Annotated in this window: 40 protein-coding genes, 3 pseudogenes, 1 riboswitch and 2 other annotated features; of the genes and pseudogenes, 19 read left to right on the top strand and 24 right to left on the bottom strand. The window is 34.1% G+C overall.

Features of this window, described 5'->3' with window-relative positions; genetic code table 11:
* From LAV82_RS26060 to LAV82_RS26050, 3 genes are all read left to right on the top strand, one after another.
* The coding region (locus LAV82_RS26060; RefSeq protein ID WP_499717254.1) for a Ger(x)C family spore germination protein at nucleotides 1-1215 on the top strand (1215 nt) is incomplete at its 5' end.
* A 20-nt stretch (nucleotides 1216-1235) separates the two neighbouring features.
* Nucleotides 1236-2348, top strand: a complete 1113-nt coding sequence (locus LAV82_RS26055) for a GerAB/ArcD/ProY family transporter (protein ID WP_499717253.1) — start codon at nucleotides 1236-1238, stop codon at nucleotides 2346-2348.
* A gap of 202 nt (nucleotides 2349-2550) precedes the next feature.
* A complete protein-coding gene (locus LAV82_RS26050; protein WP_499717252.1) occupies nucleotides 2551-3651 on the top strand; it encodes a GerAB/ArcD/ProY family transporter in 1101 nt (366 codons plus the stop codon).
* Nucleotides 3652-4008: 357 nt separating this feature from the next.
* Here the strand turns inward: LAV82_RS26050 and csaA are convergent, their stop codons facing one another.
* Complete coding sequence (gene csaA, locus LAV82_RS26045) at nucleotides 4009-4338, bottom strand: chaperone CsaA (protein WP_211079166.1); 330 nt, start codon at nucleotides 4336-4338, stop codon at nucleotides 4009-4011.
* Between the two features lie 752 nt (nucleotides 4339-5090).
* Between csaA and LAV82_RS26040 the strand changes: the two genes are divergently transcribed.
* Nucleotides 5091-6209 carry a GerAB/ArcD/ProY family transporter gene (locus LAV82_RS26040; RefSeq protein WP_499717251.1) on the top strand — a complete coding sequence of 373 codons (1119 nt, stop codon included), beginning with the start codon at nucleotides 5091-5093 and terminating at the stop codon, nucleotides 6207-6209.
* A gap of 370 nt (nucleotides 6210-6579) precedes the next feature.
* Here the strand turns inward: LAV82_RS26040 and LAV82_RS26035 are convergent, their stop codons facing one another.
* Complete coding sequence (locus LAV82_RS26035; protein ID WP_499717250.1) at nucleotides 6580-7413, bottom strand: STAS domain-containing protein; 834 nt, start codon at nucleotides 7411-7413, stop codon at nucleotides 6580-6582.
* 412 nt (nucleotides 7414-7825) lie between these two features.
* Between LAV82_RS26035 and LAV82_RS26030 the strand changes: the two genes are divergently transcribed.
* Entirely contained in the window at nucleotides 7826-8332 is a 507-nt protein-coding gene (locus LAV82_RS26030) for a DinB family protein (protein ID WP_499717249.1), read from the top strand.
* A gap of 135 nt (nucleotides 8333-8467) precedes the next feature.
* On the opposite strand, the gene kimA is transcribed toward LAV82_RS26030, so the two are convergent.
* The gene (kimA, locus tag LAV82_RS26025) at nucleotides 8468-10297 is read right to left on the bottom strand and encodes a potassium transporter KimA (RefSeq protein WP_499717248.1); all 1830 of its coding nucleotides are present in this window, start codon (nucleotides 10295-10297) and stop codon (nucleotides 8468-8470) included.
* Between the two features lie 128 nt (nucleotides 10298-10425).
* A riboswitch (cyclic di-AMP (ydaO/yuaA leader) is annotated at nucleotides 10426-10570 on the bottom strand.
* Nucleotides 10571-11310: 740 nt separating this feature from the next.
* A complete protein-coding gene (locus LAV82_RS26020; RefSeq protein WP_499717247.1) occupies nucleotides 11311-12189 on the bottom strand; it encodes an Rpn family recombination-promoting nuclease/putative transposase in 879 nt (292 codons plus the stop codon).
* Between the two features lie 421 nt (nucleotides 12190-12610).
* Here LAV82_RS26020 and LAV82_RS26015 point away from each other — a divergent pair, with 421 nt between their 5' ends.
* Nucleotides 12611-13042, top strand: a complete 432-nt coding sequence (locus tag LAV82_RS26015) for a VOC family protein (RefSeq protein WP_029325153.1) — start codon at nucleotides 12611-12613, stop codon at nucleotides 13040-13042.
* 126 nt (nucleotides 13043-13168) lie between these two features.
* Here LAV82_RS26015 and LAV82_RS26010 read toward each other — a convergent pair whose 3' ends face one another.
* From LAV82_RS26010 to LAV82_RS25985, 6 genes are all read right to left on the bottom strand, one after another.
* Nucleotides 13169-13546: a hypothetical protein gene (locus LAV82_RS26010; protein ID WP_499717246.1), complete on the bottom strand. Its 378-nt coding sequence runs from the start codon at nucleotides 13544-13546 to the stop codon at nucleotides 13169-13171.
* Nucleotides 13547-13563: 17 nt separating this feature from the next.
* On the bottom strand, nucleotides 13564-14748 hold the full coding sequence (locus LAV82_RS26005; RefSeq protein ID WP_499717245.1) for an Alp7A family actin-like protein: 1185 nt from the start codon (nucleotides 14746-14748) through the stop codon (nucleotides 13564-13566).
* Nucleotides 14749-15348: 600 nt separating this feature from the next.
* Nucleotides 15349-16599 carry an MFS transporter gene (locus tag LAV82_RS26000; protein WP_499717244.1) on the bottom strand — a complete coding sequence of 417 codons (1251 nt, stop codon included), beginning with the start codon at nucleotides 16597-16599 and terminating at the stop codon, nucleotides 15349-15351.
* A gap of 470 nt (nucleotides 16600-17069) precedes the next feature.
* On the bottom strand, nucleotides 17070-17339 hold the full coding sequence (locus LAV82_RS25995) for a DUF1871 family protein (protein ID WP_098600840.1): 270 nt from the start codon (nucleotides 17337-17339) through the stop codon (nucleotides 17070-17072).
* 138 nt (nucleotides 17340-17477) lie between these two features.
* A complete protein-coding gene (gene sigH / locus LAV82_RS25990; RefSeq protein WP_499717243.1) occupies nucleotides 17478-18140 on the bottom strand; it encodes an RNA polymerase sporulation sigma factor SigH in 663 nt (220 codons plus the stop codon).
* Between the two features lie 157 nt (nucleotides 18141-18297).
* Complete coding sequence (locus LAV82_RS25985; RefSeq protein ID WP_282274379.1) at nucleotides 18298-18447, bottom strand: L,D-transpeptidase; 150 nt, start codon at nucleotides 18445-18447, stop codon at nucleotides 18298-18300.
* A gap of 1269 nt (nucleotides 18448-19716) precedes the next feature.
* On the opposite strand from LAV82_RS25985, the gene LAV82_RS25980 reads away from it, so the two are divergent.
* The 3 genes from LAV82_RS25980 (at nucleotide 19717) to LAV82_RS25970 (ending at nucleotide 23281) form a co-directional block, all read left to right on the top strand.
* Nucleotides 19717-19845 (top strand): hypothetical protein, encoded by a 129-nt coding sequence (locus tag LAV82_RS25980; protein WP_499717242.1) that lies wholly within the window; start codon nucleotides 19717-19719, stop codon nucleotides 19843-19845.
* Nucleotides 19846-20920: 1075 nt separating this feature from the next.
* Entirely contained in the window at nucleotides 20921-21496 is a 576-nt protein-coding gene (locus LAV82_RS25975) for a MerR family transcriptional regulator (RefSeq protein ID WP_029321043.1), read from the top strand.
* 483 nt (nucleotides 21497-21979) lie between these two features.
* Nucleotides 21980-23281: a replication protein gene (locus tag LAV82_RS25970; protein WP_499717241.1), complete on the top strand. Its 1302-nt coding sequence runs from the start codon at nucleotides 21980-21982 to the stop codon at nucleotides 23279-23281.
* A 66-nt stretch (nucleotides 23282-23347) separates the two neighbouring features.
* On the opposite strand, the pseudogene LAV82_RS25965 reads toward LAV82_RS25970, so the two are convergent.
* A pseudogene (locus tag LAV82_RS25965) lies at nucleotides 23348-23432 on the bottom strand.
* A gap of 173 nt (nucleotides 23433-23605) precedes the next feature.
* On the opposite strand from LAV82_RS25965, the gene LAV82_RS25960 reads away from it, so the two are divergent.
* From LAV82_RS25960 to LAV82_RS25950, 3 genes are all read left to right on the top strand, one after another.
* Nucleotides 23606-24394, top strand: coding sequence for a ParB N-terminal domain-containing protein (locus LAV82_RS25960; RefSeq protein ID WP_499717240.1), 789 nt, complete (start codon nucleotides 23606-23608; stop codon nucleotides 24392-24394).
* A gap of 940 nt (nucleotides 24395-25334) precedes the next feature.
* Nucleotides 25335-25559, top strand: coding sequence for a helix-turn-helix domain-containing protein (locus tag LAV82_RS25955; protein ID WP_394530893.1), 225 nt, complete (start codon nucleotides 25335-25337; stop codon nucleotides 25557-25559).
* 370 nt (nucleotides 25560-25929) lie between these two features.
* Nucleotides 25930-26295, top strand: coding sequence for a DUF3888 domain-containing protein (locus LAV82_RS25950; protein WP_499717239.1), 366 nt, complete (start codon nucleotides 25930-25932; stop codon nucleotides 26293-26295).
* Nucleotides 26296-26539: 244 nt separating this feature from the next.
* Here LAV82_RS25950 and LAV82_RS25945 read toward each other — a convergent pair whose 3' ends face one another.
* The 5 genes from LAV82_RS25945 to LAV82_RS25925 all read right to left on the bottom strand — a co-directional run bounded on the left by LAV82_RS25945 (nucleotide 26540) and on the right by LAV82_RS25925 (nucleotide 30638).
* Complete coding sequence (locus tag LAV82_RS25945) at nucleotides 26540-26968, bottom strand: hypothetical protein (RefSeq protein ID WP_499717238.1); 429 nt, start codon at nucleotides 26966-26968, stop codon at nucleotides 26540-26542.
* A 472-nt stretch (nucleotides 26969-27440) separates the two neighbouring features.
* Nucleotides 27441-28136, bottom strand: coding sequence for a hypothetical protein (locus LAV82_RS25940; protein ID WP_499717237.1), 696 nt, complete (start codon nucleotides 28134-28136; stop codon nucleotides 27441-27443).
* Nucleotides 28133-29266, bottom strand: a complete 1134-nt coding sequence (locus LAV82_RS25935; protein ID WP_499717236.1) for an FtsK/SpoIIIE domain-containing protein — start codon at nucleotides 29264-29266, stop codon at nucleotides 28133-28135. Before LAV82_RS25935 ends, LAV82_RS25940 begins: the two co-directional genes overlap by 4 nt.
* Nucleotides 29267-29278: 12 nt before the next feature.
* On the bottom strand, nucleotides 29279-29578 hold the full coding sequence (locus tag LAV82_RS25930) for a hypothetical protein (RefSeq protein WP_499717235.1): 300 nt from the start codon (nucleotides 29576-29578) through the stop codon (nucleotides 29279-29281).
* Between the two features lie 685 nt (nucleotides 29579-30263).
* Nucleotides 30264-30638 (bottom strand): YndA family protein, encoded by a 375-nt coding sequence (locus LAV82_RS25925; protein WP_162213481.1) that lies wholly within the window; start codon nucleotides 30636-30638, stop codon nucleotides 30264-30266.
* Between the two features lie 130 nt (nucleotides 30639-30768).
* Here LAV82_RS25925 and LAV82_RS25920 point away from each other — a divergent pair.
* Nucleotides 30769-30984, top strand: a pseudogene (locus LAV82_RS25920) (alcohol dehydrogenase); the annotation flags it as partial.
* A 202-nt stretch (nucleotides 30985-31186) separates the two neighbouring features.
* On the opposite strand, the gene LAV82_RS25915 reads toward LAV82_RS25920, so the two are convergent.
* The 4 genes and pseudogenes from LAV82_RS25915 to LAV82_RS25900 form a co-directional block, all read right to left on the bottom strand.
* Nucleotides 31187-31471, bottom strand: coding sequence for an SMI1/KNR4 family protein (locus tag LAV82_RS25915; protein ID WP_499717234.1), 285 nt, complete (start codon nucleotides 31469-31471; stop codon nucleotides 31187-31189).
* The gene (locus LAV82_RS25910) at nucleotides 31447-31623 is read right to left on the bottom strand and encodes a DUF8096 family protein (protein ID WP_499717233.1); all 177 of its coding nucleotides are present in this window, start codon (nucleotides 31621-31623) and stop codon (nucleotides 31447-31449) included. The genes LAV82_RS25915 and LAV82_RS25910 overlap by 25 nt, the downstream gene beginning before the upstream one ends.
* A 62-nt stretch (nucleotides 31624-31685) precedes the next feature.
* Nucleotides 31686-32021, bottom strand: coding sequence for a YolD-like family protein (locus LAV82_RS25905; protein ID WP_499717232.1), 336 nt, complete (start codon nucleotides 32019-32021; stop codon nucleotides 31686-31688).
* A 14-nt stretch (nucleotides 32022-32035) separates the two neighbouring features.
* Nucleotides 32036-33300 (bottom strand): annotated as a pseudogene (locus LAV82_RS25900) (Y-family DNA polymerase).
* Between the two features lie 320 nt (nucleotides 33301-33620).
* On the opposite strand from LAV82_RS25900, the gene LAV82_RS25895 reads away from it, so the two are divergent.
* From LAV82_RS25895 to LAV82_RS25885, 3 genes are all read left to right on the top strand, one after another.
* Nucleotides 33621-35234 carry an SIR2 family protein gene (locus tag LAV82_RS25895; protein WP_499717231.1) on the top strand — a complete coding sequence of 538 codons (1614 nt, stop codon included), beginning with the start codon at nucleotides 33621-33623 and terminating at the stop codon, nucleotides 35232-35234.
* 50 nt (nucleotides 35235-35284) lie between these two features.
* Nucleotides 35285-36052, top strand: a complete 768-nt coding sequence (locus LAV82_RS25890) for a hypothetical protein (protein ID WP_499717230.1) — start codon at nucleotides 35285-35287, stop codon at nucleotides 36050-36052.
* Nucleotides 36053-36590: 538 nt separating this feature from the next.
* Nucleotides 36591-38084 (top strand): hypothetical protein, encoded by a 1494-nt coding sequence (locus LAV82_RS25885; RefSeq protein WP_499717229.1) that lies wholly within the window; start codon nucleotides 36591-36593, stop codon nucleotides 38082-38084.
* A 574-nt stretch (nucleotides 38085-38658) separates the two neighbouring features.
* On the opposite strand, the gene thrS is transcribed toward LAV82_RS25885, so the two are convergent.
* Nucleotides 38659-40584, bottom strand: coding sequence for a threonine--tRNA ligase (gene thrS, locus LAV82_RS25880; protein WP_499717228.1), 1926 nt, complete (start codon nucleotides 40582-40584; stop codon nucleotides 38659-38661).
* Nucleotides 40585-40635: 51 nt separating this feature from the next.
* Nucleotides 40636-40864: a binding site (T-box leader), on the bottom strand.
* A 38-nt stretch (nucleotides 40865-40902) separates the two neighbouring features.
* Nucleotides 40903-41130, bottom strand: a binding site (T-box leader).
* Between the two features lie 374 nt (nucleotides 41131-41504).
* Nucleotides 41505-42176 carry a hypothetical protein gene (locus LAV82_RS25875; RefSeq protein WP_499717227.1) on the bottom strand — a complete coding sequence of 224 codons (672 nt, stop codon included), beginning with the start codon at nucleotides 42174-42176 and terminating at the stop codon, nucleotides 41505-41507.
* A gap of 199 nt (nucleotides 42177-42375) precedes the next feature.
* On the opposite strand from LAV82_RS25875, the gene LAV82_RS25870 reads away from it, so the two are divergent.
* Entirely contained in the window at nucleotides 42376-42633 is a 258-nt protein-coding gene (locus tag LAV82_RS25870; protein ID WP_499717226.1) for a hypothetical protein, read from the top strand.
* Nucleotides 42634-42911: 278 nt separating this feature from the next.
* On the opposite strand, the gene LAV82_RS25865 is transcribed toward LAV82_RS25870, so the two are convergent.
* Nucleotides 42912-44147 carry a Bcr/CflA family multidrug efflux MFS transporter gene (locus tag LAV82_RS25865; protein WP_274158009.1) on the bottom strand — a complete coding sequence of 412 codons (1236 nt, stop codon included), beginning with the start codon at nucleotides 44145-44147 and terminating at the stop codon, nucleotides 42912-42914.
* A 652-nt stretch (nucleotides 44148-44799) separates the two neighbouring features.
* Between LAV82_RS25865 and LAV82_RS25860 the strand changes: the two genes are divergently transcribed.
* On the top strand, nucleotides 44800-45345 hold the full coding sequence (locus LAV82_RS25860; protein WP_499717225.1) for an SMI1/KNR4 family protein: 546 nt from the start codon (nucleotides 44800-44802) through the stop codon (nucleotides 45343-45345).
* 71 nt (nucleotides 45346-45416) lie between these two features.
* Here LAV82_RS25860 and LAV82_RS25855 read toward each other — a convergent pair whose 3' ends face one another.
* Nucleotides 45417-45998, bottom strand: a complete 582-nt coding sequence (locus LAV82_RS25855) for an LOG family protein (protein WP_499717224.1) — start codon at nucleotides 45996-45998, stop codon at nucleotides 45417-45419.
* Nucleotides 45999-46100: 102 nt separating this feature from the next.
* Here LAV82_RS25855 and LAV82_RS25850 point away from each other — a divergent pair, with 102 nt between their 5' ends.
* Complete coding sequence (locus LAV82_RS25850; RefSeq protein ID WP_098526836.1) at nucleotides 46101-46418, top strand: MazG nucleotide pyrophosphohydrolase domain-containing protein; 318 nt, start codon at nucleotides 46101-46103, stop codon at nucleotides 46416-46418.
* The last annotated feature ends 369 nt before the right edge of the window (nucleotides 46419-46787 follow it).

Genomic DNA, 46787 nt, shown 5'->3' with positions numbered 1-46787 from the left:
GTTTTTCTTTTATTGATGATGACGATAACCATCTTGCTCACCAGTTGTTGGAGTAAAAAAGAGCTAACTGACCTTGCCATTGTATCAGCCGCAGGTATTGATAAAACGAAAGATGGGAGATATCATCTAACACTCCAGATTATTAATCCAGGGAATGTAGCCGGAGGATTACAAGGCGGAGGTGGTGGTTCTCAAAGCCCCCCTATTACCATTTATTCGGCTTCAGGTGACAATCTAGTTGAAGCAAGTAGACGGGCTTCGGGCAGAATTTCTCGACGATTATATTATGCGCATACAAACTTGGTCGTGGTGGGAGAGAAATTGGCCAAAGAAGAAGGAATTAATACATTAGTGGATGCGTTTGATCGAGATCCAGAATTTCGAAATACTTCCACCCTCGTGATTGCGCATCATTCGTCCGCAGCTGACCTTGTGAAAACATTAACACCAGTCGATAAGATCCCAGCGAATAAGGTACTAAAAACCTTAGAATTTACGGAAAGAAAATGGGGAGAGAATGTAAAAACCTCACTCCAAGAGGTGATGAGCAGCCTTGAATCTCCTGGAAAAGGAACTGTCGTATCAGGCTTTCGTCTAGTTGGGAATTACCAGCAAGCACAAAAGCTGGATAATCTTCAGGAAAGTGCACCCGAAGCAACGCTTCGTGCTTCCGGAATTGCCGTCTTAAAACAGGGAAAGCTAGTGGATTGGCTGTATGGAAAACCAGCAAGAGGAACGGTATGGATTCTCGATAAAATTCAAGGAACAGATATTAATATTGATTGGGCAGGAAAGAAAGAAGCTATTGCTTATCAAACTGTACGACAAAAAACAAGCGTATCTGCCCAAGTTAAGAATGGGAAACCTCATATTTCTGTTCATACACGTGTTGAAGGAGATATCAGTGAAATGGAGGTACCTGTTGATATCACTAATCCGAAGGTTATTACAAAAATCGAACAATCCGTAAGGAAAGAAATTAAAAAAGAGCTAAGGGTAGCTATTGAACGTGCACAAAAAAACAAAACGGATATTTTGGGATTTGGTGAAGTAGTTCATCGTACTAGGCCAAATCAATTTAAAAAATTAAAAACAGAATGGAATGATGTCTACTTTCCAAAGTTAGACGTAAATATCACAGTCGAAGCCTATGTGCGTCGAGCTGGCTTACGAAATAAATCGTTTCTTTCAGGGGTAAAAGAGAATCAAAAGTAAGGAAAAGGAGGTGCCAGTGAATGGAGAAAGCTAAAATTAGTGCTAGTCAGCTCTTTATTTTAATGGTCCTGTTTGAACTGGGGAGTGCTTTACTGGTACCACTTGCAATAGATGCAAAACAAGATGCGTGGCTTGCGATTCTGCTTGGAATGGTATTCAGTTTCGTTCTATTATTAGTCTATCATAGGCTTTATACCTATTATCCCGATCTTTTGCCTACAGAGTATCTGCAAAGGATTCTTGGGAAAGTACTTGGAACCATACTGGCTTTTGTTTACATTCTTTACTTTATGTATGACGCCTCAAGGGTTCTACGCGATTTTGGTGAGATGCTGTTAACCTTTGCCTATCCGGACACACCTTTATTCATCGCGAATGCATTATTAATGCTTGTCATTATTTATACCATTAGAAAAGGAATTGAGGTCATAGCTCGATCAGGAGAACTGCTTTTTATTTTTATGTATGTTCTTGCGGTTGCTGGCTTTATCTTAATTGTTTCTTCTGGTTTAATTCATTTTAAAAATTTACAACCTATATTGGAAGAGGGCTTATCCCCTGTTCTAAAAGTGGTATTTACTCAAACGTTGTATTTTCCATTTACAGAAGTCATTGTATTTACGATGATCTTACCCTATTTAGACAACCCCAAGAAAGCAAAGGTAACTATGTTATGCGCAACAGGATTAAGTGGAATCAATTTAATTATTACCATGCTTATTAATGTCTGTGTACTCGGGGTTGATTTAACTGCGCGTTCCCAATACCCACTTCTTAGTACAATTGAGAGCATCCAAGTAGCTAATTTTTTAGAACGGCTTGATGTATTTTTTATGCTCGCATTAATCATCACGATTTTCTTTAAAATTTGTGTGCTATTTTACGCAGCTGTCGTAGGAACTGCTAGTTTTTTTAAGATTAAATCACCTTCACGGTTATCATATCCTTTGGGACTAATCATTCTCTTTTTGTCTATTACCATTGCGAGCAATCTTCAAGAACATAACCATGAAGGACTAAAGGTGGCAATGTTTGTTATACATATCCCTCTCCTTGGGATTATTCCTCCTCTACTTCTTCTTGTAGCTTTCTTTAAAAATAGGAAGAAGCAGAGGAGGCACACATATAACTAGCCAATTTTCATATCGAATACTGCCATTATCATAGAAATTCCTAGTGGGTTATTGCCCGTACAAAGAATACCTTTAGCAGGAATGAATCTTAAATCAAGTCTAATATATAATGTTCAAAAGATTCCAACTGATGAAAAGGTTAAAGAACAATTTCAAAGAAACAGAAGATCGCTTTGAGAAGATCGAAAAGGAGCCCGGTTGAATGGAAAAAGCCAAAATTAGTGCTAGTCAGCTCTTTATCTTAATGGTTCTGTTTGAACTAGGTACTACTTTATTGTTACCTATTGCCATGGACGCAAAACAGGACTCTTGGCTTGCCATTCTGCTTGGAACGGTATTCAGTTCAGTTCTGTTTCTAATCTATCATAAGCTTTACTCGTACTATCCAGATATTTTACCTACAGAGTACATGCAAAAAATCTTAGGTAAAGCCATAGGAAGCATACTGGCCTTTCTTTATATCTTTTATTTTATCTATAATGTAGCAAGGGTTCTACGTGATATCGGTGAGATGCTGTTAACCTTTGCCTATCCCGATACCCCTTTGTTCATTGCGAATGCTTTATTGATCCTTGTTATTATTTATACGGTTCGCAAAGGTATCGAAGTAATAGCCCGATCAGGAGAAATCTTTTTTATAATTATGTATATCCTAGCCATCACTGGCTTTATTCTGATTGTATGTTCGGGGTTAATCGATATTACAAACTTACAACCAGTACTTGAAGAAGGGATATTTCCACCTTTGAAAGCTGTTTTTACTCAAATCTTGTATTTTCCTTTTAGTGAAGCAATTGTGTTTACAATGATTTTACCGTATTTAAAAAACCAAAAGAAGGCCAAAGTGACCATGTTATGTGCATCAGGATTAGCTGGCATTAACTTGACTATTACCATGCTTATTAACATTAGTGTACTTGGGGTTGATTTGACTGAACGTTCCCAATTCCCTCTTCTTAGTACCATACAAAGCATCCAAGTAGCTAACTTTTTAGAACGGCTTGACGTCTTTTTTATGATTGCTTTAGTTATCGGTGGTTTCTTTAAGATAAGCGTGTTACTTTATGCGGCTGTCATAGGAACGGCTAACTTGTTTAAGATTAAATCATCTTTACGACTGTCATATCCTATAGGGCTCATCATTTTATTTATGTCTCTGGCTATTTCTAGAAATTTTCAAGAACACCTCTCTGAAGGTTTGGGGATAGAAATGTTTGTTTTGTATATTCCCCTCACTGCGATTATTCCTGTTCTGCTTCTTCTTGTTGCATTCTTTAAAAATAGAAAGCAACAGAAAGCATGATACACGACAAGTTCGTTTGCTCACTTTTGGGTGATATGAATTTTTCCACTCATTGAATAGTTATAAGCTTAGTACTTATTTATCGTAATAGATTGAAATTATGTGAGGTGATTTTTCTGTATAATTGGTTTTATGATCATTTTATCAATACAATTCTATTTCCTCTTGCTTGTATAGTGATGGTAGCTGTCATATTAAGTACATATGCGTACTTTAAATTAAAAAAAACTAATAATTAATAGTCTCTAGTGTTTATTAATTTCTATTATGGATCTTTCTCTTTTAAAATACACAATTAAAACCTAACGTCTCTTGTTTAAAAGAGCGTGCGAGGAATGAATGTATACAAACCTCACACTAAGCAACTGGCGTACCATTTTTAACAGGTTCATCGGGCTTTAATAGGACGACATCCCCTTCTTCTGAAACGCCACCAACTACCAACACTTCCGATTTAAAGCCTGCAATACGCATAGGAGGAAAGTTTACTACTGCTACTACTTGACGACCTATAAGTTGTTCTGTCCCATATCTGCGCGTAATTTGGGCTGAAGAATGTTTGATTCCAACCTCTCCAAAATCAATTGCTAACTTTATTGCAGGCTTTCGTGTTTCAGAAAATAGTTCTGCTTTAATAATAGTACCAATCCTTATATCTAACTTCAAAAAATCTTCAATTATTGCCACAATCATTCCTCGCCATCTTTATAAGTTAGTCTACCTTTCATTAATGTGTTGCATTAAATGTTATCTTATTGATAATAGCAGAAAAAAAAGAGTTGTTTTTGTCCAATCCTAAGGATGTTTTGTTTAATTATAAGATATATGATATATAAAACTAATTTACATAACGTTAATTATAAGAAGTAATAACCTTAGATTAAAACAAAATTAATCCTATTTTTGAGAAACAATGTGTCAATAATGCTACAAGATGTTTCATTTTCTATACGTAAATGTATCGAACCATATAAAACATAGTTCCCATGGTATACTATCGAACAATGACAAAACATTGTATACGCAATATATTTTGTTTATTTTCTGCATTAGGCGAACAAAAAAAACACTGTATAGGTCCAGTGTTTTTTTGTTTTTTAGACTACATATCATATATAACTTAAGTTACCATAATGCGCCTTAGAGGAACCACCCCCCACGTATATCAAGAGGATTTTCAGCTTTGAGTATACAAAATGATTCTCCATTTGGTGTCCTTATTTATAAGTAATAAAATTAATTATTTATATTAAATGTTTTATCATTCATTCAAGTATACAGATGAAGATTTACATACTTGCAAATTGTGCAAGAAAAAATCATTTTTGGGTAGCTTAGACACATAGAACCAATTTTTATATAAACCTAATGAGGAAAAGAAATGTTATCAAAGTAACTTCTAGTTAATAAGATAGCCATCGAAAAGAGGTAATTATTTAGTGGAGAAAGCAAAGATTAGTGGAAGTCAACTATTTACCTTAATGATATTGTTTGAATTTGGAAGTGCCTTTATTCTTCCTATTGCTATAGATGCTAAGCAAGATGCTTGGCTTTCCATTATGTTTGGGATGATAGGCGGTTTACTTTTATTTTTAGTCTACTATCAACTCTATCGTTACTATCCTGACTTATTACTTGTCGAATTCACACAAAAAATCATGGGAAAATGGATTGGTCGTTTTATTTCATTTCTTTATATTTTTTACTTTGCAAACATTGCTTCCAGAGTAATCCGAGATTTTGGGGACATGTTATTGACATTTGCCTATCCAGATACTCCTTTATTTATTGTAAATACCTTACTGGTGCTTGTTGTTATCTATACCGTGAGCAAAGGAATCGAAGTTTTGGCAAGATCCAGTCAACTTCTGTTTATTTTGTTCTACCTATCTTCTATTTCTGGATTTATTCTTATTGTATGTGCCGGTATAATTGATTTTACAAATTTACAACCTGTATTAGAAGAAGGGATTTGGCTTCCTCTAAAAGTTGCTCTGACTCAAAATATATATTTTCCATTTGGAGAAACGGTTGTATTCTTGATGATTTTACCATACGTGAAAAATATGAGAAAAGGAATTGGATTAAGCGCTATTGGATTAACAGGTATCAATTTAATGATTACCATGATTATAAATATTAGTGTATTGGGAGTAAGTCTTACTGCTCGCTCACAGTTTCCTCTTCTAAGTACAGTAGAAAGTATTCAGGTGGCTGATTTTTTAGAGCGTCTTGACGTGTTTTTCATGCTCACAGCAGTTATTGGAGGATTTTTTAAAATAAGTTTGTTTTTCTATGCTACTGTAATAGGTACAGCAAATTTATTCAAAATTAAATCTCCATCTAAGATATGCTTTCCCTTAGGACTTGTTCTTCTACTTTATTCTCTAAGCTTAGCAAATAATTATGAGGAACTTATACAAGACGCGCTTAAAATACTACCATTTTCTTTAAATATACATTTTCAAGTCATACTTCCTCTTTTGCTCCTTACTGTAGCTTTCTTCAAAAATAGAGCAAAGCTTAAGAAATCTGATGTCAACCTACATCAACTCTAGGCTTAAAGAATAGAAAGTAAGAAACATAAAATACACTAAGGAGCTACCGGCCTGATCTTTTCTTTTAAAAAAACAATCTAACTCCCACGGATTGTTTTCTCCCTTTTTATATAAGTGATTAATTTTTTTACATATTGAGTAAACTACTCAGGATGCAATGGGGCATCACTCATAAAATTTAATTATGTAACAGAAAAAACCTACTTTCTTCCGCAGTAGTTTTTTCTCTTTTTAAGCAGTTACGATATACAAATTGAAAAGCAGAAAAACTCCCTATTTCCTTAAGGAGTCTTTCTGTAGGTTAATGAGATTATAGATTGGAGATACTTCTCAGCATCTTGAATAGTTTGCTCATAATCCATAAAAATATTCACATTAAAGATCCTGTAAATGAATTCGTATACTGAACAGCTTGATGTAAACTAGAAAAACTTCTAACTTCCTCAACTTTTATTCCTAAGTTCACCATGGTTTGAGCGATTTCTGGACGTATCCCACTGATGACGACTTCAATTCCTAATAACTGTAGCCCAGCTATTACTTTAAATAATTGATCTGCTACCATCGTATCAATAATAGGAACTGCTGATAAATCAATAATAAGCCATTCTAATTTATATTGGCTTCCTTTCTCTAAGGCACTCTCCATCAAATATTGTGCCCGTTTGGTATCTAAATCACCTACTAAAGGAAGGATGCCTATATCTTCTGTCATACAAACAACGGGAACAGATAATTCATCAATGGCATATTGAGCATAATTTATTTTTTCAGTGTAATCTTTTACATATGACTTACTTACGAATTGGATGGCATTATCTACAATGCTATTAAAGTGAGAAATGATTTGGTAAAAAGCATCGAGGGAAAAATCATTATTCTTTGCTTCTTCTTTTATTATTTCTCCGATTACATCTCGGTAATAGCTAATCTCCTCTAAAGCTAGGTTTAATGGTAGTCCATTATTGACTAATAAATTAGCCATATTATTTCCCCACTGTTCCATGACTTCATTTGCTGCCTCTTTTTCCATCAAAAAAGAATCGGCATAAGTTGTAAGAAGGTCCAAGCGAAAAGTAGTCAACTCTGTATAGATATTATGAGACGTTGCAAGATCTAGTCTTTTATTTTCAGCTAACTTTTCTTTTCGTTGTAAAATTGTTTCTTTAATTGCATGTAGTTTTTCTTGTTGTATATATGGCAAGGATTTCCCTCCTTTTATCCAAAAAAGTAAAAGCCCTCTAATAGATGAGGATTAGAGGACTAAACATGTTGAAAAAAATATAGATATTGATGAAATGGTAAGTTACTTATATTCTTTATTTAGTTGTATAGTGCACCTAAATCATAACATATCTTTATGACAGGACTATTTCAGACAAGTTACAACATATGTATAAAATTAAACTTTTTTACATTGTGGTTATGTTTACGTTCAGAAAAATCGCCTTCTTGCCAAGAGTTTCCAGCTGAACGCCTAATAGATGTAAATTCAAAAATTAAAGTCCTCAATATTAAAAACTATGCATAAAATAAAGAGAGAAGTTGCCACTTTGCGTTTAGCTTCAACTTTTTAACTTTGACTTAAGCGATATAGAATAGGTGATATTTATTCTTTGAAGGTAGGTGTATTGATGCATCAATATGAATATACGTGGGTTCGAAAGACTCGAGGAACGCTGTTAGACTTTTGTAAGGAGTTAGAACCAAATGGTTTGAATCAACAAAACAGATTTGCTTGGCAAAGTGTAAGGAACACATTGGTACATATAGCAGATTGTTATTATGCTTGGCTTGGCTCATTTGTTTTATTAAAGACAGAGAAACCTCTTACACCTAGAAAGGAACTACATAATTTCAATTTCAACAAAATAAAAGGACGATTTGAACAGGTGGATTCTATTGTAAATGAGGTATATAAACTATATGGGAACAAATTAAATGAACGAATCGAAAGAAAGATCCCTTGGAGAGAAGAACCGGAAATAATATCAATTACGCCTAATAAGTTACTTATGCACACGATTACTCATGAATTTCATCATAAAGGACAAATTGTATCCAAGTTACGAATGATGGGATATGAGCCTCCAAATACAGATATATTAGGAACGAAAGATTAATATGTTGATTTATTATGTTTGAGTTAATAAAAATGTTTCTATACTAAAGGTAAGAAGAAGATAGTTAGACTAATGGTTTATATAGGAAAGAAAGACAAAGCCCATCAACTTATGTCAATGGGCTATTTATCCAATTTATTTTTTGAATTTATAAGGTAACGTTGTCACGATAACGTTTCTTCGATAAAGAAGATGTGCCCTTAGTAATAAGCTTGATTGGTTATGCAATGCATTATGCCAGCTTTTCCTTGTGATAAATTGTGGAATTAAAACCGTGACAGCCATATGACTATCATCAGCTCGCTCTTCTACACGATCAATAAAGCGTAAAAGAGGTCCAACTAAGCTTCGATATTGTGAGTAGAAGGTAACTAAGCGTATATCCGGATATCTTTCGTTCCATATCTCTTCCATCCTCTTTTCACTTTCACGGTCAAATGCCACATGGACCGCAATCACTGTGTCTCCAATAATTTTTGCATAGTTAATGGAATTCTCGACAGCTCTTGTTAAACCTGCAACTGGTATAATGACTACATTTCCTTCTATAGCTACTGCTTCTTTATCTCCCGGCTTGATACGGAGTTGCTTTCCTACCTCTTCATAATGGTTCTTAATACGGTGGAACAGATAAACGATAAGAGGTAAAAAGATTAAAACAGCCCATACTTGTGAGAATTTCGTTGTAAAGAAAATAAGTAGCACAGTGAAGCTGATCAAAGCTCCTATAAAATTGGTCACTAATTTTCCCTGCCAGCCAGCTGGCTTTTCTTTTAACCATTTAACAATCATACCTGTTTGGGATAATGTAAATGGAATAAATACGCCAACAGCATATAAAGGAATTAACTGTTCTGTATTACCTTGAAACGCTATGATGAGCGCAATAGAGGCAATTCCAAGTGTCACAATGCCATTTGAATAGCCTAAGCGATCACCACGTATCGTAAACATACGCGGGATATACTTATCTACAGCTAAGTTAACAGCCAGTAAAGGAAAGGCTGAAAAGCCTGTATTCGCAGCCAACACCAAAATTAAAGCTGTGGTCCCTTGAACAAAATAATAGAAACCATTTCGTCCCAACACTTGGGAAGCAAGCTGCGAAACAACTGTCTCCTCTGCTTTAGGTGCAATTCCAAACCAATAAGCCAAGAACATGACACCTGAAAACAAAATAGCTAAAATAATACCCATTGCAACAAGCGTACGTACTGCATTTCTTGCAACCGGTTGTCTAAAGTTTGTTACAGCATTTGAAATAGCTTCTACGCCTGTAAGGGCTGAACACCCTGATGAAAAAGCGCGTAGTAGTAAAAATAAGCTGATTCCTGGCACTGCAGTTCCAATAGCAGGATGAACATTAGGAGATACCTGACCAGTCGCTACTTTCCACATTCCTACACCTATTAAGAGAAGTAGTGCAAGAACAAACAGATAAACAGGATACGCTAATGCTGACGCAGATTCTGTTACCCCTCTTAGGTTCAAAATCATAATAAAAATAACCAATAAGCAAGCGATGATGACCTTGTAGTCATGAAGGACAGGAAAAGCAGACGTTAACGCATCAGTTCCAGAGGAAATACTTACAGACACGGTTAAAATATAGTCTACTAATAAAGATCCTCCGGCAATAAGACCTGCATTTTCTCCGAGATTATATTTCGATACAACATACGCCCCTCCCCCTTCTGGGTACGCATAAATAATTTGGCGATATGAAAGAATAAGTGCGGTTAAAAGAATAAGTACCCCAATACCAATTGGGATGGAGTACCAAAATGCGATCATTCCAATGGTGGCAAGCACGATTAAAACTTGTTCTGGACCATATGCCACGGATGAAAGTGCATCAGATGAAAGAATAGCTAGGGCCTTGACCTTATTTAATTTTTGTTCGCCTAACTCTTTTGATTTAAGTGGCCTGCCAATTAACAAGCGCTTTATGGATGAATAACTCATCTAAATTCCTCCTGAAACCTTTACCATTTACTGTATTATTTTACTTTTATCATTCCCTATGGCAGAAAAAAAACACAAAAAAGAACACTAAGGTTCTGCTTAGTGTTCTTTTCAGGACAAATAAAAGCAACCCCTCTCTAAAAACGCTTATGAGGTTAGCTGTCGGATTCGGGCCTTCAAAGTAGCCCTACTTTCTTTCCAGAAAGATTCACCCCTAGTGCAAAAGCACAAAAATGGGTCCCCCACTCCTTACAGATTAAGCGATAAAAGGTATAAAAATAGCAAGATTATATATGTACGTTAGGTACTATACGCCAGAATATTAAATTTGTAAATAGGTATGTTAACTAAAAAGAGACGGTTTAAAACATCTTTTTTATTGTCTATCTCTAATGTATTTTTTCCCCATAAAGTAAATAACGTTCACAAAAGTATACTTATGCGAACGAGTTGTATTATGCTTTCTTAAAGTTTTTTTGAAGTCAAAAAGAGAGCTACTACAACAAAGTAGTGCTCTCTTTTTTAATGAACTATTTATCAAAAACCTAATTTATTTTATCAAAAATAATAATAAATCCATTAATGTAGTAATTGGTATTCACTTTCCAACTAAGCTCGGCTTAGCCAAAGGAATTACTCAAGATTTTGAAAAACTTACACATAAGCAGCCTATAAGTATAAAAACGTATATTAGAGACTATAAAGCAAATTGGATATAACAATTAAGTGAAAATCTATATAGTAAGAGACTATTATGTAACTGGTGAATAAATAAACTATAAAGAACGGGTTCCCCTTTTTATTAGATAATTTGGTATATAACAAAATATACAATAATTTCAATGCTTTTTTATAGGTTTAAAAAGGTCTGTTTAGAGATTTAAATAGATCTTTTATCATTAGTTTTTTCTGCATCTAAAAAGGTGTGCATTTTTAGACTATTTTATTGTGAGCCAATTATAAAATAAAAAAGCTTTACGAAACCTTTCGCAAAGCTTTTGTAACCCTCTATATTATCCGATTACTCTTCTTATTTCTTCTATATTTAATCCCGTAAACTTTGCAATATCATCCAAAGTCATACCATTCTCATACATGCTACGAATCAATTGAAGTTTCCCTTTTTCTACCCCTTCTTCTAATCCTTCCTCACGAGCATGGGCTAGTTTAGCTTGTTCATCAATTAGCAATTTCTCACGGGCTTCATATGCGCTTCGGAATGAAGAATCATGACTCATATTTTCCCATTTATGCATCGCTTTTTGTAGAATTGGATCTTGATTCATAGCAATCTCCTCCAATGTTTGAGTTAAATGTTCATCTTCATGAGCTGGTAATAATAATATCCAACGAACGAATGCATTTTCCCACGGGTTGACTTTTTCTTCCCGCCACTGTTTCACAAGCTTTGGAATTTCCACAAAATGAATTTCAATATCATCGCTTAAAACACGTTGCTTTGTTGTGTCCCACAGTTGACCTGTCGTCTGAAATTCTTCATCTGAAGAGAATAAAATGAAATCCAATAAATTAATGGTGATGGTTTTTCGTAAAGCACGATAAGGCATCCCCTCTTGCATTTGTGACGTATATAATTTACTCCAATAATACAAAGAACGCTTGACCATATCATGCGTATTACGAAGTTGAATCTCGATATTCACCTGTGTTCCGTTACTCAATGTGGCTAGTAAATCTAAGATAGATAACTTGTCATCTTCGTAAGCCTTGTGAAGGTGTGGGTCTTCCAATTGAAGAGACGTAATGGGTACTTCTAGAGACTTTTCTAAAACAGCGTTTAAAAAACCTGTTAAGATGTCCTCGCTACCTTTGGTACCAAATAATTGTTTAAAAGCAAAATCAATTCGTAAATTCACTAATTTTGTGGACATGAATTCCTCTTCCTATCTTTCTTATTTCTTACCCTTATTTTATAAGATAGCAGGATGTGTTTGCAAATGTTGAAAAGAAAACTAACTAGTCGTCATGATCATCAAACTAGAAGTTATTGTGGATTGATATAGTCTCAATTAGGTTACTATGGTATTCATGGCAAACAAGGTACAGCGTTAGCTCTGGCTTACCCATGAACGTTAACAGAAAGCAATGTTTGAGATTGCTTTTTATTAGATCCTTTATTACATACCTTTTTAAAACAATTTTTTTCTTATCAAACTAACTGTGCAGGATAACACAATAAATTTGTTGTATAGATACGTAGTAAGTGTTACGCCGAAAACGAACCTACGTTCTTTAATTTGATTAGCTATAATTTATTGAAATCTAAATAAAATTTTAAAAGAGGTGTTTTTCATGGTTTTAGGAATTTATCCTTATTTAGTTATGAACGGTAATGGACAAGAAGCTGTTAAATTTTACGAGAGGGCATTGAATGCAAAAGTTATTGGTGTTCAGACTTTCGGAGAAATGCCCGGAAATCCAGAATTCCCTACTCCTATAGAAGCAATAGATCGTGTAATGAATGCGCATTTAAAAGTTGGTGATACGGATTTAATGCTTTCTGATACATTCCCAGGCCAACCATACCAAATTGGATCACAAGTGACGATAGCTATCACCATAGGCAGCGTAGAAAAATCAAAAGAAGTGTTCGAAAAATTAAAAGAAGGTGGGCAAATAGAAATGCCACTTCAAGAAACTTTTTGGAGTCCATCCTATGGCCAAGTAACAGACAAATTCGGTGTTACTTGGCAAATTTCAACACATATTGACGATAATGAGTAATGGATGAAAAGTTAGTTGTTTAACTACATCCATTATTTATTGGACTAAAGATGTATACAATATAAAGCTTAAAAACAGAAAAACCACTAGGATTGGGGTGCAGTGCAATTCTAGTAGTTTTTCTGTTTAAAAATCGTTATATTCTTCTAGATCGTCATCGTCTAATGAGCCGGATATGTTTTCTAAATCTGCAATCTTTCCTTCTTTCAGTTGGAGAACCTTTGAAGGCTCTTCTTCTTTGACGGAATCGTTTCCTACAAAACCTGTTGTTTTTGCTAATGTTTTTAAATCAGCTAATTCATTCTTGATATGTTCAAGCATTTCGTAGGTTTTTGTGTCTTCCATTGCTTTTCTTTCAGTAGATGAATCATCTAGATCACGTAGAATTAAAGATGAAATATAATCCCCTAACTTACGCGATTTAGCGTATGTAGCTAGTTTATTATACACTTCATCACTCAATCGATTTGTCTTAATCGTAAACGCATTTTGACGCTCTGACATCCCTATCACCTACGTTGTTAGGATTTAACGGCTTTCTTCACTGCTTCTTGCTTCTTTTGAATGTAACCGATACTACGAATCTCTAAGCCAAATAAATTTAAATGGCGGCTATCTTGAGGAACCTTATGATACTTCTCTGTACGTTCTTCTCCAATTTTTTCACGCATACTATTCATGATAGCGACTTCTAGAGTAGGAGCTACCCCTCCGCAGTATACATACTTACGCAGTTTATTTGCTGGTGGTGGTGCGACATCATTTAATTTAGCCAATAAGATTTCCACATATTCTCGTAGTGAAGATTTGATTGTGCTTGTTAAATCAATGGATTCACCTGTATTCTCGTTTTTCAATACAAACTTTTGCTTGCTGTAGTTATCAAGAATAAATTGATCAAAGGCACGTAAATCTGTAAATAATTCTAGAAATTTCTCTTTACGCAATTTATCAATATGAGCTAAATACGGAATTCCTTCGATGCTTTGAAACGATTCACGGCTATTCGCAGCTTTCAACCCTTCCGGTAGAATAACGACATCAATAGATCCGCCACCAATGTCTACCATCACTGTTTCACATTCTGCATACTCATTGGCATCTTCACGATTTTCAAGGGTTAAGTCTTTTTTTAACGCAAAACGTGCGCTTTCTCCCTCTTTTAAGCACGCACTTTCTTCTACTACTACCTTTAAGGTATTTTCAAAACCAGGCGTGTGCACGGTAAACATATGGTCGCCTAAGAAGCGATTAGCCATCGCTTTTTGAGCCGCCCCAAATGTACTCTCTTTCTTAAGGAGCCAGATTGGTAACATCGTAGAAAAATAGTCAATTTCAATTGTATTGTCTTTTTTATCTTTCGCATGTAACGCATGGTAATATGCAATGGCAGCTAAAAAGGTGATGTATGGAATATGACTTGTAATTTTATTATGCAATTTATTAATGTGATTGTTAGCAAGCAATTGACTTGCTGCAATGTCACCTACTAAGAAATAACGCTCTTTCTCTTCACCCTCAATGGTTGTAGAAAGTAAAATGCGCTTCTTAAATTCTTCTGGAGCCGTAACAGCATCTGTAAAAAAAGAATCTGCAGCTTCTTTTTGAAGTTCAACTACATTCGTTGGAAAATCAAATAGATATCCATCCATAATGTTCATATCAACAGAGTTCCCGCAATCTTTATTAAAACGTGAAATTTTCATTTCTAAACACCTCATTTTTTAAGTTGAACTTATATTCAACTTATTGTACTTGATATAGAATAAATATTCAATATGTGGGAGCAACTTAGTTATCTACAAAACCTTACATCTATCAACAATTATTTAAATTAAGTAGGACGTTTATATACAAACAATATTCAGATTCAATACCTTATGTACCTTACTTTATAGCTTCAACATAAAAAGAGCCAGCATCAAAAAATGATGCTGGCTGCTCTCTCTTACAACAAAATAATTCTCATGTTCATTTGCCCTTGTGAGGCTCTTTCGTTACGTATATCGATTCATAACGAGAGTGCCGTTCGTTAAATCACAATACCTACTTGTCAATTGGGGTAATACATTTGCTGAAGTCGCTGTTACGTCTTTCAAAACCGAACCAGTCCCTTCATTAAGCTAAGTATTTAACCTTTCACAGCATTCAATTCTAAATGATATTGATACTGTACTATATGTGTACCACATCTTTTAGAATTAAAACATACCGTATTTTATTCTATTTCCTTTGGTTGTACTTTTACAACGAAAATGCTTTGTTTTTCATTATAGGTATTTAGATACGCATTCATAATTAGTTTTTTACTCTCCTAATTCTATACCCTCCTGCTTTGTCTCCTCTTTTAGATTATATAGAGGTAATATAAAAAGCAAACCTATAATAAACAAGACTGCTGCTGCCTCAAATATGGCAACCAATGAAAATTGTTCTTTTAGAATACCAGCTACACTCATCGTCAATACCATGGCTCCCGTAAAAAGAGGACTTAAAATCCCATTGACCCTGCCAATAAAAGCAGCTTCCGTTCTCTGTAAGATCATCGTGTTGATGCCAATCTGAATACACGGTAACATGAGACCATTTAGAAACTGAGCTCCCAGCGTCAGCCATAGATTTACTGATAATCCCATTATGGCAAACCCAACTGCATTACCAACCATTCCAAATGCCAACAGCCTTTGCGGTGCTACTGTTTTGGCAAAGATTATTACTACTGCTCCGCCTAAGATCATGCCAATTCCATTAGCTGTAAGTAACCACTGGAGATTTTCTTTTGCTAAACCCAACTGCTCTGTTACAAGGAAAATGGAGAGAGGCTGAATAAACCCTATTCCTAGTCCAGCTGCTAAAAAGCATAGACCTAACAGGCTCAACTCTTTCTTCCCCAAAACATACTTAACACCACTTTTCATTTCACTTAGTAGTGATGTAGTTCCATTCTCTTCTTCCATCTTTCGATCAGAAGGTAGAAAAGTGAGTGCTGCTGCTGAAAGTAAAAAGGCTGTACCTGTGATCGCAATGGAGAGATTTATACCAAAGGCTTGAAAGGAAAATGTTCCTAGTATTGGTCCTAGAACCATGAATATCGCAAAGACCGTTTGATAGACTGACATCCCTACCTGCATTTGCTCCTCCGGTAAATGCATTTTAAACAGTTTCATCCCTGAAGGCTGAGAGAATTGGGAAAGGATTGCAGAGATTAAAGTTGCGAAAAATACTACGTGCCAAGATCCAAGTATAAGCGTGATAAGCACAGCAAATACAGATATTGCACTTAAAATATCACACCACACCATAGTACGTTTTGGACGCCAACGATCTGCAAATGTTCCGCCAATAAAGGAGAAAATAAAAATTGGTGCAAATTCTGCTACAGATATTAAAGATACTGCAAATGGGTCTCCGTGTGTCTTCTCCATTATGAAAAGAAGTACAGCAAAATTCCTAACCCATATCCCTATTTGCAAGAATAACCCAGAGATAATAATAGCTTGAAAAACACGGTTTCCAAACAACTTGGTTGAATGGTTTACGGGTAATTTCTCTTCCAAAACAAAAAACCTCCTGCGTATTTTCTGAACAGGGGGAAGTACAGTACAACAATATTGGCATGACATTCCGAAAGAAAGGAATACAATGATCAATTTGATTTGTATGTAAAAGTACAGTCTAATCCTATTCAGAAAAAAACAATCGTATTATTTAACGAATTTTTTCTTAGAAAATAGGATTAATTAATCATTGTTTCACGTCCACCCTTCCTTTTTTTACTAGTATTAGGATAATTTATTATTTGTAATAAATCAACGCTTTTCGAACCCGAAATTTCTACAAAATATTAGTTCCACTCATCACCAATCCATTAAAAATCAATAATTTTTTTGGGGGCAGGTGTCTTCTATCAGGTATTAAAGATAGCTTATAGTAAATAAAGTTGTATATCCTAACTCGTCTCAGAAGTGGGGCTTAGGAAGAAATCTCTCCTTTTTAAGCACTTATCTAACTATAAGCTTGCGTTTATCTATTCTCTTATCTGCTCCCAGATTTGCTGCGCAATTCCTATACACTCTTCTTTTGTTAACGTACTATTAAATGACTGATTTAATATATCTTTTATCTCAACCGCCAGACTCTCAACGTTTGGTACTTTGTATACCATAGGAAGAATCCACGTAGCTTCATACTCATATTCTTCAGAAGCATGCAAAGAGAGGGGGTTCCATGTATAGATAATTGATTGGATCGTCTCTTTTACATCATTAAACCTTGTACTCCATTGTTGACCTTTCATTTCCATCACCTTCTATTAGCTTACTCATCGTTATCTTTATTATAAACAAGAGAACATATAAAAGAATAAAGCAGTATCTATGCAGTAGGCGTTGTACGAATTTAGAACGAATAGCTTATAGAAAATTATCTACGTCTTTCAGGATGATTGCTGTAAATACAGATAATGCATTTGATGCTTCATTTTTTTCTTAATTCGGTAAAGTGCATTATCTACTGTTTTTTGAGAAAGATGTAGGTTTTGAGAGATTTGTATATACGTTTGTCCCTTCATATATAGAGCGAATACATCTTTTTCAATAGGTGACAGTATTTCTTGTAATATCTGTTCCCTTTCTCTTTTATTTTCTTTTTCCACGGTAGCTTGTTCAGGGCTTACAGCACGTGGATGAGGAAGCATCTCCATAAGAATCAAATCGTCTTCCAATCGCTTTGAATTCTTAGGTATGTTTAAAGAGATGGCATTGTTTAAGGGGGAATGTTTTTGACGAGCACTTGCCTTTATAGCTGTAATGAGTTGACGTGTAATGCATAGATCAGCAAATCCCCTAAATGAACTCATCCCTTCTATTTTAAAATCGCGAACAGCTTTATATAATCCGAGCCTTGCTTCTTGTAAGAGATCTTCTCGATCTCCTCCTAATAGGAAGTATCTTTTTACCTTTGAACAGACCAAATACTCATATTTTTTTATGAGCAGATTGAAAACATCTTCGTCGCCTTTTTGAAACGCTTGAACAATCTCTTCATCATTTAGTGGCATCTTTTCTTCTCTTATTTCTAAACCTGCTATCATGTTCATCTGCGTTCCTCCTCGTGTCTTATGCTTTCTATGTACTTTACATTATAAAAAAGAAAAGGCATAAAAAATGTCGAAAAAACAAAGAGTAGAAAGAATATTTAGGGAGAAAGAAGTGAGACATTACATCAAACCTTATATCATGTATATGGCCCGTACATTAATCACGATTTTTAATCTTATTTACGACTTTAAAGAAGTTAACAGGTGTTTTCTCCCACGTTTTACCCGTTGCTACTGGATCAACGATTTCAATATAGCCACTGTGAAAATAAGCAAGTTTGTTGTAGTACTTATTGATAATAATCAAATTTTATTTACCTGGTTTGCTTGCTGCTTCTTTCCTCCTTCCACCTGCCTAGTATGAAAAAAGAAGACGTCTCAAACTTCATTCGGTCTTCAAACTTTTGCTTTTTTCAATGTTCCATTTCTTGAACTGTACTCCGTTTTTTTAAAATTGTGCTCCAATATCCCGTGCAAAAAATCTTTTAAATCTATTTTACAATTTCTCTTTTCTCCCTTTGTCATAATCCTTTATTTCTTATCGGACCCTCCTCCTTTTTAAGTTAACTTTTATAAATTCCTAGGAAGCAATGGTCTTTTCTTTCGTCATTTCATCTATTTTCCCAACAGCAATCAAATCGATATTTTGTAAAGATGAATCCATTACATTCGTTCTTTTCCTATAAATTTTGGTTCCCCACTGTAAAGGCGAGAAGAGCATAAGGGTTTTTTGCTATCACACGAGGTGATAGGCTAGGCAGAGCCTAGCAAAACCGTGATATCGCGAAAACCTCTAAAGTGTGAACCTACTGTTGACCTAAACTCTCCTTTGTGAACCTACTGTGAACATGTGTTTTTTCACTTCATGGCCAAATCCTGTTGCTTTTCATTCAGTTTTTTCATCTTTTCACGTAAAGTTTTCTGCTTATATTCATGAAGCTGAATGCTTTGACCCTCAAAGTGAATCTTTTATATCCCTGTTTCTGTTTCTCTATTCTTTTGATACAAATTAAAGGCATGTACTTTTCAAATTGAAAACATTTCATTAATTCACTAAATAACTTTTTAAAATTTTATGATCATCCTAATATACAATTAAACAATTAGATTTTCTTTTTTCTGCTGCAAGAATCTAACTCTAATTCTTTTAAAACCCAAGGTAATTATCACTAATTTAGACTAAAATAAATTAAAATTAACTCAATAAAAAAGAAGTTTAATTTAATTAAAATACAGCATATTAACTTGTCCAATTAAAAGCTACCGAGTCTATATTCTTTTACATTCAATTAGTAATTAATTAACTTAAACTAATTCTAATTAGGTATATACAGACTACATGCACTAATAAAAGCTGACTCTACTAAAGTAATGTTCATTCAAATAAAATAACTAATCCAGATTCAATTGAGTATGGATTAGTTATCACTATTGGACAAAATTAGGTAAATCTCTCCTTAAGAAAAGATCATTCCCTGAGTATAGGGAGGATAAAGCCCTATACTGAATTTATTATAGTTTCGTGGACACGATTTAATTGAGTCCCTTTAATAATCTTTGAGAGGAGGTGTGGGAAATGAACATAAGTGGACAGGCAGAAAATAAAATGATGACTTTAAGAAAACGATTATGTATTTATATCATGCTGGAAACTTGGTTAAAGAATCAAGCAGCGAATATGGTGGTCAGAAGTAACAATTTATAATTGCGTGAATTTATTAACATATTTTAATACAGAGGAATGCTCTCTAATACCTAGAGAATTAGCTAAGATTCATTAGAAAACCTCTGGCTAAAACAAGAGCTAGATATTCAAAAAAAAGACTATGGTCATATTCACGAAAAAGTAAAATACATTCTAGCGTTTCAAAAAATTATCAAACCTCTCTAAACAATGGTTGCCTGAAATTAAGTATGTCCCTATGATATGAGGCGGTTGGTGCTGTTTAACATCTTCATTAAATTCACACTAAAGAAATTGTGTGCTATTTTTTTCTCGTTTAATCACATCAGAGTTGATCATTGAAGCACTTCAAAAAGCTTACACTGCCCAAAAGCCCTGAAAGGGATTACCTCTTCGTAACGATTTCGGTTCACAATACATAAGTGGTGAGTTTACTCAGCATGTACACAAATACGAGATAAAGCATCTTTTCAGCCAAAAAGACTGCTTTTATGATGATGCCTCCATAGATATGTTTCACACCATATTACAGAAGAAGTGTATTATCTAAACAGAATCAACAGTAGTCTCAGCTATTAAACTCCTCAATAGATTGAGGATCAAATGAGAAAAATAACTTAACACATAACTTTTTTGCTTCTAAATTATTGATTTAAATCCAATAGTTAAACTTAAGGTTAACTTAAAACCATCTCGTTGCAAACAAATCTAATTTAGTTGAACTTATAATAAAATAAGCCAAACTAAATTAAATTGGCACTAAAGAGCCGTTTAATTAAAATGCAATTAAGTTGCACTTAGTTGAACTTAATTGCATTTTAATTAAACTTATTGTAATATTTTAAAAAACTATAAATGGATTTATAGTTTTTTAAAGGATTCAGTTCAAATTTAATTGAACTACATAACGTAAAATACAATAAATCTAATTCAGTTAAGTGTAAAATCTGCTAGAATAATAAAGACAAGCGTCAAAATAAGTAGCATTTAATTAGTTAGGACCAATTAAGTTAGACTTAATTAAGTTATTAAAAATATTCCATATAAGAGGATACTAACTCAGTTAGATTAATTCGTTTGTGAAGGAGGTACAATTATGAGCGAAGAAACAATGGTTATTTCAGAAGTTGCTAGAAAATTTAATATAGAAAATCATCAATTACGGGACTGGTGCGAAGTCGGGTTAGTACGACATAAAAGAATTGGAAGAATAAGATACATATTTACTGATGAAGATAAAAAAATTGAGAAGATTATTGAACTAAAAGAGAAATTCGGAAAACATGCACCAAATGAAATGATTCGTGAAGAATTAATTAAAGCAAATTTAATGAGCGAAGAACAAACAAAAATTATTAACAAGGATTTAGAGGAAGAAGATACAAACGAAAACTCCTTTAAAGAAGCATTTTTATTACTTGCTAAAAAAATAGAAGAAATGGATAAAAAAATGGAAAAGAAAGAACAACTAACGCTTCCATCAGAAAATTTGGCAGAAAAAAAAGATGTTATAGAGATAAAAGAACAGATGAATAAACTTGAACAAGACAATCAGCGTTTAAAAGAAGTGAATGATCAATTACTTAAAAAATTAGATTCTATCCATTCAGCCATGACCGAAATTCAAAAAGAACAAGGAAAAAGCATATGGAAAAGAATGTTCACAAAATAATAAAACAGCTTCTAATTACTGACCAGTAATTAGAAGCTGTTTTATTATTTTTGTAGCAGTTGTCAGAGAGAGTTCTCTTAATACCTTCAATAATAAATTCATTTAAATATAGATAGGATTTTCACCTCATAAAAGATGTAAAACTAAATCTTTTGAGATATATTACTAATTTTTATTGAATTATGAGATTAATTAACGCTATAATAAAACTAACAAAAATGACCGGAATAGAAAAAAGACTTCAACTGTTTAAGACGTGTTGGTAGCACTCTTAAACCGTTCCCCCTAAAGACGGTAGGGAAAACACTTGTCGAAGTCTCTTGTTAATAGAGTTAGTTTTCATATAAAATAAAACTTATGCTTTTATTTTATATGAAATAGCTATCTATTTCAAGGGCTTAGTTCATCAAAATCAAGACATTGTTTTCCTTTTTCCAGGGAAACAGTGTCTTTTTTGTGTTCCTTAAAGGAGAAGATGAACAAATGACAAAAATATTAACCTGCTATTTAAGAGATGTAGACACCTTCAACGGACGATTTAAGTGGTTATGGAAGAACAAATCCACACTTCGGAAAAAGAAAGAAGAGTTTTTAGAAATTATCCGTACTCATTATAAACAGAACCAATCAGCTATACATAAAGAATTTCCTAAAAAAAGAATGGAAATGCTCGATCATGTCATCTATAACCTAGTAGCTACAGGCATCCAAGCAATTCGTTCTGAAACACTCATGAAGAAATTTAAAGTTTCTAAAAGTACGGTTTCTCGTTTTGTACGTTCGTTAAAAGCGACACCTTTTATACTTGTAGCACGTTACATTAAAGAGGATGCAACAGGTACTCACCCTGATAGTTATGTATTTATTCTTAAAAGCCATAAGAACTTTAATCGGATTTGCGACGAAATCTTTTTTGCCCATGATACAACAGGTATACAAACGGTCCACCAAGAAGAAATGACAACTCCTGTGACGCTTCCTGTGATGTATCCAGAAAGTGAGGAAAACGTTGATACACCAAGCTTAAAGGCTGATAAATCACCTGGTGCCTTTATTAACCTTGATTTACCTGTAAATCATATAAATAATCATTTAATGTCTGCTTCACAGGCATTTACTTATATCAAAGGTGTTCCTAAGAAAGTCAATCAAGTCTACGCAGGTAAGTATGGTCATCAATTAAAAGACTTTTATGCTCGCATTCAAAATGCTGCAAAAACGGTCAAACGAGATACAGAGATTGATATTAACAAAGGGCAAGTACATGAAATTGCGTATACATCTATTATTGGATTAGACAAATATCTACATGAAGCTAATCATAAAGGAAAGCCTTTGTCCCTAGATAATATGTGCCAATTACTCTATAAGATTGCTAAAAACCAATTCTATCAGTTGGTTAATCCTAAAAACGAGGATTATTCATCAGTATATCCAACTCATGAGGAAGTTATACATAAAGAAAAGTCATCAACAAAATTGTTTATACCAAAACATATTATCCGTAAAGAAATCTTACCGGATTGGTTAAAGGCTGAGCAGGATCAAGAGAAGGGTACAAAAAAAGTAGAAATATCTTTAGAACAACAGCTTGAAATGATTCAGTTAAAGCAAGACTTAGAACAAGAGCTTACACCAGAAGAGGAATGCTTGCTGCAGGAACACTGCTCTACGTACAGTTCATTAGAAATGGTGGAACTGAAACAAGATTTAGGACAAGCATTAACACCTGAGGAGCAAAAATTATTGCATCAACATGCTAAATTAAAGGAACCAGCTTCTTAATGTTTAAAAATAGTTAAAGTATAGCGGGGACTTTCACTATTTCTAACGTATTCAGTGTTTTAAGAGAGGACTTGGCAGGATTTGAACCCGCAAGACGCCAAAGTTGTATAGTGTAATACGACTGGCTGCTCTGCCATTGAGCTACAAGTCCATACTCAAAGTATGCGCATAGTCTCTGTTTATATGTACGATAAGAGTAAATGCAAAGAGTAAATGCAAAGAGTAAAGAACCCCCTTATAAGCTGAATTATTATTAGGATATGTTTACTTAGAACACTGTTCTAAGTAATAAATAAATCTATATCTACGCAGGAGGAGAACATTATGCCACATAAAATTACGTTAACCGGATCAGCCACAGGACCATTACGAGAATACGATCGCTATGTTGCCTTTGATATGCGTGAAAAAGGGTCACCATCTGCGCCTAAAGGGTTGAAGAAGAGTACGTTTATTTCGTATACGGTATTTGTTGCAAAGAAGGCTTTTAACAAAACAGGCCTCACGAAAAAAAGTATTATGCATGAAAAAATCTTAATTCAAGGGGAACCAACGTTAGACATTCCCATTGATGAATGCCCTGGGGAAGTAGGGGTGATCTGTTTCCAGATTACCGTTCTCCCGAATAAAAATGACAAAGAGAAGACTGAGTCAGATGCAAAAAAAGAAAATAAACAAGAAGCTTCTGCGCCTTCTGAAGCACAAAAGAACACGGAATCTACTAAGCAGGAAGATGAACAAGCGCCTGTTTCTCAACCTGCAGCAAAAGAAGAGAAAAAGAGCGCAGAAACGGTTCAGTCAGAAGCAAAAGAGACACCTGTTCAAGAGAAAAAGACTGCGCCATCCAAGAGGGAACTACCGAATCAACCCAAAGGAACGCAGGATCTCGTGAGCTTCGATGAAATTGTCGTACCTGAAGCGTTCTTAAACACACGTCCAAACCCTGAGAAAACGCAAAAGGTCATTGATTTTGTGAAGCGTACAGGGCGCTTAGATGAGCCATTGACGATCGAAAAAGGATCTAAGATCTTGAAAGATGGCTATCGCCGTTATGTGGTGGCTAAAACCGTGAAAATGGACAAAGTTCCAGTCGTCTATGAATATCAAAAATAAATAACTATTTTTGCTTTCAATTTCTTTACACATATTAAGCTTTTCTAAAAAGATGTCATAGTTGCGAAACTTGAGAGTCAAGTCTATTAATTGCAATCAGTAAGAGGGACTGAATGGAACAGTTTTGGGGTAGTATTAGAGATTTTAGTGAGCATCCTTATGTGAAAATGATATAAATTGCTGCGAAGCCTCTCTGGAGGAGCACGGACGTAATCTTCATAGTGAGAATATGCTTGTATATGAATCAATTCCAATTGCAAAGCTGGTATGGGGAGTTTATTTGTGATTAAACTTTCATTACAATAAAATCAATCCTTCTCTTGATTTCCTAGGTTACAAAGAATCTTATGAACGCGATCTAGTTACTTTAAGGAGCGCTGATACTTTTAGAGAACTTGTAGAAAAGCTAACGCCTAGGAAACAATAAAAAATTTTATATTACTATTGTATAAATAATAATATTTGTAACTAAATTCCTTGTTTGGTTACATTTAGAGCCAATAAAATGATGACTTTTACATATTTTAAAATAATTGTTATGTTGATACAATGAAAGAGACTTTTCAAGTCAATAACCCTAAGGATTAACTACGTTAATCCCCTGTTTCCACTTTTGTTTTATTTGCTGAAGGGCTCGCATTCTATAATGCGGGCCTTTTAATTTAATAAATCCCTAATTTCATAGCATACCTATAACAAAGACCGCCCATTATGTATTAGTGTATAAGGCGGTCTTAACTGTATTCATGCTATATGTTTATGACAAAAATATCGACATTATTCTATAGAACTATATAAAAATATTACACTATTTACTTTATTGTATGCAGGGAAGACTTCTAAGTTTCCGTTTTTTATAAGTAAAGTTCTTTTTTTTTCGTAATAGTTGAATATTTTTCGTAAATTAGGTCAAGCCTTTATAAAAAAGGAGGCTTTTGTTATGTGGAGTCGTGGTAAAAAAAGAAGTAAGTTGGGAAAGTTTCTAGATAAGAATGGTTGTACTCAAACAGAGTTAAGTAAATTGACAAAGCTTAATAAAAGTACGGTTAGCAAGCTTTGTACGGATGCTAATTATGTTCCTTCGGGTACTACAATAAAAAAAGTTATGAAAGCTCTTAGAATGCTAGATTCTAATTTAAAACCGGATGATTTCTTTGATATATAAAAAGGCACAGCATATATTTCTTTACTTATTATCCTCCATATTTAACAAGAATGACCCTCTATTTGAAAATAGAAGGTCATTGATCCATGCCTGCCTGTCAGATAGTCAACCCTCGAAAGGTGACATTTCTATTATTATCCACCATATATGTGTTTTAAACTTTCATAGGAAGTTTTAGTCAATATAATACCTGTTATCGGTACAAAAAAAGAAGACCACTACATAAATAGTCTTCTTCTTTTTTTTGTTTGTCCATTATCCTTTTATGTTTGCATAAAAGCCAACCTCTAAAATCATTTTTAAAAGCTCCGTATTGTCCATATTCTTACGGGGAAACTAGCTGAAACAGGTACTACAAGGAGGAGAATGAATGAAACGATTAATAGTGACCACAGCCCTTGGCCTATGCTTAATAGCAGGAATGGCCACCTATACAGAAGCTGCTCCTCAACCGTCCATTAAGCAGAAGCATACAGATTTCTATGATGCCTTTTTGATGTTATTGAATCCCTATGCGGACAAAGCAATTCGAACGAAATACCCTGATCGTAGTTATAGTTTGTGGAATGCAGATATATTGAGTGTGAAGCGTATATCCGGTGGATTCTCAAACTATGATTTCATGGTGAAGGTGAAATATGATACGTTTACAGGTCCTCATAATCCACCTGAAGGACCTGTGGTTATCACATTTTCCGTAAAAGATGAGGTCAGGGTCTTGAAGATTGAAGGATAATGGGCAAATAAAAACATTAGAGAACTTGTTCTTCAAACTTCATTTTTCATATGCATATGATATACAAAGTTAGTTAACATAATGTTTTCTATAGGAAACAAGCAAGCAAAAGAACCCTTATTGGGACAGCTTGTTACTTGCGTTTTTCACAACATGCTTTCAATGAATATAAAAAGCAGATAGTGAAATCAAAGGCCTAATAAAGGCAGAAACGATCTTAAGACACCATCTATATTAGATCTAATTAGCTTTCTACTGAAACCTCGATATTATCGATAAAAGAAGGTCTAGATGCGTTGGCCCCCCCTATTTGAAAATGTACACCACCGTATGGATAATTCTCTAGAGCTGTAAATGTTAGTGTATATGGGACATCACTATAATTAGTGGATAAATAAGCCTTTTCTGCTTGCGCTAAAATTCTAGGATTTCCATGACCATCAGATGGGTTATTAACAAATGACAGGCGTATTATTACTGCAGGATCGCCCTTAGCAAATAAATTAAACGTGTACGTATGCCCCTTTTTTAATTCTACTAGATGTCTTCGCATAAGAACATTTGGCATGGCGTTATCCATAGGTGGGATATGTAATGACCAGTCATCTATACTATTAGCTGGATCATTTACTATATCATCTATCCCACTGTCTTTTATGCCAAAATAATTCATTTTTCCATCTTCAAAATTTTCTTTAATTAAAATTATAAATAGCCCACCTTTACTTTAATATTCCAATTATAAATTTCTCATTTCTGCAGCTTTTTATTCGAATGCTGTAACCTACCTGACATAGTATCGTTATAAAAAGAAACAATACTGCCTCTTTATTGTTATAAAGATATGGTACGATTTATTAGGTCGGTATGGCATGTTTCATCATGCATTTCAGCTCGTAAAAAGATTCTTCTTTCCTTGTCAGGAGGAGGGAGAAATCTTTTTACATTTATCAAATTTACCCACTATCTATCCATACCGATCTACATGCAAACATAACTTAGAGGTTTACTTTCATACATGTTAGAATCTATCTTTTGTTTGCGCATATTTTTATATGTGTCTTTTTCTTTCTCCTATCTGACTTCCTATTCCATTTGCTCAAAATCAGATAGGAGCTTTTTTTGTGAGCTACATTTTTAGCATTCTAGGTTAAGTTGATTCTAATCCCACCAGAAGAGGACTGTGTTATTGGTTTTGCTTCCCTCTGTTGTTTAGTAGTACTCTTATATTTGTCCATGAGTTCATGAATACTTCCTACCTGTATAATTTGAATATGATCTGAAGACACTGCATACCGAACAGGCGTAATCAGAATAACTGAAGGGAAGATAGGTGATCGACCTTCTGGTTGCCAGTGCAAGTCATTCCACTCATCGGAAAAGAAAAACTCCTCATAGAGGTTGACCTTCGTCTGCATCTTCTGCTCAGAATACTGATTTCTCTGAATTTCAATCCAAAACGGAGATCTTTTAAAGATACAAAAGAGATCGGGTTCAATGCCTCCTTTTCGTCCTGTGGGCTTATCTTCTACAATGACATTTTTAGGCATACTATACGAACACATTTGTTTATAGATATCTAGAATTGAAAGGAAATGTAATATCTTTTGAGATTTCTTTTTGATCTTTGCATCTACAGGCAAATAGACCGTCGGAGAATACTGCTGTGTACGTTCAATCAACCCTAATCGATATAAACGTACCATGACACTATTACACGCATTGACAGGCGATTTCAGCTGTTTAAAGAAGAGTTCCACTAATGAGTCGCGATCCACAGCCCGAAACTGATTGATAAACCCAATGATGTCTTTATCACGCTGCGATAGTCGAAAACTCATCGCTGTTCCTCCTTCTCTAATAATCCAAAGATAGACTGGGACACAACCTCGAGTGGAGGTTCTGGATCTTTCACACGTGTTTTATAAGGTGAAAGCATTTTCTTACAAGCTTCTTCATCTAAGAAATAGGCTTGAAACTCTTTAACCTCATCGATTTTAATTTTCATACGTCCTCTGGCTGCCGCATCGATTTCTTCTGCCCCAATGACTCCGGCGACCTTCGCATTGGTTGCATCGGCTTGCCTTCCAGAGATTCGTACCCGTAAGTTCGCTTTTAATGCTGAATTTAATAAATCAGCATCCGGACGCTGCATGGCAATAATGGTGTGAACACCTAGTGCACGGCCTTGACTCGCAAACTGTTGAATCATCTCTACGAGATCCGTTTCTCTCTTGATGATGCTCATTTCGTCTACAACTACGACGATACGAGGCAGCTTAAATGGAAGACGACTAATATGTGTCACGCCATGCTCTAACAGTAAATCACCTCGACGATACATTTCAGCTCGAAGTAAGGCAAAAGGTTTTCGCATGTCTTTCGCTTCAAAACAAAGGGCATCCACATGCTCAATCCCATGAAATAACCCTAAATCAGCACGCTTCAGATCCACTAACACTAAGCGCAACTCTTCAGGTGAGGTATACTTTACCCAAGTCGTGAGGATGACACGCATAAGACTGCTTTTTCCTGCGCCAATTTCGCCCGAAATCAGTAACGTTTCTAAATCCGCAAAATCCCATGAAACAGGGTTTCCGTAGATATCTTGACCAATGCAGACAGGAAGCTCCATTTTTTCGATATGAGGATGAATCGAGTCATACGTATAAGTAAGCATCTTAGGCAATCTTTTGTGATGAACGGTGATACTAAAATTCTTTAGGCTGCCGTTTATTTCGATGTTGCTGCCTAATACTTGGCGTAAAGCCCATCTCTTTTTGTTTAAAAGTTCAGGATCAATGCCATTCAGTAAGGAAAAGGCATAGCGAGTGTAGGTGTGATGATGATCGATTTGATGAATTTTCGGAAACAGATAGGAGGTACGGTCTCCACGTTTCACCATCCGGTAAATCTCTGCTGTACGAAACGCATTAATTAGCTTTCCACGCAATTTTAGTTTCTCAAACATCTAAAACCCTCCTCAAAACATAAATGTCGCAAAAAAATAAATCAAGGCGCTATAGAAGGTGACAGGCAGGATAAAGCGCATCACCTTTGCGAACTGATCCACAAGATCGATAACACCCCAGCGCTCTAATATTCGTTCAATAATGGCAATTCCTAATACAATGCCTCCTATGATCAGAATGGTGGGATCAAGCATAGCCAATGGACTAAAAGGAACAAAGGAATAAGTTTTGAAGGGACGAGGTCTCGTAAGAGATGAGTGGAGGGTTAAAGGAAAGATATTTCGAAAGGTAAACCCTTTTGTTTTTCTCATGTTGGTACCTACTTTCATTCTTTTTATTTTTTCGCATTTCATGTATGGATTATTTCAGCTCACGGCATTCGGTCGCCCCCTTCGCCTCTTCGGCTCAGCTCCCTTACAGATTCCATGAAGGGCTTCACTAAGCGCATACAGCTTGTATTAACGCGGTAGCGATACTGAACTAGATACTGATTAGGTAATGAAGTTAAGATTCTTTAGATACTATGTAGCTATAGCAGTAAGCTTGCCTGTCCACTCAAAAGATAACAAAGAACCTTTACTGCAGTAGGGGATTAGTAAATGGTTATGTAAGAGGAGCTGGCTTTTTATATGCTGGGGGTTGGACTACTGGCTTTTATTTTTCATGAAATGGACAAGAGAGTAGGGGATGTCCCAAAGACTAAAGTAGAAAGTAATGTATCTTTAAAATAAAGTTTAATCAAAAACGTTCAGCAAACTCATATTCTACGGCACAAAAAAAGAATCCATTTTGAAAAAAGATTAATCAAAATAGATTCCCATCTTTTTGAATGAACATTCCTATTCATTCAACTCAACCAAAAGATTTATTATCATAAGACCAAAAAATACTTTTAAAACGATGCTTTATCCTGCTGCTCATCGTTTCGACCTTTACCATCCTTCATTTTAGTCTTTACGAATCCATCTCAGGTCTCTTTTTCATCCAGTTAGTGAATTAATCATAAAAGATTAAACGTATCGTACTGCTAGTTCTTGACTTCGCGAAAAATTCAGCTTGATCTCCATCAACAAAGCCACCAATACTATAGAAATACCCACATTTGCCTCGTGCTATATATTTTGCTCCTACATAATCATTATAACTTTCAGGATCGTACTCCCATAATTCGACTTTTACCTCACCAGCTGGACCCACGTAAGGATCCCTACAAATCTTATAATCTCCACCACCAGAGGCATAGACATGACTTTCAGCACCATAAGAATAAAGAGTTTCTTCTCCTAAGTAATCCCAGCCACTAGCAAATGCAGAAGAAGGGACCAACAACGCAGCTACCAATGCCAGGACACTTATTTTAAACTTTTTCATACTCATTCCTCCTTTCCCGTTTTGACTTAAAAAATATTATTCTCTATATGGTACCTGAACCCTTCCAAAATAGGCTGTATAACCCACTTCTGGATGACTTTTGTAGTACGACAGTACCGTACGATATCTCCCGGCCAAGTCAGATCAAGACAGTATGTTTTCTTTAATTATGGTTCCTCGTAGTGCTGCTGGTTCACTTGTTGGTGGAAGTCTCCAAACACAAGAAATGTTTGATTTTTGCTGCTCAACACGGCATTGCTCCTATGATTGAAGTAATTCGTGTCGATGAGATAGATGAAGTGTATGAGCACGTTATCGATTTGTTGTGGATATCTCTATGTTATAATTCTCAAAGATGCTTATTTAAGGAAAAAAGGATATAAAGTCATGCGGATCAGTGGCAGCAACATCGTAAATCGGATGCCTCACATTTTAAAAAGAGTGAAAACACGATTAAACTAACACGAAGGCGTAACATCCCTACTTATGAAATCAATAAAAAAGAACTGACAATTGAATGCCAGTTCTTTTTTATTGTATAAATATAGTCATTCTTCACATTCATAAATAAATAAGCCATTTACAAATGTTTCGCAGTTAGGAGCTAATTCAAAAATAAGTGTGTCTGTTCCCCATTCTAGATCCATATAAATTATAGGAGGATTATCTTTTGTATTCCGATAATCGAATGCAACCCACCAATGTCCTTCTCCACTCAATAGAAGAATATCTTTAGGTAAGTCCCATTCTTCTATATAATAATCACTAGTAGAATGCCTTCTTTTTCTATATTTGATTTTAAATATACTTAGATACTCTTCTTTATGCCACACTGTCGACATTCACGTAAGAAAACGCCACTTTTTACGGAACTTTTGAAGTAAGATGAATTGCAGTTGTCACATCGTCCACTTTTTTTATCTGGATATTCAGCGTAGTCATAAACTTTAGTGAGATCTATTTCTTGCTGCTCTTTCTCTTCCATTTTGATCACTCTTTTCTAGTTGACTCTTATTAGATTACCACAAATAGTGAAGTGAAATTATTTTATGTAAAACGAACATCAATTAGCTCACTTAACCTCATTTTATTCTTTAACTCAAATACTTCATCGATAAAAACAAACAAATTTCCCAGAGAATCAACAAATTGGATGAATCCCTTTTCTGTAATACATTGTCCCTTTTTGTAGTATGTAAGATAAACTTGTTTATTTGTATGTAAGGCTTCAATTAAGGTGAAATTGATTTCTTCCATTTGCTCTTCTGTTAAAAGAGGTTGAGGTACTTCTGCTTGCTTGTTTATAACTTCCTGCAATCCTGTGTATTGTTCGGGCATACTGGCGAATGGGCGCCATTTTTTCATTCCTCTATCGTTATTCATGATATCATCCTCCTTTAAGCTTTATGGCCGCCAATAAGACCATTTCGATAACGAGCTGTTGAATGATCCAGATAGCTTGAAGCCCGTAGAACACTATTCTTCCCATAACGCATCCGAATCTCATCAATCGTTTTGGTAAGAGCATAGGCTCTTTCACGCTGATCGATATCCTCAAATAAGCTCATTTGCTCCTCTTCTTCAATGCTCGTATTTGATAATGAAATCCCAATAGAACGAATGGGCATGCCACTATCAAAAGTATGTAAAATGGTTAAACAATAAGGGAAAATATCTTGGCTTAAGTTCGAAGCTCTCCCCATTTTCTTTTGTCTGGAGAATCCTCCACCTGTTTGTTTGCTGTAGCCAATGGATAAATGAATCGTTTGAGCCACTACGTGATGCATGCGTAAACGAAAGCAAACATCGTCCAATAGCTCTAATAGCAATAATTCCACTTCTTTTCGGCTTGTATAATCTCGAAAGAGAATCTGACTTTTCCCAAAGGAACGGGAACTAGGAATGTACACATCCGAAATACGACTAAAATCAATGCCATTTGCATGTTGGTGAAGTTCCTGTCCCATGATGCCAAATTCTTTTTGTAACATCTCCTTCGAAGAAAGAGCGAGTTCTTTTAGGGTATAGATGCCTAAACGGTTTAAGCGTCTTTCTGTAGCTGACGAGATCCCCCAGAAATCCTTCATTGGATGAATCACCATAACTTAAAGGGAATATCCTCATATCGCCAATACGCAACTCCTGTTGGGCTATTCTTGGCCTCATGATCTAAGCTAACCTTCGCCAGTAAGAGATTAGGACCGATTCCTGCGGTAGCTGTCAGTCTTGTTTTACGATAGATCTCATTAAGTATTCGATGAGCTAGCTCATCTGGTGTTCGGGCAAATAAATGCAAAGAAGCTGTCGCATCAATAAACAACTCATCAATGCTATATGCATGAAAGTCTTCAGGAGCAACATACTGTAACACCAAACTAGAAATATAGTTCGAAGCCTTGATGTATCTCTCCATGGATGGATTCACCACATGGATATCTTTCCTTTTAGGAATTTCAAAGAGGCGACTTCCTGTTTTAATCCCTTCTTTCTTTAATAAAGGTGTGGCAGCTAACACAACAGATCCTGACCGTTTGATATCTCCTACAACAGCAAGCCTTGTTTTCAACGGATCTAACCCTCGTATGACAGATGAAACCGAAGCGAAAAAGCTTTTCATGTCTATGCAAATAATGACTCTGTTTGGTAGCTGCCCATAATCCATTGGAATAACTCCTCAATAAAGAACGTTTGTTCTTTATTATATACGAACAAACGTTCTTTATTCAATGGAATATCATTCCTTTTCCCGATTATTGCTATCGTATTATGAAAAAACATTATATTTCCCTTAATAAAACTATATTTGGAGTATAAGGCCTATTAATTAAGAACTATAAAAATTTTATAAAGGAAAAAAGATGAAAAAAATAGGGTAAAAGATCATACGTGCATATATAATTAAAAATAAATAGCATTTAATTCGGAAAATTCTTTATTGCACATTTATAACCATATAATCAAATAGAAAGAAGGATAAGTTATATGCAGATGTCCACTCTAGATAAGTTAATTAAACAGAATGAATTCCCTATTGTTTTTATAGGATCAGGAATATCCAAAAGATATTTAGAAGATTATCCAAATTGGGAAGGGCTTTTAAGAGAGTTTTGGTCCCTAACTCAAGAGGATTCAAGTTTTTATGCTTATTTAAATAGGTTAAGAAGCTCAGTAGAAACACAACAAAATCAATTGAGCAAAAGTGAAATAAATTTTTTGACAAATGTAAAGATGGGGTCTACGTTAGAGAAAAAAATTAATCATTTGTTTTTTGAAGAAAAGTATCATATTAAAAATCTCGACCAAGAAGTAGCTTACCATCAATCCATATCTCCATTTAAAAAAGCATTAGCAAATAAGTTCTCAACTTATGAATTAAAGGAGAATATCTCTGAAGAATTTGAACAATTCAAAAAAATGCTAATAAAAGCCCAAATTATACTTACTACCAATTACGATACACTTATTGAAGACGCCTATAATAAAATAAGTAAATATGGCGTTAAAACTTACATTGGACAAAAAGGCTTCTTTCAACAGACTGTCGGATATGCAGAGCTGTATAAACTACATGGATGTGCAAGTGACCCCAATTCTATAATTATTGGAGAAGATGATTACCATAAATTTGATGAAAATTCCGTATTAATTAGTGCTAAGATAATATCCCTACTTTTAAATTCTCCTATTATCTTCTTAGGGTACTCACTTACAGATAGAAATGTGAGAAAAATTATAAAAGACTTTTCATCTTCATTAAGTGAAGATGAACGCTTAAAAATGGAAGAACGATTAATTGTTGTAGAACGGCATGAAGGAATGGATTCTATAGTGGAGGAGAGAATAAATGACAGTGAGCTAAATTGTTGTTTTACGCTTTTAAAAACAGACAACTTTATGAGTGTTTATAGAAAAATTTCGCAAATTAATCAAGGGGTTGCTCCTTCCGAGGTTAGGAAGTACCAACATGTTATTAGAGACTTAATAGTAGATAGAGGGAAAGAGGGGAGTTTAAATTCCCTTTTAATCGCACCTAATCAGTTAGACAATCTAGAAGAAGTGGTTGAAAATAGAAATCTAATTGTAGCATTAGGAGATAGTACAACAATATTTGCAATGCCTGATTTGATAACCTATGTACATAATTATATCTTTGAAGGAGATGAATTAAGTACTAGTACTATTTTAAGGTTTATTGCAACACAACACCCAACTTCGAGGCTCCCTTTTGTAAAGCATGTATCATATGATTCTATAGAGAAGAGCGATCTCTATCCATCTGAGAAAGAAAAACTTAAAAATCGTCTAGAGAAATATGGAGATTACAAGAGTCAGAAAGAAACTATAGCAAATTCTTACCGTATTGAAGCCACAACTATTGAAGAGATAAAATCAATGGATTTTACTCAAGAAAAAATATATGCAGTTATAGCTTATAATATGGATGTTATCGACCTTAGTAGTGTAGAGGAGTATATAAAAGGACAAGTAGCTGAGTTGAAAGAAAATGGCGAGTTAACAATTAGTACTGAATTGAGAAGATTAATGCTAATTTATGACCTTAAGAAAAATAAAAAACAGGAAGTCTCTACTCTTTGAAATATAGATTATATCAATATCTTATTCACACTATAGAGGGGGATACAATAATGGCTAAAAGGGTTTGTTTATTTTGCGGAAAGAATAATGCGATGTCAAATGAACATGTATTACCTCAATGGCTTCTTGAAGCTTTAGGTATTAGAAAAGATACTTTTAAAATGGTTCATTCTTATTTAACGATTGAATTAAATAAAAGACAGCATAACCTTGAAAATTTAGTGAATGGCCGTGTATGCAAAGAATGTAATAATGGTTGGATGAGTAGTTTAGAAAGTAGAGTGAAAGATATACTTCTAAATATTATTTATTTAAATGACATTAGTTTTATAAGACAACTTAATAATAATGATGATAGTATACGTGATGACCTCATTAAGTGGTGTTATAAAACAGCAATTGTTTTAAATAATGCCTCTAATTATAGAGAGTTGGTTCCTATAGAGCATTTTAGAACGTTTTTCTCAGAAAAGTCTATTCCTCATAATGTTACTATCAATATGGGATTATGTATGGAAAGTGATGTAACATGGGTGCAATCTCAACAACTTTTTATAATAAATAATGATGTTGATGTACAACAATTATTAAATGGAAACAGCTTAAAAAATTCATATAAAATTACTGTGCAAATAGGGCATTTCTTATTTAAAGTTATCTTTTTTCCTAAAAAACATTATATTGATTATTCGACTCCCATTATAGAATTGCATCCGGAGTACGGTCTGCATACCAATTCATCAGAAAAGAGGGAAGATGGCGATATTTTTTACAAAGATATTCATTCATTTGATTTTGAAGCTATCCATGTTCTTTAAAATGTAATATTAAATATATTATTTAAGGGAGGAAAAAACAATGCAATAGCTGATGGTACTGACATTTCATGTTATCTATTACCCTTGATTACCTATACGATGGAATTGGTGGATGATCCTTATGGTAATAGAAATTATAATAATACTATTGCTTGTATTGAAAGATGCGTACATATATTTGCAACTAAACAGAAATTTTAATCAAAAATCACTTTAAATATGAATAGTTTACAATCTACGAGTCTATATATTGACCAAAATTTAAAAATAGGGATATCTGCGCTGATCATTCCATGAATTATAAAAACATATAAAGTTGTTAGAGGAGATACATTATAAAGTATATCGAGAAAATATAGCGTTTCTTTTAACAACATAATGAACTAGAACAAGCTTAAATCTTCAGATCTTTATATGAAATAATTATTAAAGCATAAGAGAACTAAAAATCAATTCGAATTCAAATGTCTATTTTATTAAAAATTTTTATCAAAATAAAAGCATAATGAAAATATTATTTATGATCGGGGTAGAAAAAATGGCAATTCTTCACGATTACGATTTAATGCCACCACTTTATCAAAATATATACTTTACTGTAAGATTTTACAGCGGGAAGGATCTTCACAAATATGTATCTAAAGTTATCAGGGATATTGAAAAGAAACAAGGTAGTTCTAATCCAGTTTCTAAATCTGAGTTAGAATTGATTAAATCTCTTAGAGAATATAAATATAATACTACGGACATCCACCCTAATTATGGGAATTTTATGAATTATGTTAGCAAAACAAAAAAATCAACCAACGTTGCGACACGAAAAAGGATAAATGAAGTAGTAATAAGTACAGATTTTATATATGCATTCTCCAGGCAGGAAGTAAAGAAAATTAAGGAATTGTTTAAGACTATTAATGTAAATGAAATAATGGAAGAAACAGAATCTTTAGCTCTTGCTGAACAAAATCGTATTGCCACTTACCAAAAAGAAGCCCCAAAACGAAAAAGAATAGGTTCTGAAATTAATCGAGAATTAGCAAAAATTGCACCAACAATTATAGAGGAAGTAAATAATACGAAAAACTTCTTTACAAAGCTCCGATTTTACAAGAAAAAGATAGGATTTTTTCTTACTCCTCACATAGGTAAGGATGGAGAAGTACTTTCAGAATATCTAAAAAGGGCAATGAAAAGTGAACGTTTGTTCATTGATTTTGATGATGAAAATGATAATTACTTTGTTTGCTTTTCAGAGCATGCTGATTTAGCGTTCATGGATTTTCTTCTAAAGCAAAGATATCTTAAATCTTTAGAAGGCCTAAAGCTATTAGGTATACCAATTCATTTAATCATTTCTAACTGTAAATATAAGAATGTTGCTATATCTAAACCTGAATGGCATGAGATTCGTTTTAATACTTATTATGAATCTATAAAAAGTAGTAGCTTCGGAATTACATCTCAAACGGGAATTTATAATGAGGAATCAATTCGTTATGTAATTAATCAGTTAATGAAAGTAACTACGTTTGAATCTGAACTGCATTTAGCATGTTACCTACATTATAATTTTCAGTTACCTATGCGAAACTATGTAAATAAAAGAAAAGATTACTTTGAAAAAAACAATATCTCCTTATCAACTGACGAGTTTAATAAGAAAAGGGATGAGATATATCAGCAACTTGTTTCAAGTGGAGTTGCAAAAGTTAAATGGAAAAACGAAGTTGATTTATTTAAACTCGTGCTAAAACATTATCCTGATGCAATATATCAATATAGAACAGAATGGTTAGAAAAACAGTCTCTTGATATTTTTATCCCTAGTCTAAGAACAGCAATTGAATATCAAGGACAACAACATTATGAACCTATTGAATTTTTTGGAGGAAATGAAGCTTTTCTTTACCGTCAAAAATTAGATGACTTAAAAATGGAGAAATGCAAGAAAAACGGTGTAAGGCTGATTTATTGGGATTACCAGGACGTTATTTCAAAAACAAATTTAAATAGGAAAATAAATCAAGATTAAGTGTGAAATATTGTTAAAAGTTGTTATCTAGAATTATAGATGTAATAAATTAATGGAGGTATGTGAGGGCAAATAAATTGACCAATAATGCTTTTACTACTGAACAAGTAGAAAAATTAAAGAAGCAATCATTATAAAGAGACTTCTTATGAGCAGAGAACTAAGGCATTTGCATAGTGTGGAAACTTCATTCTTTCTCATTACAAACTTAAATGTATTCATTTTCACTAAAATTGTCCGTAAAAGTATGTGCATTTCGTAAGACGTTCGTAATTTATTTTAAAACTTAAATGAACGATAAAAATGATGGATTTTATATCTTTACAAAAAGTCCGTAAACGTATACTTTTACGGACTATAAAATTTTTTATTATATTTAATAAGTAGAGAAACGTCCTCAAAGGAGATTAACTTTAATTTTACATAGAACAAGAATAATTAATGCGAATTTCAGCGCTTTAAATTTTTTTGATTTTTACTATCATCGATCCTTCCAGATCCTGTTACCATAAACATTGTTATTGGAAAAAAAAGAAGGTTCCTTGTCGAATGTTAAGGAACCTTCTTTTTTTAATTATCTAAGTTTCTTTTCAACAATTTCTTCCTGAAGTTTTTCAATAAAGCTATCTAAATTGAAAGTTTCAGACTTTTCCTCTCCGTGCTTTCGTACATTTACGGAGTTGCTTTCCATTTCCTTATCTCCTAATACCAAAATATAAGGAACCTTCGCCACTTGAGCTTCTCGAATCTTATATCCGAGCTTTTGTTCTCGATTATCTAATTCTACTCGAATCCCTTTCTTTCCTAGAGCTTCTTTAATCTCTTGTGCATATTCCTGATGAACTTTTAGGGAAACTGGAATAACCTTTACCTGCACAGGTGCCAACCATGTTGGGAAGACGCCTCCAAAGTGCTCAATTAAAATGCCAAAGAAACGGTCAAGAGATCCAAAAATAGCACGGTGAATTACAACCGGACGCTGTTTTTCGTTCTTTTCGTTAATATAATTTAAATCAAATTTTTCTGGAAGCTGGAAGTCTAATTGAATCGTTGCACATTGATGACTTCTTTTTAAGGCATCTTTAATATGAAAATCGATTTTAGGACCATAAAATGCTCCGTCGCCTTCATTCAGTTTATAATCAAAGTTCAACTTTTTTAATACGTTTTCTAAAGAGCTTTCAGCAAGTTCCCATAAGCTATCTTCTCCCATTGAGTCTTCTGGTCGAGTTGAAAGTTCAATATCATATTCAAAACCAAATGTTTTGTAGATATAATCGACTAATTCAATGACCGATTTAATTTCACTTTCAATTTGTTCAGGAGTAACAAAGATATGAGCATCATCTTGACAAAACGTACGTACTCTTAATAATCCATTTAGAGCCCCACTGAATTCATGACGGTGAACTTGACCGAATTCTCCCATGCGAATTGGTAAATCTCTATAGGAATGGAGCTTATTTTTAAAGATAAGCATATGACCAGGACAGTTCATGGGCTTCAATGCAAATTTAGCGTTATCCACTTCTGAAAAATACATATTATCCTTATAATGATCCCAATGACCCGATTTTTCCCATAATTGTTGATTCATCATAAAAGGAGTACGTACTTCTTCATAATTATGCTTTTCTTGAACGGATCGTAGGAATTGCTCAAGCTGATTTTTAACCATTTGTCCTTTAGCTAAATAAAAAGGCATGCCAGGTGCTTCATCAGAAAACATAAATAATTCTAGTTCATTTCCTAATTTTCGATGATCTCTTTTAGCTGCCTCTTCTAAAAACAATACATACTCATTTAACTGTTTTTGAGAACGGAAAGCTACGCCATATACACGTTGTAACATTTGATTATCGCTGTTACCTCTCCAGTAAGCTCCCGAAACTTTTGTTAATTTAAACGCCTTAACCATTCCAGTAGAAGGTAGATGCGGGCCTCGACATAAATCGAAAAACTCCCCTTGTTTGTAAATCGTAACTGTTTCATTCATAGGAATATCACGTAATAACTCTAATTTCAACTTGTCGTTTATTTCGCTAAATATTTTTTCAGCTTCACTGCGTGTCACTTCAGTACGTTCAATAGGATGATTTTCATTAATAATCTTCTTCATTTCATGTTCAAGTTGTATTAACTCATTAGAAGCAATCGTTGTAGAAAGATCCATATCGTAATAAAATCCATCTTCAATAACTGGCCCTACACCTAATTTTACATTCTTATGTACTCTTTTTACTGCCTGAGCAAGTATGTGAGCTGTTGTATGCCTCATAATTTCTAGACCTTCGTCAGACTCTAATGTTAAGATTTCGATTTCTGCATCTTGATTAATAGATCGATGCAAGTCATATAATTCTCCATTTACTTTACCCGCAATGGCTTTCTTCTTTAGGCTAGAACTAATAGATTCTGCAATATCATGTAATGTAATACCTTTTGAAAACTCTTTCTCATTTCCATCTAAAAATCGAATTTGAATCAAATCTTTACTCATGATAACCTCTCCTATTTAAATAAAGTCAAAAAAAAACATACTAATCCCTAAGTAAGGGACGAGTATGTTTTCACACGTGGTACCACCCAAATTCCCATCAATATAAAAATATATCGATGGCTCTGGTGCTGTAACGTCGCAAACGTTATTAATTACTACTATTTCACTAATAAAGCTCCAAGGTGGTAAATTATTTCTCTTTCTTAAGGGCTCACAGCCAAAGACCCTATTCTCTGCAAAGAAGTGTAAAAATAATTCATGTCCTTTTCGTTGCTTAACTATTTATTTTTGAAAATAAAAAAACGCACTCATCCCTCTAACAGGGACGAGTGCGGTCGTGGTACCACCCTAATTTTATAAAACACTACAAGTGTCATATTCTCAAAAAGATAACGGATTTCCCGATTGCGGTTACTCTATCTACATATTTCCCCACAATAGCTCCAAGGTGGTAAATTATTTCTCTTTCTTAAGGGCTCACAGCCAAAGGCCCTATTCTCTGTAAAGAAATATAAAAATAATTCGTGTCCTTTTCAACGCTCACAATGTTTATTTCCAATAAATGAAATTATAATTTATATTATTTGTAAATGTCAATACTTAATTCTAAATATGTAATTAATTAGAATTAATTTCTGTTTTAAAAATATATCGAAATCCCCCCGCCAAATACAAATTTAAAGGAATGAATATATGTATAAAAGACAGCTTTTTTATACATTCTTTCTTTATCTATTCCTCTGAGAAAGCCTTTCATATTAAGGATGTATAAAAGGGTGCATAAAGAAGAAACAAGGCCCCATCTATAACCCTTCTCCCAAGAGGGTTCTTTTTGGTGCTTGGTTCCTTGAAGAGTATTTATGTAAACTAGCTTTGCATATGGTATACATAATAATTTTTCAGTATGGAAACTTCAGTTATTATTGGTAAACGTTTAGTTTTAGTAGTTCTTCTAAGTAATTAGATAATGATTTTAAATGGTTTCCAACGTAAGTATCTGTTTTAGATTCAATATTTTCTGCTGAAGGTACCATTGATAATTGAGCTGCGGAAATAATTTTATCAGGGTGATTAATTATAAGTCTATTTAATCCATTTGATACGGATTCTATATATTCTTCTTTCTTACCTTCCATAACAAGATTAAATGTATTTTCTAAGAGATAAGGTTCAACTTGAATGTTTTTCTTTTGTTTAGTTGCAAAGTTAATTAGTTGATTCATTGTACCTTCTACGGTGTTTGGATTAGTGAAGACTAAAATCTGGGGTTCATCTTTCTCACAGATTGAATGAAATAAAGGATCATCTATTTTAATAATAGGAATTGAGTAGGCAAGCTTATCTTCCTCGATATTAGCTGTAAAAAAAGTACATGTAATCAAAATAGCATCTACGTGGCAACTTGATATCCATTCTAACGTATTTTTAATTTTCTTTTGTGCCACTTCTTCTGTAAAATTCGAATCCATTTTAATACGATCTAAGCCTGGATCTACGAAATGAATTAATTCAATATTGTAAGGCTTTAGAGCCTTTTCGATATGTTCAATATTAGAATGATGAGCATGGAAACAACCTAATCTTTTTTTCATTCAATAACCACCTTAAGTATTTTAAATAACATAAATCAATTTTAACATAAAATGGTATATTTATATTATTTAACTGAAAGAATCTTATCAATAAATGCTCTGATTTTGGTTCTTATAATATTGATTACGTAAACTAGATTTGTAGATTGAAAATATGAGATAATATGGTAGATTTTATAGATAAAGGAGATAAATTCAAATGACAAAAGCGATAAACCTTTGGTCATTCGTTTTCTCATTGCTATGTGTCTGTCTAACTTTCATAGCTTTTGCTCATCCATCATTATTAAGCTTAAATTTTTATGTAGCAATTGTTGTATTTCTAGTTGGTATTATAGGTTTCTTTGGAGTACATAATTGGAAATCAGCTTTGAGAAGTGTTTTAACCATTATATTTAGTGCCTTATTAATTATAGTTACTGGATGGATTATCTTTGTTGGAAACCTTTTCTCATGATTAGTATGTGACTTAGAAATATAAAGATAGCAGAAAAGCCTTTAGTACCAATATAAAGGCTTTTTTGCTACCTAGAACACGTTTTATGTTAACTATCTTTGTATATGATATACAGCTTAAAAGCAGAAAAAAATACTGTTTGTTATAGAAACAATGCATCAAAATGAAAACAGCCCCAAGCGATGACTCCTCACTTGGGACGTGTTGTTAATAACATTAATGTTTTTTTCTTCTCACATGTCAACTGTCTAATTGACTTAAATAACATACGTATTACATTATAGCTTAGAACCTTGTTCAGCATCATTGGGCCTCTGCATCTTAACCGAACGCTTTCGAACTAAAACAAAATAGGAAAGAAACGCCAACAAGCTAGCACCAAAGATCGTAACGCCCATTGGAACACCCGTATAAGATCCTGCTATTCCAACAAGAGGTGCTGATAGCGATCCGAGTACAAATGGCAATAAGCCTAATAATGCGGAGGCGCTGCCCGCAATATGTCCTTGTGATTCAATGGCTAATGCAAAGGACGTCGTACCAATAATACTGATTGATGAGACAAAAAAGAAAATCGGGATCGCCACGGCAATTAATGGAGCTTTTAAAAGAAGAGCGATGAGTAGGATTGCTCCTGCTGCAATAGAAATTCCTAGCCCTATCTTTAAGAATGTCCGCTCTGAAATGTAATCGGCCAAGCGTCCAACCAACTGACTTCCAATAATCAAGCCTAAACCATTAACTCCAAAGAGTAGACTGAACTGTTGCGGAGAAACATGGTAAATATTTTGATAGACAAACGGAATACCAGATACATAGGCAAATATTCCAGCTGTCGTGAATCCTTGTGTGAATGCGTATCCCATGAATTCTCGCTCCTTAAATAAGGAACCAAAATTGCTCATGAGCTGTGGCAGATTACTAGGTACACGTTTTTCAGGTGGTAGCGTTTCTGGTAGTTTTAGAGAAACCATGAAGATTAATATAGCTCCAATACAAGCTAAAACAATAAAAACTCCATTCCACTTGGTAAACGAAAGAATGGCTCCTCCAGCAATTGGTGCAACGATTGGGCCGAGGTTACCGACTAATACAATTAAAGTAAAAAATTTGATCAGTTCCTTTCCACTGAAAAGGTCCCTGACAATAGCTCTTGAAACCACAAGTCCGCCTGCTGCGGAAAAACCCTGGACAAAACGAGCCACAATAAGGAAATAGATATTTGGTGAAAACGAGCAAGTTAAAGAAGCTAATAAGTATACGCAAAGAAATAATAGTAAAGGTTTACGACGGCCTTTCACATCACTCAATGGGCCAATAAATAATTGTCCTGCTCCCAATCCTAATAAGCATGCTGTCAAACTAATTTGTACGAGTGATGCCGTAGTATGAAAATCTTTTACGATTGTGGGGAAGGAAGGTAAATACGTATCAATTGTAAAAGGGCCTAAGAGTCCAAGTGATCCCAAAAGTATCGCAAGTTGAATTCTTTTTTTTCCACTAAGTGTATTCAATTTTTCCTCGCCTTTCTATATAGTTTGTATTTCATTTCACTACAGAAATGTAGGCTACAAGCTCCCATCCTACATTAAGCACAAAGGGACCAAAATGTAGATTTAATTCGATACCCGAAAATACATAGTTCTGATTATAACCTGTTATCATTTTGGGGTAAACAATTAAAAAAACACCATGAGAATGTTTTTATGGGAGAAAGTATGGGGCTCGTGCCGATTTGGTCAGTTGTTGCAAGTGACGATGATTGGGATGAATATGAAGGACTATATACTATGTCTATGGAAAAATATTGTTATGAAAAACCCGAACGCCCCTGATTGTGACAGTAGGTTAAATAAAATTAGGTCTTGGAAACGTACTTACCTTACATGGGGTAGAGATACTTTAGGATTTGGACTTTATCTTTTTCAAAATCAATAAATTTCAAAAGAACCTGAGATACCTTCCATTATGGAACAAGGAATTTCAGGTTTTATATTTTCTGTAATCCACATTATGATAACTAAATATTTATACATATTTCTTTCATCAACTCACAAGCTAAATACTCCTTTTAATAGAGGTTCCGAAAAGATCTATTATGTAAACTGATTTTGTATGTCATATTCACCTTGAAAGATTTAAAATTAGATTATAGAGGTGATAATAATGTATGAATTCCTAGGAGAAGAAATAAAAAAAATATATCAAGATGATAATAAGAAATTACGAACACAAACAGTAATGTATGGGAAGCTCGAACATAGATGGCATACGTATCTACATCCTGGTTTGACAAAGGAAGAGATAGAAGAGTTTGAGCCAAGGGTAGGAACTAGCTTTCCTTCAGCATATAAAGAATTTCTTTCTTTCTACAATGGTTGTTATTTATTTGATTTATTAAGAATGGGTGGAAAAGAACTAGAAAGTTATAAAGGTCTAACTATTGAAGAACAGGTACGTTCTACTGTTGATGTAGAGGATATTCAAGAGATACATTTGAGAAAACGTACGCCTAAAGAGCATTTCATTTTTGCGGATTCTTTAGTGAAAAATACTTATTATGTAATGAGTAAAGATGAAAAGGTATTAGAAGTTGATTGCAAAACAAAAAAAGTAATAGAAAGCTATGATACTCTTAAAGATTTTATTGTCCAGATAGTTCAAGAAGGTAAAGATAATATAGCTAATGAGATATATTTTGAATTTAGATAATTACACATTTTAATTTAAAGAGAACCTTTTATATACTGGTTCTCTTTTTTCTACCGATAATGTTGATTATGTTAACTTTGAGCTTTTGTAATATACGTTTTTACTGAAGGTGGTTGGTATGTATTAAATTGATCAAGTAACCCCTGTGGTTCTGTATCTACAAGAGCCATCGAACGATACTTTTCCTGTAAAAACTGTTCTTCCGTCATATGATTAAATAATGATACAAGTGGTGTGTAATAGTTATTAATGTTTAAAAGTCCGCATGGCTTCTGGTGTAAGCCTAACTGAGCCCATGTGAAAATTTCAAAGAATTCCTCTAATGTACCTGGGCCACCTGGTAATGCAATAAATCCATCCACTAGTTCTGCCATCTTGGCTTTTCTTTCATGCATAGATTCGACAACCATAAGTTCTGATAAGTTTTTATGAGAAATTTCTCTTTCTTCAAGGAAGCTCGGCATAACCCCAATTACATGGCCACCTTCTTCTAAAACGGCATCGGCAACAGCACCCATTACACCGACACTTGCGCCTCCATATACAAGCGTAATATTACGCTTAGCAAGCTCTCTTCCTAGAGCTTTTGCTCCTTCAATATAAAGATCAGATGCCCCGTTACTTGAACCACAAAATACAGCTAGTCTTTTCAAAAGTATCCCCTCCTAAGTAAATCACCGTTAATGATTATACATAATAATGGATCATTTGTTAAACTTAGGTTGATCTTTAAAAATGAAAGGTGGAACCAATCAATGGATGTAACAGAATTTCAACGATGGGTGAAGGACTACTATAAGATGAGAGGTTGGTCGGACTTAGATATTTTTGTTCGAATTGGCTTTCTGGCTGAAGAAACAGGTGAAGTAGCACGAGCTATTAGAGCTTTAGAGATTGGGAGAGATAGACCAGATGAAGTAGCTGGTACTTCAGAAGAAAACAAGAGAGAATTGACGGAAGAGCTAGGAGATGTGTTAGGCAACTTAATTGTGATTGCCAATAAGTATGATATTCCTCTAGAAGAGATCTTTCAATCCCATAAGGATAAACTTGCAGAGCGTTATTCTAGTTAAGGACTAGGAGCTACATACTAATAAGCGATACGATATATTAAGCAAAATACATATTAACAATGGGGAGACCGCATATTTGGTCTCTCTTTTAGCATTTAATTCCTATAAGCAGTTTTATGTTAACTAAGGATGTGTATCATATACATCTAAAAAAGAAAAACCCACCTGATTTGTCAGAGGTGGGCTTTTCTTTTAGCTAAATATTAAGGGTGTAATTGCTTGTTACTTACATATCATTTAATATTTTTGTAGATATTTATTATAACCTATCAAATCATTATGAGAAAGCAAAAAAATAAAAACGGTTACTAAACATTAAAACTAAAAGGTGTCTTTTCTATTTCATACCGATAATACCTGTTATGGTAA

It is taken from the genome of Bacillus sp. ILBB4 (assembly GCF_035064545.1).
Classification (GTDB): domain Bacteria; phylum Bacillota; class Bacilli; order Bacillales; family Bacillaceae_H; genus Priestia.
This window is presented reverse-complemented; position numbering and strand designations above follow the sequence as displayed.

What these genes read in the sequence shown, in the direction of transcription:
- LAV82_RS26055 (WP_499717253.1), top strand. Translation starts at nt 1,236, where the DNA reads ATGGAGAAAGCTAAAATTAGTGCTAGTCAGCTCTTTATTTTAATGGTC.
- LAV82_RS26050 (WP_499717252.1), top strand. Translation starts at nt 2,551, where the DNA reads ATGGAAAAAGCCAAAATTAGTGCTAGTCAGCTCTTTATCTTAATGGTT.
- kimA (WP_499717248.1), bottom strand. Translation starts at nt 10,297, where the DNA reads ATGAGTTATTCATCCATAAAGCGCTTGTTAATTGGCAGGCCACTTAAA.
- LAV82_RS26020 (WP_499717247.1), bottom strand. Translation starts at nt 12,189, where the DNA reads ATGTCCACAAAATTAGTGAATTTACGAATTGATTTTGCTTTTAAACAA.
- LAV82_RS26015 (WP_029325153.1), top strand. Translation starts at nt 12,611, where the DNA reads ATGGTTTTAGGAATTTATCCTTATTTAGTTATGAACGGTAATGGACAA.
- LAV82_RS26010 (WP_499717246.1), bottom strand. Translation starts at nt 13,546, where the DNA reads ATGTCAGAGCGTCAAAATGCGTTTACGATTAAGACAAATCGATTGAGT.
- LAV82_RS26005 (WP_499717245.1), bottom strand. Translation starts at nt 14,748, where the DNA reads ATGAAAATTTCACGTTTTAATAAAGATTGCGGGAACTCTGTTGATATG.
- LAV82_RS25995 (WP_098600840.1), bottom strand. Translation starts at nt 17,339, where the DNA reads ATGAAAGGTCAACAATGGAGTACAAGGTTTAATGATGTAAAAGAGACG.
- sigH (WP_499717243.1), bottom strand. Translation starts at nt 18,140, where the DNA reads ATGAACATGATAGCAGGTTTAGAAATAAGAGAAGAAAAGATGCCACTA.
- LAV82_RS25980 (WP_499717242.1), top strand. Translation starts at nt 19,717, where the DNA reads ATGAACATAAGTGGACAGGCAGAAAATAAAATGATGACTTTAAGAAAA.
- LAV82_RS25975 (WP_029321043.1), top strand. Translation starts at nt 20,921, where the DNA reads ATGAGCGAAGAAACAATGGTTATTTCAGAAGTTGCTAGAAAATTTAAT.
- LAV82_RS25970 (WP_499717241.1), top strand. Translation starts at nt 21,980, where the DNA reads ATGACAAAAATATTAACCTGCTATTTAAGAGATGTAGACACCTTCAAC.
- LAV82_RS25960 (WP_499717240.1), top strand. Translation starts at nt 23,606, where the DNA reads ATGCCACATAAAATTACGTTAACCGGATCAGCCACAGGACCATTACGA.
- LAV82_RS25955 (WP_394530893.1), top strand. Translation starts at nt 25,335, where the DNA reads ATGTGGAGTCGTGGTAAAAAAAGAAGTAAGTTGGGAAAGTTTCTAGAT.
- LAV82_RS25950 (WP_499717239.1), top strand. Translation starts at nt 25,930, where the DNA reads ATGAAACGATTAATAGTGACCACAGCCCTTGGCCTATGCTTAATAGCA.
- LAV82_RS25945 (WP_499717238.1), bottom strand. Translation starts at nt 26,968, where the DNA reads ATGAATTATTTTGGCATAAAAGACAGTGGGATAGATGATATAGTAAAT.
- LAV82_RS25940 (WP_499717237.1), bottom strand. Translation starts at nt 28,136, where the DNA reads ATGAGTTTTCGACTATCGCAGCGTGATAAAGACATCATTGGGTTTATC.
- LAV82_RS25935 (WP_499717236.1), bottom strand. Translation starts at nt 29,266, where the DNA reads ATGTTTGAGAAACTAAAATTGCGTGGAAAGCTAATTAATGCGTTTCGT.
- LAV82_RS25930 (WP_499717235.1), bottom strand. Translation starts at nt 29,578, where the DNA reads ATGAGAAAAACAAAAGGGTTTACCTTTCGAAATATCTTTCCTTTAACC.
- LAV82_RS25925 (WP_162213481.1), bottom strand. Translation starts at nt 30,638, where the DNA reads ATGAAAAAGTTTAAAATAAGTGTCCTGGCATTGGTAGCTGCGTTGTTG.
- LAV82_RS25910 (WP_499717233.1), bottom strand. Translation starts at nt 31,623, where the DNA reads ATGGAAGAGAAAGAGCAGCAAGAAATAGATCTCACTAAAGTTTATGAC.
- LAV82_RS25905 (WP_499717232.1), bottom strand. Translation starts at nt 32,021, where the DNA reads ATGAATAACGATAGAGGAATGAAAAAATGGCGCCCATTCGCCAGTATG.
- LAV82_RS25895 (WP_499717231.1), top strand. Translation starts at nt 33,621, where the DNA reads ATGCAGATGTCCACTCTAGATAAGTTAATTAAACAGAATGAATTCCCT.
- LAV82_RS25890 (WP_499717230.1), top strand. Translation starts at nt 35,285, where the DNA reads ATGGCTAAAAGGGTTTGTTTATTTTGCGGAAAGAATAATGCGATGTCA.
- LAV82_RS25885 (WP_499717229.1), top strand. Translation starts at nt 36,591, where the DNA reads ATGGCAATTCTTCACGATTACGATTTAATGCCACCACTTTATCAAAAT.
- thrS (WP_499717228.1), bottom strand. Translation starts at nt 40,584, where the DNA reads ATGAGTAAAGATTTGATTCAAATTCGATTTTTAGATGGAAATGAGAAA.
- LAV82_RS25875 (WP_499717227.1), bottom strand. Translation starts at nt 42,176, where the DNA reads ATGAAAAAAAGATTAGGTTGTTTCCATGCTCATCATTCTAATATTGAA.
- LAV82_RS25870 (WP_499717226.1), top strand. Translation starts at nt 42,376, where the DNA reads ATGACAAAAGCGATAAACCTTTGGTCATTCGTTTTCTCATTGCTATGT.
- LAV82_RS25860 (WP_499717225.1), top strand. Translation starts at nt 44,800, where the DNA reads ATGTATGAATTCCTAGGAGAAGAAATAAAAAAAATATATCAAGATGAT.
- LAV82_RS25850 (WP_098526836.1), top strand. Translation starts at nt 46,101, where the DNA reads ATGGATGTAACAGAATTTCAACGATGGGTGAAGGACTACTATAAGATG.